This window comes from Niastella yeongjuensis (assembly GCF_900110245.1).
GTDB classification, from domain to species: Bacteria; Bacteroidota; Bacteroidia; order Chitinophagales; family Chitinophagaceae; genus Niastella; species Niastella yeongjuensis.
The window spans coordinates 634,385-692,055 of sequence record NZ_FOCZ01000003.1; the positions used below are offsets into that span (position 1 = coordinate 634,385).

29 protein-coding genes and 1 pseudogene (2 of these 30 running past the window's edge) are annotated in these 57,671 nt (G+C 45.5%); 28 read left to right on the forward strand and 2 right to left on the reverse strand.

The features are described 5' to 3' along the window. The 7 genes from BMX95_RS11035 to BMX95_RS11065 form a co-directional block, all read left to right on the forward strand. Positions 1-3,645, forward strand: partial view of an Ig-like domain-containing protein gene (locus BMX95_RS11035; protein ID WP_081204510.1) — the 3' portion only. It extends 1,752 nt beyond the left edge of the window; 3,645 of the gene's 5,397 nt are visible here — the last part of the coding sequence; its start codon lies beyond the left edge, outside the window; its stop codon occupies positions 3,643-3,645. 20 nt (positions 3,646-3,665) lie between these two features. Further along, the gene (locus tag BMX95_RS11040) at positions 3,666-4,613 is read left to right on the forward strand and encodes a PorP/SprF family type IX secretion system membrane protein (RefSeq protein WP_081204511.1); all 948 of its coding nucleotides are present in this window, start codon (positions 3,666-3,668) and stop codon (positions 4,611-4,613) included. A gap of 398 nt (positions 4,614-5,011) precedes the next feature. After that, positions 5,012-5,419, forward strand: coding sequence for a hypothetical protein (locus tag BMX95_RS11045; RefSeq protein ID WP_081204512.1), 408 nt, complete (start codon positions 5,012-5,014; stop codon positions 5,417-5,419). A gap of 378 nt (positions 5,420-5,797) precedes the next feature. After that, positions 5,798-9,082 (forward strand): SusC/RagA family TonB-linked outer membrane protein, encoded by a 3,285-nt coding sequence (locus BMX95_RS11050; RefSeq protein ID WP_081204513.1) that lies wholly within the window; start codon positions 5,798-5,800, stop codon positions 9,080-9,082. 17 nt (positions 9,083-9,099) lie between these two features. After that, a complete protein-coding gene (locus BMX95_RS11055) occupies positions 9,100-11,145 on the forward strand; it encodes a RagB/SusD family nutrient uptake outer membrane protein (RefSeq protein WP_081204514.1) in 2,046 nt (681 codons plus the stop codon). Positions 11,146-11,207: 62 nt separating this feature from the next. Further along, positions 11,208-12,353, forward strand: coding sequence for a DUF6786 family protein (locus BMX95_RS11060; protein WP_081204515.1), 1,146 nt, complete (start codon positions 11,208-11,210; stop codon positions 12,351-12,353). A 14-nt stretch (positions 12,354-12,367) separates the two neighbouring features. Continuing rightward, positions 12,368-13,498: a sialidase family protein gene (locus BMX95_RS11065; RefSeq protein ID WP_081204516.1), complete on the forward strand. Its 1,131-nt coding sequence runs from the start codon at positions 12,368-12,370 to the stop codon at positions 13,496-13,498. A 72-nt stretch (positions 13,499-13,570) separates the two neighbouring features. On the opposite strand, the gene BMX95_RS11070 is transcribed toward BMX95_RS11065, so the two are convergent. Next, positions 13,571-14,545, reverse strand: a complete 975-nt coding sequence (locus tag BMX95_RS11070) for an alpha/beta fold hydrolase (protein ID WP_081204517.1) — start codon at positions 14,543-14,545, stop codon at positions 13,571-13,573. A 140-nt stretch (positions 14,546-14,685) separates the two neighbouring features. Between BMX95_RS11070 and BMX95_RS11075 the strand changes: the two genes are divergently transcribed. Next, a complete protein-coding gene (locus BMX95_RS11075) occupies positions 14,686-15,108 on the forward strand; it encodes an SRPBCC domain-containing protein (RefSeq protein ID WP_081204518.1) in 423 nt (140 codons plus the stop codon). Positions 15,109-15,114: 6 nt separating this feature from the next. On the opposite strand, the gene BMX95_RS11080 is transcribed toward BMX95_RS11075, so the two are convergent. Further along, positions 15,115-16,101 carry a GlxA family transcriptional regulator gene (locus BMX95_RS11080; RefSeq protein ID WP_081204519.1) on the reverse strand — a complete coding sequence of 329 codons (987 nt, stop codon included), beginning with the start codon at positions 16,099-16,101 and terminating at the stop codon, positions 15,115-15,117. A gap of 96 nt (positions 16,102-16,197) precedes the next feature. Here BMX95_RS11080 and BMX95_RS11085 point away from each other — a divergent pair, with 96 nt between their 5' ends. The 20 genes and pseudogenes from BMX95_RS11085 to BMX95_RS11170 all read left to right on the forward strand — a co-directional run. Then, on the forward strand, positions 16,198-17,076 hold the full coding sequence (locus BMX95_RS11085) for an SDR family oxidoreductase (RefSeq protein ID WP_081204520.1): 879 nt from the start codon (positions 16,198-16,200) through the stop codon (positions 17,074-17,076). Between the two features lie 14 nt (positions 17,077-17,090). Next, a complete protein-coding gene (locus tag BMX95_RS11090; protein WP_081204521.1) occupies positions 17,091-17,564 on the forward strand; it encodes an isocitrate lyase/phosphoenolpyruvate mutase family protein in 474 nt (157 codons plus the stop codon). Between the two features lie 118 nt (positions 17,565-17,682). Then, positions 17,683-17,847 carry a cyclic nucleotide-binding domain-containing protein gene (locus BMX95_RS34940; RefSeq protein ID WP_165759110.1) on the forward strand — a complete coding sequence of 55 codons (165 nt, stop codon included), beginning with the start codon at positions 17,683-17,685 and terminating at the stop codon, positions 17,845-17,847. 74 nt (positions 17,848-17,921) lie between these two features. After that, entirely contained in the window at positions 17,922-18,587 is a 666-nt protein-coding gene (locus BMX95_RS11095) for an FMN-dependent NADH-azoreductase (RefSeq protein ID WP_081204522.1), read from the forward strand. Between the two features lie 95 nt (positions 18,588-18,682). Then, on the forward strand, positions 18,683-20,425 hold the full coding sequence (locus tag BMX95_RS11100; RefSeq protein WP_081204523.1) for an ABC transporter ATP-binding protein: 1,743 nt from the start codon (positions 18,683-18,685) through the stop codon (positions 20,423-20,425). A gap of 70 nt (positions 20,426-20,495) precedes the next feature. Next, entirely contained in the window at positions 20,496-22,148 is a 1,653-nt protein-coding gene (locus BMX95_RS11105; protein ID WP_244898088.1) for an ABC transporter ATP-binding protein, read from the forward strand. 510 nt (positions 22,149-22,658) lie between these two features. Then, entirely contained in the window at positions 22,659-28,760 is a 6,102-nt protein-coding gene (locus BMX95_RS11110) for a DUF6443 domain-containing protein (RefSeq protein WP_081204525.1), read from the forward strand. A 2-nt stretch (positions 28,761-28,762) separates the two neighbouring features. After that, positions 28,763-29,206, forward strand: a complete 444-nt coding sequence (locus BMX95_RS11115; RefSeq protein WP_081204526.1) for a hypothetical protein — start codon at positions 28,763-28,765, stop codon at positions 29,204-29,206. 44 nt (positions 29,207-29,250) lie between these two features. Then, complete coding sequence (locus BMX95_RS11120) at positions 29,251-32,949, forward strand: hypothetical protein (RefSeq protein WP_081204527.1); 3,699 nt, start codon at positions 29,251-29,253, stop codon at positions 32,947-32,949. Between the two features lie 161 nt (positions 32,950-33,110). Further along, positions 33,111-34,265, forward strand: coding sequence for a Gfo/Idh/MocA family protein (locus BMX95_RS11125; protein WP_081204528.1), 1,155 nt, complete (start codon positions 33,111-33,113; stop codon positions 34,263-34,265). A 192-nt stretch (positions 34,266-34,457) separates the two neighbouring features. After that, positions 34,458-35,657, forward strand: a complete 1,200-nt coding sequence (gene pelA, locus BMX95_RS11130) for a pectate lyase (protein ID WP_081204529.1) — start codon at positions 34,458-34,460, stop codon at positions 35,655-35,657. Between the two features lie 168 nt (positions 35,658-35,825). Continuing rightward, positions 35,826-38,936: a SusC/RagA family TonB-linked outer membrane protein gene (locus BMX95_RS11135; RefSeq protein WP_081204530.1), complete on the forward strand. Its 3,111-nt coding sequence runs from the start codon at positions 35,826-35,828 to the stop codon at positions 38,934-38,936. Positions 38,937-38,966: 30 nt separating this feature from the next. Then, positions 38,967-40,919 (forward strand): RagB/SusD family nutrient uptake outer membrane protein, encoded by a 1,953-nt coding sequence (locus tag BMX95_RS11140; RefSeq protein ID WP_081204531.1) that lies wholly within the window; start codon positions 38,967-38,969, stop codon positions 40,917-40,919. A 260-nt stretch (positions 40,920-41,179) separates the two neighbouring features. Next, on the forward strand, positions 41,180-42,475 hold the full coding sequence (locus BMX95_RS11145) for a glycoside hydrolase family 28 protein (RefSeq protein WP_081204532.1): 1,296 nt from the start codon (positions 41,180-41,182) through the stop codon (positions 42,473-42,475). A 9-nt stretch (positions 42,476-42,484) separates the two neighbouring features. Then, complete coding sequence (locus BMX95_RS11150) at positions 42,485-43,735, forward strand: right-handed parallel beta-helix repeat-containing protein (RefSeq protein WP_242673265.1); 1,251 nt, start codon at positions 42,485-42,487, stop codon at positions 43,733-43,735. A 111-nt stretch (positions 43,736-43,846) separates the two neighbouring features. Further along, positions 43,847-43,996 (forward strand): annotated as a pseudogene (locus tag BMX95_RS35820) (hypothetical protein); the annotation flags it as partial. 852 nt (positions 43,997-44,848) lie between these two features. Then, the gene (locus BMX95_RS11155; protein WP_394335010.1) at positions 44,849-48,133 is read left to right on the forward strand and encodes a two-component regulator propeller domain-containing protein; all 3,285 of its coding nucleotides are present in this window, start codon (positions 44,849-44,851) and stop codon (positions 48,131-48,133) included. A gap of 622 nt (positions 48,134-48,755) precedes the next feature. After that, positions 48,756-51,977: a SusC/RagA family TonB-linked outer membrane protein gene (locus BMX95_RS11160; protein WP_081204534.1), complete on the forward strand. Its 3,222-nt coding sequence runs from the start codon at positions 48,756-48,758 to the stop codon at positions 51,975-51,977. A gap of 23 nt (positions 51,978-52,000) precedes the next feature. Beyond that, on the forward strand, positions 52,001-53,821 hold the full coding sequence (locus BMX95_RS11165; protein WP_081204535.1) for a RagB/SusD family nutrient uptake outer membrane protein: 1,821 nt from the start codon (positions 52,001-52,003) through the stop codon (positions 53,819-53,821). A 243-nt stretch (positions 53,822-54,064) separates the two neighbouring features. Further along, positions 54,065-57,671 carry the 5' portion of an autotransporter-associated beta strand repeat-containing protein gene (locus BMX95_RS11170; protein ID WP_081204536.1) on the forward strand. The gene runs 3,440 nt beyond the window's last position, so the window shows 3,607 of its 7,047 coding nt (coding positions 1-3,607); its start codon is at positions 54,065-54,067; its stop codon lies off the right edge, out of view.

A 57,671-nucleotide genomic window follows, 5' to 3' on the forward strand; every position in this document is an offset into this window, starting at 1 on the left:
ACTGTTACCCAGGTGAATGTGCCGATCAATGGCTATTATAAAGCGGGCCAGATACTGGACTTTATGATAAGGTTCAGTGAGAATGTTTTTGTTACCGGCACGCCGTACTTGCCTATTACAATTGGTTCAACAACTGTGCCTGTCAATTTCAGCGGGGGATCAGGTACCAATTCATTGATATTTAGTTATACGGTACAGCCAGGCGATAATGATATGGACGGCATTGGAGTGGGGACCGCTATTCAGTTGAATGGCGGCACTGTCAGGGATGCCAGCAATGATGCTGTTGTTACCCTAAGCACTGTTCCTTCTACCGCCAACGTGTTTGTAAATACGGTTACTCCATCGGTAGTGTTGTCAACAACCGCTTCCGGCCTGATAAACACGCCATTCACTGTAACTGCTACGTCTAGTGAAGCCGTTACAGGGTTAACAGTCGCCGATTTTGCTGTAACCAATGCCACGGTAAGCAACCTGAGCACTACAAACAACATTACTTATACCGTACTTGTAACGCCTGCTTCTGATGGCCCGGTTACCATAAATCTTCCAGTTGATGTGGCAATAAATATTGGCAACAACGGGAATACGGCTTCCAATACAATTTCAACTTTTTATGATAGTAACCCGCCAGGCATTAATTCGGTAACTGTACCGGCCGATGGATATTATAAGGCCGGCGACAAGCTGACATTTACTATTAATTTCAATGAATTAGTGTATGTGGAAGGCGCACCAACCAATACACCGTACCTCGAACTGCAATTGGCTTCAGGAACCGTGAGAGCTTATAGTGTAGATGGAGGCCCTGCCACATCTTTACAATTCGATTATACGATAGTGGATGGTGACATGGATATGGACGGTATTGTAGTGAACAGCCTGCAACTCAATGGCGGCAGAATGCATGATCCGGCAGGTAATAACCTGGTTACAACCCTGGTTGGTGTGGGTAATACCAGTCAGGTTCGGGTAAATACCTCCATCCCAAGCGTAAGCCTTTCAACAACCGCTACCAGCCCGGTAACCACACCATTCACAATGAACATTGCGTTTAGCGAGAATGTGACCGGTTTCACTTCAGCAGATATAGTTGCAACAGGTGCAACCGTCAGCCCGGTAACGGTGATCGACAATGCCCACTATTCCGTAATTGTAGTTCCAACAGGAGCTGGTACCATTTCAATTAATGTGCCGGCAGATGTAGCAGCGAACATTGGCGGCAATGGTAACTCAGCGTCAAATACGATAACGTTAACTTACGATGTAACGCCACCGGTTGTTACTTCGGTTTCAGTACCGGCAAACGGTTATTATAAAGCAGGGAATACACTCTCATTCACTGTTAATTTCGATGAGAATGTTGTTGTTACCGGCACACCATCACTTCCCGTAACAATTGGCACATCAACAGTTATGGCTAATTATACCGGCGGTTCAGGTACCAATGCATTGACTTTTGCTTATACGGTAATCGCTGGTAATAATGATATGGATGGCATTGCAACGGGTACTGCGCTGCAGTTAAATGGCGGAACTATTAAAGATGTGGCGACCAATGATGCCAACCTTACCCTTAACAGTGTAGGCAATACCAGTGGCGTATTTGTGAACACAACCATTCCTTCGGTCGCAATTATTGGCTCTGCTGTTTTAAATGCACCCTGGACCGCAACCATCGTCTTCAGCGAAAAAGTAACCGGCTTTATAGCAGCTGATATTTTACTTTCGAATGCTTCGTCCAGTAACTTTCAAACAACCGATAACATCACATATACCGTATTGATAACGCCCATTGCGCCGGGTACAGTAAGTATTACCGTTCCGGCCGGAGCTGCCGTTAATATTGGTGATAATGGCAATACGGCATCCAGTCCGTTGACTTATACATATGATCCGAACCCATCGGTGATCACCTCAGTAGACCTGCCTGCAACTGGTATTTATAAGGCCGGCGATGTACTTACCTTCACGGTCAACTTCGATGAGAGCGTACTGGTAACTGGTGCACCAACATTGCCGGTGATCATTGGCAGCACAACCGTACAGGCTGCTTATGTAGGCGGTTCTGGCACCAACTCGCTGACATTCACCTATACCGTTCAGGATGGGGATCAGGACATGGATGGAATTTCATTGGGAACCGATCTTCAAATTGGCAGCGCAGCTATCAAAGATGTGTCTGGCAACAATGCAACAACAACCTTGAACAGTGTCTTCGGCAATGTTGTAAAAGTGAATACCACGCATGCTACGGTAGTCCTGTCAACCGCAGCAGCAAGAGTGAATGCAGCGTATACCGTAACTGCTGCCTTCAGTGAAGAAGTAACCGGATTGACGCTTGCTGACTTTACAGCCACCAATGCCACTATAAGTAATCTTCAAACAACCGATAATATTACTTATACCATAGTAGTAACACCTGCTGCAGATGGAAATGTAAGCCTTAACCTGCCTGCCGATGCGGCTGTGAATGTGGCCGGCAACGGTAATAAAGCATCCAACACCTTAACGGTTACTATGGACGCTACCGCACCGGTAATTACTGCTGCGCAGAATTTCAACATTTTGCAGAACAGCACTGCCGGTACACAAATTGGACAGGTGCTTGCAACCGATGCAAGCGGAATCATCCAGAACTTTGCGATCGCTTCCGATCCTACTGGCGGCGCCTTTGCAATAAGCGCTACAGGTATGATCAGTGTGAACGATATGGCTATTCTTAATAATAACGTGGGCGGTGCCATCAACCTGCTGGTAACTGTAACCGATGGTTTGAACACCAGCACAGCCACTGCAGTAGCCGTTAAAATAAATGGGATCAACAAAGCGCCGGTGCTCGATGCCATCAACAATGTAACGCTTTGTGCTACCACCAGCAGCCAAACCATTCAGTTGACCGGCGCTTCAGCGGTAGAACCAGCACAAACCTATACATTAGGCATTGCCAGCAGCCAGGCTTACTTTGATGTACTTTCTGTGAATGCGGCAGGGTTGATCACTTATCAATTGAAGTCAGGTGTGACTTCAGGTGTAACTACCATCACCGTTACCATTAAAGACAACGGCGGTACTGCCAATGGCGGGGTTGATACTTACCAGCGCACCTTCACCATCACGGTGAATCCGTTACCGGTGGTAACCATTGCCAGCGATAAAGGCAACAGCGTATCGAAAGGCGATGTTGTTCACCTCACCGCAACCGGCGGCGCTACCTATAACTGGACTGCCAACAGCAGCATAGTAAGTGGACAGCAGGATGCCGTAGCTGAGGTAAGGCCGCAGGCCAATACCACTTACCAGGTAACGGCTGTCAGCAATATGGGTTGTAACAATACCGCTTCTATCAATATTGCAACCATAGAAGATTTTAAAGTGGATGCCACCAACGTGCTTACACCCAACGGCGACGGCAAAAACGATAAATGGGTTATCAGGAATATCGATAGTTATCCGGATAATGAACTGAAGATCTTCGATCGCAGCGGTCGACTGGTATTCAGCCAACGGAATTATAACAATAACTGGGATGGAAAAGTAAACGGCAATCCGCTGTCGGAAGGCACTTACTATTATTTCCTGAGTATTTCCGGGGGCGCCAAAACCGCCAAAGGTTTCATCACCATTATCCTGAAAGCTAATTGATCACCTTAAAAATTACGATTATGCGCTATACAACACATTCAATATATACTAAGCAGATGCGGAAGTTCCTGTTATGCGGGTTATTTACCGCCGGTATATTTGTTCAGAAAGGCATTGCTCAGTCACCGAGCAATGCCCAGGGTTTACTGGAGCCGTCGGCTACCGTTCTTTACCAGAACCAGTACCTGGGCAACGCAGCCATGGCAGGTATCGATTCAGGCCTGCACCTCAATGCAGCGCATCGCCGTCAATGGCAGAACAGTATCGAAGGCGCACCGGTAAGTACCTTCGTTACAGCCGATTTTAACACCGGCAACCGCGGTGGCATAGGTTTGAACATGATGGCCGATGCAGCCGGTTTGATAAAAAGGACACACCTGGCATTGTCTTATGCCTATCACATGCCACTAAGCGCTACCCGTAACCAGGTATTGCACTTTGGCCTGTCGATGTCATTCGATTTTCAACGGATAAACCTTGATAAAGTTGACGGCGACCTCAATGATCCCACTTTGTTGGCATACAATGCGCGCGACAATTATTTTGGCGGTGATTTTGGTATGGCTTATACCGACGACCACTGGACCATTCAAAGTTCGCTGCCCAACATCAGGGCTATGTTCACTGGGGTGAACCGTGGTATAAATGGCGGTACGCTGGTATATTCAGCTGCTGCCTATAAACTTAAAATGGAAGGAGCTGTAAGCACCATTGAGCCCAAGGTTGCCTATCGCGCTATAAGAGGATATGATGATATTATCGATGCAGGGGTAAACGTATCCTTCCTTGATAATTTGGCTAACGTAATGGCTGTATACCATACTTCTAAAAGTGTAACGGCCGGCATTGGTGTAAATATCAAAAAGACAGCAGTTATTCAATTGATGTACACCACCCAAACCGGTGGCATAAAATCATATGTTGATGGCAGTTACGAAATAGGCGCCACCATTAATTTGTTTAATTAGGACTTACCCGTCGTATTATAATATAGATCCCGCCCCGGTTGATCCGGGGCGGGATTTTTTTATCGCGGGACGAAGACTGGCTTCATGTTACGCTCCCTGTAAACAGAAACTGGCTGGCTTCCTGCTGGTATTGTGTTCCTATCAAAAAACGCAGAATTTCTATGGAAAACGATATTTATTCACAGCCAGCAGAAAAACGGCCAATTAATGAATCGAGTTTGCTTTTGAAGCCTTGGGCATCATAGTGCTAAATTTATAAAGCCCGCTACCATGGCGGGTTTTAACATTTTGTACACGGTTTTACCATCCTAAAAACCACGTTGAGTTGATTTCCAGGGAGCCGAAACGCGCAGTATGTTTGCATCATCAAACGAAACAAAAGAGTAAAACATACAATTATGAAAACTGATTCGGGGAATTTTGGAAAGTTAGCTGTAGTTGCCCTTGCTTTAACCCTGGCATTTACAATCCCTGCACTGGCTAACGACGGAGAGAAAGACGATCACAAAACTGAATTGAAGTTCATCGGAAACATGGAAAATCAACCGGTATTCGAATTGAACCTGGCAAATAAAGAAGAAGACGAGTATACAGTAGTTTTCCGCGATGAATTTGGCAATGTGTTATATAAGGAAAAATTCAAAGGCGCTGGTCTTACCAGGAAATTCCTGTTGAAATCTGAAGATTTTGGTGATGCTGCCCTGCATGTGACCGTAAAATCCAAAAAAGGAAACACCACAGAAGTATATTCAATTAACAGAAGCCACAGTTATGTGGAAGAAACCCTGGTAAGTAAGGTTAAATAAGTATTTCAGTCAATAGTCATTTAGTGTTTTGAAAGGCGTCCCACTCAATTGGGACGTTTTTTTTTGCCTGATACCCAGGCTTAATGATCCTTCATTTCTTTGATTACCATTAAAATTCTGGGAGAAATAAGTGTTTATATTGATAAAGATATCATAAAGTTATTTTAACTTTATTCACGTCAGAATAACAATTATTTAGAAACATACCGGGCCATTGCATATTGCTGGCCCTGCCATACGAAATAAATGCAGCCCTAATTTTAACAGCCTTCAGGAAAATAAATCCTGAAAAACCTGGCTTTTATGCTCCTTTCGAAGCAAAAATGAGAGCCGATAAGGGGTGTAAATGCTTTAAACACAAATCAAAACGATTGCAGTATGAAAAGTAAGATGCTTCTGCTTGTTCTGATGCTATGGACTTGTAGCTTGTTCGCCCAGGAACAAAAGGTATCAGGAACTATTACAGAAAAAAGTACGGGTTCAGGCCTTGCTGATGTCTCCGTGACAGTTAAAGGCACCAATATTGGCACCCGTACGAATGAAAAGGGATTTTTTTCTTTCTCAGTAGCCCGGTCGGGCGATGTACAATTGGAAATAAGTCTGGTGGGGTATGTTAAAAAACAAGTGACCGCCAAAAGTGGTGAGCCGCTGAGTATTACCCTCGACAAAGAAGCGACCAACCTGAACGAAGTGGTGGTGATAGGGTATGGTACGGTTAAGAAAAAAGATCTGACCGGTTCTGTAGCCTCCGTGAGTGGAAAAGTGATTTCGGACGCTCCGGTTCCCAATATTGCGCAGGCTATGCAGGGAAAATTACCAGGTGTAAATATTGTTACACAGGATGGCCGGCCAGGTGCAGATGTCGCTATCCGTGTGCGGGGCGGAACTTCCATCTCGCAAAGCAATCAGCCATTGATCCTTGTTGATGGCGTTCCCGGTAATATAAGTGATGTGCCTGCAGACCAGGTGAAAAGCATTGATGTGTTGAAAGATGCCTCTGCTACGGCCATTTATGGTGCACAGGGCGCCAATGGCGTAATTCTTATTACAACAAAAGGCGCAACGGCCGGCAAAACAACCATCAGTTATAATGGCTATCAGAAATGGAATACGCCGGTAAAATACCTGGCAGCATTGAATCCTTATGATTACCTGCAGTATGTATGGGCCAATACTGCTGCCAATGGCGCTGCGTATCAAACCCCATTCGAGAAATTGTATGGTCTTGGGGCCAATGCCGGCAACAATACAGGCGGCATTGATAGTTACAAGGGGCTTGCCACCCACGATCCGCAACGGGATATCTATAATAGTTCTAACTCGCAAAACCACGATTTGACCATAACCGGCGGTACAGAAAAAACAAAGGTTTTTGTTTCGGCCAACTACCTCGATGAACAGGGAATGAAGCTGAATTCTTATTTGAAACGGGCTAACATCTCATTCAAGGTCAGCCACAAGTTGTTCGATAATGTAACCTTTGGTTTAGATACCCGGCTTATTGATACCAGAAGCCTTGGTGATGAAGGTACCACGAATGGTAGCGGATCTATACTTTCTACAGCCTATAAATTCCGGCCAATTACCACGGGTAATATATTAGGCGATCTGAATGCGCTGACCACTGGCAATATTGAGCTATACGGGAAAAACGCTTTGTGGGACATGTATGCTCCGTCTGTGCGCGCTGCAGATTATAACCCGCTTACACTCGATCAAACGCTTCGTGGCCAGGCGTCTTTAAACTGGGAAGTGATAAAGGGGCTCACAGCGCATACCGACCTGTTTTTTAACAGGGGATGGAATCAGCGTAAATTCTGGTCGGGCGCTATTTACAATAATTATGTGGATGATGCAGGGGTAGCAAAATATGCAGGCAATGTTGACTATCGCAAAAACGATAGCTGGCAAATGCGTTGGTCAAATACATTGAATTATCAATTCCAGCTCAATGACGCCAACCGGTTTAATGTGTTGGGTGGTTATGAAATATACAATTCCGGCGGTACCAATATGGGCATTCAGGCGACCCGCTTTCCTTCGAATTTTGACGAGAAAACGGCATTTGCCCAGATCAACCAGTTCGATTCATCGGGTTCGTCTACAATATCTTCCAGCGTAGCTACGCCCGTTCGCATCAACTCTTATTTTACCCGGATCAACTATACCTTACTTGACCGGTTTTTGTTTACGTTCACGTTCCGGGCCGATGGCTCTTCTAAATTTTCCCCGGTTAACCGTTGGGGGTACTTCCCGGCAGGCGCTTTTGCCTGGAAGATGTCGGATGAATCTTTTTTGAAGGATGTTAACTGGCTGGATAATTTAAAACTGCGTGCTTCATTCGGTGAGGTAGGTAATAATGGTATTGATGCCAGCAAATGGTCTCAATTATGGGCCTCCGTTACTGATCAGCGATTGCAATATTCCATCAATCAACGGCGCCAGTCTGCTTATGACTTTGCTTCCACAACCCTTGCAAACTCCAACCTGAAATGGGAAACAACCATCACCCGCGATTTGGGTGTTGACTTCTCTTTCTTTAAAAACCGGGTGTCGGGAACTATCGATGTGTATCATAACACAACCAAGGATCTGCTGATGATTGCCACCATTCCAGGAATCACCGGTTTCACCCAAACAACTGCCAATATTGGACAAACAAGTAACAAAGGGGTGGAATTGTCATTGAACGCAACACTTTTCGAAAATAAAGACTGGAACGTGTCTGTAGGTGGTAATATCAACTGGAATAAAAGCAATATAGATGAACTGGCAGGCAACGTAAACGGTTTGTATACTGCCGCCTGGTCTGGTACCCAGTCTTATCCAACCCAGGATTATATCCTGCAACAGGGCCGTCCTGTTGGACTGGTTCGTGGCCTGGTGTATGATGGTTTTTATACAACTAATGATTTTGATTATAATAACGGGACATATACCCTTAAAAAAGGTGTTCCCAGCGGAGGAACTAATATTGGCGTTGTGCATGGTGTGCCCAATTCGGCTGCCTATCCCGGATTGCCAAAATTCAAAGACCTCGATACGAACGGTATTATCGATGGGAACGATATTGCCGTTATTGGCAATATGAATCCAATCCATACAGGCGGGTTCAACGTAAGTGCTTCCTATAAAGGTTTTGATCTGGGTATGTACTTTAACTGGAGCTATGGCAACCAGATCTATAATGCTAATAAACTGGCTACGTTATATGGTCCCAAGGAAGCAGGTGTTTATGAAAACCACCTGGCCATTCTTAAAGACGCGTATAAAATATACGATGTACAGAACGGACAACTGGTAAAATTGACCACACCCGATCAGTTAAATGCCGCCAATGCAAATGCAAAATTGCCGCTGGCTTATAATGAGGTAGGCGTAACCTCAACGCTGGGTATCGAAGACGGTTCATTCTTGCGCCTGAACACGCTGGTGTTGGGGTATACATTACCTAAATCTATAGTGTCTAAAGCGAAGATCAGTCGGCTGCGTATTTATGGTAGCGTATATAATGTGTTTACGCTTACCAGCTATTCAGGGCTCGATCCTGAAGTAAACGTAGATCCTAACCACAACAACAGCCAATATCCTACCACCGGTCTTGATTTTGGTGCATATCCCCGGCCCCGGTCTTATGTTGTTGGTGTTAATCTTAGTTTCTAATTTTAAAAAGCGCAAAAATGAAAAAGTTAATCAACTATATATTACCAATTACGCTGTGCATTGCTTTTACCCAATGTAAAAAAGATTGGCTGGACACCAATTCCCCATCCAATGTAGACGATGCATTCGTTACCTCCACACCATCGGAAACATACAAAACACTTTCCTGGTGTTATGCCAACTACCGGCAGAACTGTATTATGGGAACCTACAGATGGAACGACCCCATTGGTTCGGATGCAGAAATGTATCCCGAGGATGGTTCCAGTAATAACCTGAATGCCATTTTACGGTCTGATCTGTTACCTATAAACGCTGTATCAGGTGGGTTTAACGGTTTGTATAGCACCCTGGCCCGTGCAAAGAAAGTAGCCGGTCTTATTAAAGCAAAACAGGTTTATCAGGACGATGCAGCCGGCGGTAAACCAACCGACTGGACGCAGCTCTACGGCGAGGCTATGACAATAAAGGCGCTGTGTTACTTTGATTTGATAAAACATTTTGGCGATGTGCCTTATGGTTATGAATATAATAACGCCATTTCAGACTATTCACTGAGTTCCCGTTTTGCTATTTACGATAGCCTGATCGCTGATCTGAAAGAGGCCGAACCGCTGATGTACAGACTGGGTGAGGGTGGAATAGGTGCCGAGAGAATGTCAAGAACATTCTGCGATGCACTCATTGGGGAAATGGCGCTTTATTCAGGCGGCTATCAAACCATCCGTACAGATGTATCAGGGTTATATGGGGATGTACAATTTACAAAAAAGGGAGCTGAACAATTCGGTTGTGTGTATGCCCGCCGTGTCGATTACCTCGCTTATTACAATATGGCCGATCAGTATTTGCAGGCCGCCATCGACAATAAAGGGTCAGCGACTTTAATTACTACTGATGACAGGGCCGGATTTAACAACCCATTCCAACGGCATTTCCAGTTTTTTGCTGATCTGAAAACAAGTCCGGAGTCTTTGTTTCAGTTGGGAAATATCCAGGGTGGGGTATCGGCAACCACCAGCGAATACCCCTATGCATTTGGCCGGCCATCAGATGGTGGCAGCAACAATGCCGCACCTACCAAAACGTTCGGCGCGCTTAGGATCATTCCCACTTTTTACTATGGGGAATTTGAAAATGGCGATAAAAGACGGGATGCCAGTGTGACTGTTACTGGTAGCAATGGCGATGGAAATGAAAAAATACTTTCTTTTCTTCCGGGAAATAAAAGCACCGGTGGCATTTCGATCAACAAATGGGACGAGAACAGGATGGCCCCGCCATACACGTCGGCTCAAAGAAACTCAGGGATGGACTGGCCGATCTTAAGAATGGCCGATGTGCTGTTGATGTCGGCTGAAGTGAAAGCTGAATTGGGACAAAACGCAGCTGCCATTACCCTGGTGAACCAGATCAGGCAACGGGCTTTTGGCAATGCCAGTCATAATATAGGTGCGCTGGCCGGTGACGCCTTAAAAGAAGCGGTGTTACAGGAACGTAAACTGGAACTGGTAGGCGAAGGAACCCGTCGCTGGGATTTGATTCGCTCAGGTAAGTTTCCAGAAAAAGCATTGGCAGTTCGCCAGGAAATGGCTACCATGATAAACGATCTCAAGTCGCAGGGCTTTCATATATTCCCCAATGGTAACCAGATCTCTAATTATATTTATACAAAAATGGTTACGTTAGCAAACCCATTGACTAACGATGTGACCGACAGCACCAGGCCGGAGCTTTATCCTGGCTGGAGAGGTCAATATAATTTCAGTTCCATCAGTTCCGTAAAAGTAAATGGAACTGCGCATAACCTGGCCATTCAGGGTTTATTTATAAATATTCATGATACAATTGCGGCAAAACTGGTAGGCCAGGGCTATGTAAAAACCAATTGGGGATATAATTTAATAAGCGCTCCTGCTACTATTGCTGCCTATGACCGGAATATTCTTTCGGGAATCACCAGTCCCAATGATCCGCCCAGGTACTACTGGCCAATACCTTCTGAAACGATCAATAATTCGAAAGGAAAAGTCAGGAACGGTTATGGATTGCCACAATCGTAAACTATAATATAAAAAGAACACGGAAACAACTCCGTGTTCTTTTTTTAAATACTAAACAATGTATGGCTTTTGCAAAAGGAACCTTTGGCTATGATCTTGATTTTTTGAAACAATATCATCACGATCTCATTGTTTTAGATGATGATGATTCAGGTGCAGCAGTGATCATTCTGCCTGCTTACCAGGGCAGGGTTATGACCAGCACTACAGATGGTATGAATGGACAAAGTTTCGGCTGGGTGAACCAAGAACTGATCGCTTCCCGAAAAACGGTTGAACATATGAATGCTTTTGGCGGGGAAGAACGTGTATGGCTTGGCCCCGAAGGCGGGCAGTTCTCCGTGTATTTCAAAAAAGGTGCTGACTTTACATTCGACAACTGGTTTGTGCCTGCAGCATTCGATACAGAGGCATTTGACGTAATAAGCGTTTCCCAATCGCAGGCACGTTTTAAAAAGGCTATGCGGCTTGAAAATTATTCAGGCAACACCTTTGATCTGGAAATAGATCGAACCATCAGTCTTTGGGATAACAAGGGGATTGAAAATTTATTGGGAATGGTGATCCCTCAGGGAATAAAGGCTGTTGGGTTTGAAACGGTAAACGGCCTTACCAATACCGGTACAAATGCCTGGGATAAAAAATATGGCATGTTGTCGATCTGGATCCTTTGCATGATGAACGCTTCTGACAAAACAAATGTGGCTATTCCTTATAAACAAGGGGATGCCTCCATATTGGGGAAGATAGTAACCGACGATTACTTTGGCAAAGTTCCGGCCGAAAGGTTACAGGCGGCAAACGGACTTATCTTATTTAAAGCAGATGCCAATCACCGGAGTAAAATTGGCATTTCTCCTTTACGGGCAATGCCGTTGGCCGTTAGTTACGATGCCACCAACCAGGTGCTGACGGTCACTCAATTTTCCCTGCAGGAAGGCATAACCGATTATGTTAACTCCTTATGGCAAATACAGGAGGAACCATTTGCCGGTGATGCCGTAAATGCCTATAACGACGGTCCGATAAACGGCAGCCAGATGGGCCGGTTCTATGAAATAGAAAGTTCTTCACCAGCCGCGGCCCTTCAGCCAGGCGAAACCATGATACACCGGAATGCGGTCATTCATTTTACAGGTGATAAAGAAAGCCTGAATAATATTTCAATGAAATTGTTGGGTGTAGCGGTGGATGCCATTACCCTGTAAATAAAATAAAGCACATGATAAAAGTTTTCCTGACCTTAAGTATACTGGTAGTGGGCTTATATTATCAGAATAATAACAAGAAACCCGGCGTTGTGCAGGAAGAATTTCTATATAAGAGTGCACCCTTTCCTTCCTGCCATGCAGTAACAATTGTTGAACTCGAAAACAAAGAATTGCTGGCCACCTATTTCGGTGGTACGGCTGAAAGGAATCCCGATGTAGAGATACGGTTGCAACGCAAAAAAACAGATGGTACCTGGACGCCCCCCATCTCTGTGGCTGATGGCATACAACCAGATGGCAAACGATTTCCTACCTGGAATCCGGTTATCTTTCAACCAAAAGGTGGTCCGGTGATGCTGTATTATAAAGTAGGGCCCAATCCCCGGGAATGGTGGGGAGAGTATAAAACTTCCAGTGATAATGGCCACACCTGGAGTAAAGCGCAGAAACTGCCGGGCAACCTGCTTGGTCCAATAAAAAACAAACCCATCCAATTACATGATGGCACCATTCTTTCCGGATCCAGCACTGAAACTAACGGTTGGCGTGCTCATATTGAAAGGAGTACAGACGGTGGTAAGTCCTGCGCCTTTATTGGGCCACTGAATGACCCGCTAAAAATTGGCGCCATACAGCCCACCTTACTCACGTATGCAGATGGCCGTATTCAGCTATTATGTAGAACCCCTTATAATGCAGACGGTCATATTGCAGAGTGCTGGTCCGAAGATAAAGGACTTACCTGGTCGGAAATGACAAATACCTCGCTGCCCAATAACAACTCCGGCCTGGATGCGGTTACGCTTAAAGATGGGCGACAGATGCTGGTATATAACCATGCCACCCGCGATGAAAAAGACATGGGCCACAACGGACGCGGCATCATAAATGTAGCCGTAAGCAGGGATGGCCACAACTGGGAGGCTGCATTGATCCTTGACTATATGGCTGACTCAACCAAACAATATTCTTATCCGTCTATCATTCAAACCTCCGACGGACTGGTACATATTGTATACACCTGGCACCGGGAACGCATCAAACATGTGGTAATAGACCCAAACAAACTTGTAACCTTCCCAATAAAGGATGGTCAATGGCCTTTTGATAAGATTCCACTGGTGAAGAGTGAGGAGAAATAGGGGCATTCCTGGTAATAAAAAAGGACAAAGCAATTCAATGATTTGCTTTGTCCTTTTTTATTTCATGTATTATTATTTTGAAAGAAAGAAATCCAACAGTCCTTTTTGCACCTCGGCCGTATTCTCCTGTACTATCCAATGCCCGGCGCCTTTGATATTGGTGCCTGTTACATGTTCTGCAACCAGTTTGCAGTGGTCTGCCAGGTAGGTTGCGGCGGAATATTCGCCACCCATTGCAAGTAAAGGCATTTTTAATTTGGTCTTCATAAATACCTTATTGTCTTTTGCGTCCTGTTCAAATGCACCGAACCAGTGAAAGGCGCCTGTGGTGCCACCTTTTACGGTGTAAGCCCGTATAAATTCATTTACTTCTTCAGTGGTGAACGGGTCTTTTACATGACCTACTACCGGCCAGAAATTAGTAAGGAATAAACGTTCTCTGCCAGCTACCAACTCACCAGAAGCCGGAAAGGAAAAGAAGCCAAACCACCAGGCAGAACCTTTCACCTGAGTCCAAACCGGCTCAATACCAGGCAGCAATGCATCCATCAACGCCAGTTTGTTTACCTCGTTGGAGAACTGTGCGGCGTAGGCATAGGCTACCATCAGGCCAATGTCGTGACCTGCCAGGTTAATGTGGTCGTAACCCAGTTGTTTTACGACACCATGGATATAAGTAGCCAGTGTTTTTTTATCGTAACCACTATCTGGTTTTCCCGATTCGCCCAAACCTGGCAGGTCAGGTGTTATTACGGTGAAATGTTTGGAGAACTCTGGCAGCAGCCGGTTCCACATATACCAGTTCTGTCCAAAGCCATGCAATAACACAAGCGGTTCACCTGAACCACCGATCACATAGTGGACGTCGATGCCATTTACTTTTGCCGTGGCGTGTTTGAAATTGGCTGGGGGAGATGCTGGTTGAATGGTTGACGTAATGTTGGTGCTGTCTGCCGGAGTGTCGGCAGCAGTTGTTGTTGCAGGCTCATTGTTGCACGCTGCCAATAAAAAGCCGGCAGCAAAAAATACTGAAGCTAATTTTTTCATAAAATGCTTTGCTTTGAGATAATTAGTGAAGTTATCAAATAATCCGAAAGTATGCTGTCGCAATCCACCACTCAAAATGTCGCATTTGCACCCCTGTAATAGGTGCTAAAGACGCTAAGTTTGTCAATAAACGTTATAATATGAATCAGAAACCAATGATAACAGTAACCAGTGAGATCCATGCGCCCATTGAACTGATCTGGAAGCTGTGGAATGATCCGAAAGCTATTCAACAATGGAATAATATAAATGATGACTGGCACAACCCGGTGGTAGAAAATGATCCCCGGGCCGGCGGGAAATTTTTATACAGGATGGGTACGAAAGATGGCAGTTTTAATTTCGATTTTACCGGTACCTACGATGAGGTTGTAGAACATAAACTGATCACTTATACCTTAAACAGTGGCCGCACGGCTAAAATTACTTTCAGCGAGGGTAACCCGGTAATACTTACAGAAGCTTTTGAACCGGATGATAAACCATCAGTTGAGGAACAGCGGAATTTTTGCCAGGCTGTAGTTGATTCTTTCAAGAGTTATGTAGAGGAAAAAGTAAAGTAACACTTCTTAAAACGCATTCGTATATGCTGCTTTGTTGAACTTATTGCGGTAATCGCCGGGCGTCATCCCGGCTATTTTTTTAAATAGTTGGCGAAAGGCTTTTACGTCTACATATCCCACCTCATACATCACTTCGTTGATTTGTTTACCGGTGGATTCAAAAAGACGTTTGGCGCCTTCTACTTTAATTCGTTGAACATAGTCGGCAGGGGAGAGTTGCGTAGCTTTTTTAAACCGCCTGGTAAAGTTTATGCGGTCCATACTACAATGTATGGCAAGTTGGTCTACTGTCAGCCGGTCACCCATATGTTGTTCAATAAAATGTTGAATATCGCGTATCACTTCATCTTTATGATCTTTTAAGCCTTCGAACATAATGAAAGACGATTGTGAATCCCGGTCAATGTCGATCTGCAAAACCCGGGCAACATATAACGCCGTTTCACGACCACTGTATTTTTCTACGATATACAACGCCAGGTTAAGACTTGAGATGGCGCCTCCTGCAGTATAAACACCATCCTGGTCGGTCACAATTTTGTTGGTATGCAGGTCCAGTTCGGGGAACAACCGACGAAAGTAGGCTTCCGCTTTCCAATGGGTGGCGCAAGGTTTACCATTCAACAGTCCGGTAGCTGCCAGCAGAAACGTACCAGTACACAAACTGGCAACTTCTGAGCCTGCGTGGTATTGACTGATAATCCAATCCAATACGGCACGGTTTTTACGGATCGCATAATCTTCCTGCTCTGCAAAGCTTGGCAGGATAATTATTCCGGCTTTATCGATGTCCTGAAGCGGCGCTACCTGCAGGCTGAATAAGCCATTCACCAACCGTTGTTGCAAATTGGTTCCTGTAAGCCGGATATCGAAGTAAGGTTCACCAGTAATTTGTTCCAAAAACTCGTTGGCTTTTTCGAACACCTCGATCGCATTGAAAAGGCTACTTGGTTTCAATATCCCGTCAGCAATCAAAAAGGTCACTTGTTTCATTAAGCTAAGGTATCATGGGATAATTGAACAAACAACCCCTCAAATTGCTAAATGTACACCCCCTCAGCAATTAAGCTGCTTTATAGTTTTGTCTCTATGAAAAATAACAATATTCTCGTCAGCGGTGCCGCTGGTAATAGTGGCACTTTGATCGTGCAGGCACTGGCTGCCCAACAAATACCCGTTCGTGCCCTGGTGCGCGATACAGCTAAAGCCCAACAGGTGGCTAATTTGCCTGGAGTAGATTTATATACAGGCGACATGGCGGTCAGGGAAACACTGAAAGCGGTATTGGAAGGAGTGGAGCGGGTTCTGTTGATCTCAGGAGCAAATGACCGGATGGTTGAAACGCAATGCACTTTTATCGATGCCTGTAAACAGGCAGGTGTACATCATGTAATTAAATTCTCCGGTGAGGAATCACAGCAAGGCTACGACCCACAACGATTCCGGTATACCCGCGAACATGAACAGATCGAAGATTACCTGGAACGGTCCGGTCTTCAGTGGACGCACCTGCGTCCCAGCCAGTTTATGCAGGTGTACCTGCGTGAAGCAGCAGCCATGCGTGAGAGTGGTGAACTACGTTTACCATTGGAAAAAATAAGTATGTCCCCGGTTGATCTCCGCGACGTAGCAAAGATAGCTGCGGCATTATTGATAGAAGGCGGGCACTATGGCGAATCACTGCGTGTAACCGGTCCGGCAGCATTGTCTATGGCAGACATTGCTGGTATCGTAAGTAGCGTTACTGATAAACCGATCAGGTATGTGCCTGTAAGTTGGAACGAACGGAAAACAACCTTGTCATCGGCAGGTTTGCCGCCCTATTTTATCGATGCACTAGCAGAGCAGGCTGCAGAAAGAATAAGGAATCCCAAGGCGTTTGTAGATAATCACACACATCAACTTTTCGGGATAACACCCACCTCCTTTGAACAATTTGCTGCGCAACACAACCATATTTTTAATTAATCAGATAAACAAACATGAACAACTACGAAATATTCCTGCAGCTGCATCAGCAGCCAACACCCTTTATTATTGCCAATGCCTGGAATGTAAAAAGTGCGAGTCGTATAGAAGAAAACGGCTATAAAGCCATTGCGACATCAAGTAGCGCTATAGCCAATTCATTGGGTTATGAAGATGGTGAAAAAATACCCTTTAGTGAATTGTTGTTTGTGATCCGGCGAATAAGCGCATGCACCAGTATTCCGCTGTCTGTTGATCTTGAAAGGGGGTATACAAATGACCTGGCTGAATTAAACGACAATATCCGGCAATTGATTGAGGCGGGTGTTGTTGGGATCAATTTGGAAGATGCGGCTGTTAAAACCCTGGCAGAATGCGGCGTAAAACGGATCAGTATGGCTGTTTTCTTATACAACGCAACGTATAAACATTTGGATACCCTTGTTAAAAAAGTTAATGCAGAACAGTCGTTTACCTCTTTGTTTTAAAGTGTAATTATTCAAACGCTGCAATTGTCATTTTTAAGGCCATATCTGTTTATTATATGGCCCCCGGCTTGAAAAGTATTTTAGAATAATACTTCAGAATTATGCAACGGCATTACTGATGCGTATTTATTTTAGAAACGCACAGGATGCAAAAAGCCGGTATAAAGCATTTTTGATAAAATATCCATTATTGAATGCACAAATTCCCCAATATTTGATTGCTTCCTATCTCGGCATTTCTCCTGAAATGCTGAGTAAGATCCGGGCACAAAAGGACTTGTAGTTATTTCTTGAACCAGTTTAATTTATTTTTTTACAAATAGGAAGAATTTTACAGGCTAATAAAAAATGCCAGTAATGAAGATATTAAGCGTACAATCGAGTGCCGGAATGGAAAGGTCCCTCACCCGGAAATTGTCGGCCGATTTTCTGGATCTTCTTAAATTGGGCCTCCAGCAGGTTGAAATAGAAGAACTGGATTTGGTAAAATGTCCGCCTCCCTTTGTAACATCTGAATGGATTGCAGGCGCCTTTTCCAAAAAAGAATTGACCGAACTACAACGAAAAGCGTTGGCCAGATCAGACGAGTTCATCGGCCAGATTGAAGCGGCCGATCTTATTATAATTGGTACTCCCATGTATAATTATGGAATGCCTGCCGTGTTGAAAGCGTGGTTCGATCAGATTGCCCGGATCAGTAAAACTTTTTCATTTGACCTTTCCCGTGGCGATTTTCCCATCGAGCCTGTTTTATCAGGAAAAAAACTGCTGGTTTTCACTGCTTCGGGTGAATTTGAATTCCAAAAAGGCGGGATCAGGGAGAGTATCAATCACCTGGTGCCTCATATTAAAAGCTTAACACATTTTCTAGGTGTTACCGATGAAAAAGATTTTTATCATGTGGGGATCGAATACCAGGAGTTTAAGGATGAAAGATACGAACGGTCAAAAAACGAAGCTTTCGCTAACCTGGCCAAATTAGTGGATGAAATCCTGATTGATTTCTTAATTAGGAAGTATTGAAAATATGTTTAATTTACCCTGTCAGGAGCAAAAAAATCTGTTTTTATAGCAATTCTTTAGTCCTTTGCTCGTCATACTATATAGAATAATTCATCATGAAAACAAAAGGTGGTGCACCCCCCGCAAAGCCAAAGATCAATGCATTGGTGCTCGGGTATAAAAAGCTGATTGCGTTGTTAAGTTTTTTTACCGTCAGCGCCAGCCTGTTGGGGTTACTGATCCCAAAGATCATTGCAAAGGCGATAGATTCCTATGCGCAGGCGCATACGATCAAAGAACAACTGCTGTGGCAATTTGCTATCGTAACTTTTCTGGTGTTTATTTTCACCTACCTGCAGTCGGTGGTACAGTCATATGCTTCTGAAGTGGTGGCCAGGGACCTGCGGCAGAAACTGGCAGAAAAGATTGCATTGCAAAATTATTCCTATGTAATGGAAGTATCGCCGGCTCGTTTGCTTACCAATCTTACTTCTGACGTAGATGCGGTAAAATTATTTGTTGGCATGGCGGTGGGCAACCTCATTTCTTCTTACTGTTTACTTTTCGGCGCCAGTATTTTACTATTGATCACCAATTGGAAGCTGGCTTTGGTCGTACTGTCACTGATCTCTGTTATTTGGGTGGCCCGTACAATCATCATGAAAAAGATCAGGAAGTTTTTCAGGGAAGTACAGGGCGTTATAGACTGGTTGAACAAAGTGATCAATGAAAGCATCCTGGGTGCGGCGCTTATCCGGGTATTGAATACCCAGCACCAGGAAAACAATAAATTTATCGAAGCCAATACAAAGGCCCGTGATATCCGGTTATCGATAATCAGGTATTTAGCGATCCTTATTCCGGTGATTACTTTTGTGGCCAGTCTTTGTTCGATGGCGGTACTGTTGTTGGGCGGTCATTTTGTGATCACCGACAGTATGTCGCTGGGTGATTTTTCTGCGTTTTCGAGTTACATCGGCATTATGATCTTCCCGATCATCATGATCGGTTTTATGGCCAACATCATTGCCCAGTCTTCAGCCTCATATGAACGCGTTTCTGCACTCTTATCGGCAGAAGGCCCCCCAAAAACAGGTACGCAACCTGTTCAATTAACCGGGCCGGTGCAGTTGGCTGACATCACCCTCCGGTTTGGTGAAAAGAAAGTGCTGGATGAGATTTCACTCACCATACAACCTGGTACCAGAACAGCCATCATTGGCCCCACCGCAGCTGGGAAAACGCAATTGTTATATGTAATGAGCGGGCTGGTAAAGCCACAACAGGGGAAGGTGTTGTACAGTGGCGTACTACTGGAAGAGATGGATAAACAACTATTTCACCGCCAAATGGGCTTTGTGTTCCAGGATAGTGTGGTCTTCAACATGAGCATTAAGGAGAATATCGCATTTGCGGAACAGGTTACCCTGGAAGATATGCAGAAGGCCATTCGTGCAGCAGAGTTGTCAGATTTTATTGAATCATTGCCCGATAAGCTGGAAACGGTTATCTCTGAACGCGGACTGAATTTATCGGGTGGCCAGAAACAGCGGATCATGCTGGCCCGTGCATTGGCCTTAAACCCTAAAGTGTTGTTGTTGGATGATTTCACCGCGCGGGTAGATGCACAAACCGAAAAAAGGATCCTGGAGAATGTGAGCACGCTGTACCCGGGCATTACGTTGATCTCGGTTACCCAGAAGATCTCCTCTGTTACCGATTACGATCAGTGTGTGTTGCTGATGGAAGGAGAGATCATTGCTACCGGAACACATGCGCAACTGCTTCAACACTCACCTGAATATAATCAACTGTTCGAATCACAAAAGAGTACCAGCGAGTATGAATTATCAGCTTAATACAGGAACAAGCAAGCCCTTTACCGCGTTAAGAAAATTAATGCCCATTATAAAAGGTGAGCGCAGGGTCATGTCTTTGGCTTTTATGGCCCTGATCGCCAATACCCTTACTGCCCTGATAGTACCGATCATTATTGCCCATACCATCAATACCTCTATTATTACCAAAGATTTTTCGGGTGTTGTGCGTGCTTCTGCATTGGTTTTTGCATTGTACCTGGTGGGGTTTGTTGCCAGTTATTTTCAAACCCGGTGGATGGGCGCTGTAGGCCAGCATATCCTGTTTTCCCTGCGCAACCAGTTGTTCTCGAAATTACAGTCGCTACCCGTTGCCTTCTTCAGCCAGAACAAAGCCGGAGACCTGATCTCACGCATCAACAACGATACCGATAAACTGAACCAGTTTTTTTCACAGGGCTTGCTGCAATTCGTGGGTAATTTGTTCATGATGATCGGCGCAGCTGTTTTTATTCTGGCCGTAAATATAAAACTGGGTTTGGCTGCCCTGGCGCCTGCGATGATCGTGTTGCTTTTTACAAAATTCATGTCACCCTGGATCAAAAAACGAAATGCGGCCAGTCTGCAAACAGTAGGCAGCATGAGTGCTGAAATACAGGAAGGCCTGGATAATTTTAAAGTGGTAGTGGCTTTTAACCGGCGCGATTATTTTAGTAAACGGTTTGCAACTATCAATAATCAGAACTATCGCCGGGCAGTAGCAGCGGGTGTAGCCAATAATATTTTTATTCCGTCATATGGCCTTGCCGGTAATGTGGCACAGATCATCGTACTGTTCTTTGGCATTTTTCTGCTGCAGCAGGGGCAGTTCACTATCGGGTTTATGATCAGTTATTTTGTTTATCTGTCCCGCTTTTATGATCCAATGCGGCAGATTGCTGGTATCTGGCCAATATTTCAGGTAGCCATGGCTGGCTGGGACCGCATTTCCGCAGTACTGGCTATGGAATCGGATATGCCGGTGATGAATGTGGAGGCCGCGAATGGAAAAGGATTGCTGGAGTTTCGGGAGGTGTCATTTAAATATGGCGAAAAGGAAGTATTGCGTCAGGTGAACTTTACCCTGGAACGTGGAAAAACGTATGCTTTTGTTGGTCCCACCGGTGGTGGTAAAACCACCACAGCTTCGTTGATAGCGCGGTTGTACGACCCTGTAAGCGGACAGGTATTACTCGATGGAAAAGATATCCGCACGTACAAAACGGAAGAAAGAACGCAGAAGATCGGTTTTATTTTGCAGGAACCATTTTTATTTACCGGTACCCTGTACGACAATATCCTGTATGGTAACGAAAAGTACCAGCAATACAGCCGGGAGCAACTGAATGACATATTACAACAAAAAGGGCTGTTGCACATCCTGGAACGGTTCGATAAGGGATTGCAAACACCGGTAACCAGCAAGGGTGAAAGCATGAGTCTGGGCCAGCGGCAATTGATCGCATTTGTACGGGCATTGTTGCGGGAACCGGAATTGCTTATCCTCGACGAAGCTACCGCCAATATAGATACGGTAACCGAACAGCTGTTGGGTGAAATACTGGATAAACTGCCTGCCCAAACCACCCAGATAATAATAGCCCACCGGTTAAACACCATTGAAAAGTCAGATGAAATATTTTTTGTAAATGCCGGACAGATCATTCAGGCCGGTTCGTTTGATCATGCCATTCGGTTGTTGATGGAAGGGAAGCGGGTTAGCTAATGGGTATTATAATATTTTATCATAATAGTATTTTCCGTTATTCTTTTTACACGGCTATTCCCTGAATCAACGCGTTTATCGCTAAATATGCGCACTTATCAAAAAGGAGCACCGATATGATTGTTGAATGATCAACAATATTAAATTTGTCAGGTAAACCAATCTAATACATTGGGTAGAGTCACACGAGAAAATCATTGCACTTCTGACGCAAATGACCTGATTGTACTGCCATGCAATGCCATATCTTCCAATGGTGCTTCAACTGATTAGATTACACTGTACATTTTCCTTATTACATTATTTGGTATAGATGCCCGTTCAGTGACTGAACTGACCTGATTGCGTATGGCAAAACGGGTAAGGTGGCTTTTTCATATAAAATTATTGGTATGGTCTACCGGCAACGATTGTTTGCCGGATGGGAATTTATTACTCATTGCGAAAGCAATACATATAATAATCTATCCTGAACGAAAATATAACCATTACGAATTAAAGCCTTAGCCGATGTTCTTCTCTAAACGTTCCGTCCGGTCCTACGCCCGCATGTTGTTTTTTTTAATCGGGTTTGTAGCCTGTTATTCCAACAACTTACAAGCACAGTGTGAACCTGAATTATATATATACAAAGTTAGTCCGGCAGGTGAAATATGTTCCCCCGGATATGTAAAGATCCGCGCAGAATATTCGCCTGATGGGCCAATGGATGAATACTGGTATGGACAGTTGCGCTGGTATCAGACAGAAACATCTTCCAGTCCGTCCCAGATCAATTATATGGCTTATTACGGGGATACCTGGGCAGAATATACTTTCTATGCCGGTAAGAACGGAGATGGTGCGTGGTATTCATTTTATGATGGTAGAACAGGATGCACATCACCCAGGTATAAATTTACTGTTAATATAAGTACAACGCCTTCCTTATACATTGACGCCTGGTCCTGCGGCAGGTTCGATGGTCATGTTCAGGCAGGCAGCAGTGCTTCAGGCGCTTATTATACATTGAATTATCTGGACCCAAATCTTAATGAATACCAGTTTTTGCAGGGTAATTATACGGGTAATTTTTACATTGATGGATTTCAGATTGCAGACCAGGATAACTATTATGTACAAGTTACTTCATTTTCGAGCTGTTCAGTACCCTATTACCAACAGGTGTCGTTTCAGATAATGGATCCAACGGCGCCACCGGTTACCGGTAATTTAACCTGGTGCGAGGGAACGCCACCACCTATGTTGTCGATCAATGCCAACCTGGATACTTATCAATGGTTCGATGGTGCAAATAATTTATTACTGGAAGACCAGCAGTATACGCCGCCTCCATTACCTGCTGGTACCTATAATTACATGGCCCGTGGGTACAACAGTAGTTATGGCTGTTATACCGATCCCACTTATATTACAACGACAGTTAATCCCAAGCCGGTAGATGGTACCATTACTGCCAGCGCCACTACCGTATATGTTTGTGAGCCGGTAACCATCAGCAGCCAGGGCGGTGTGGGTACGCCTCATTACTGGGGCAGCAGCAACGGCGGTACAAGCTGGGACCTTTTTGCCGATTCCCATGTTAACCAGCAATCATTTACCCAAACATTTACAACACCGGGTACTTACCGGTTTCATACGCGCAACAGCACGGTTTGTGGTTTTTGCTGGGATCAGCCCGGTGGTTGTAACACATTTCCGTATGTAGATGTAACAGTGGTTGATGTTACACCCGCGGTGATTGGAGCTATTACGCCTACCAGTCAAACCATTCTTTACAATGGCACCGCAGCGGCCATTACAGTGAACGGCGTTAGCGGCGGCACCGGCTCCTATACCTATCAATGGCAAAGCAGCGGTAATAGCGCATTTGATAATCCGGAAAATATAGCCGGTGCCAATTTTATTTCGTATACGCCCACTGATGTTACACGCTCAAAATATTACCGCCTGATGGTGAATACTGGTTGCAGCAACGGTTTCAATATAATTTCTTATAGTGCTGTGGCACATGTAATCGTATATCCAAAACTTGACCCCAATGCCATCGTGCCGGCGGAAATAGTTATTCCTTCCGGAACAAAACCCGGTGTTATAACTGCGGGCACGGCCAGCGGCGGCGGGTGCAATGGCAATTACCAGTATCAGTGGCAGCAGTCTGCTGACGGCTCCAACTTTACAGATATTCCACAGGCTGTAGCTATAACTTACGAACCGGCAGAACAGTATGCACCGGTTTACTACCGGCGGAAAGTGACCTGTGCCAACACGGGAGAAGTGGCGGCTACAAATGCCTGCCACATAGGTATTGGAACAGTTACCACTACGCTGGACCTGAACTATATCCGTACAAGAACATTTGAGCGGCCGGGCATCACAGATTTATCGACCGCCAATGGTATTACGTCGCTTGCAGAGGCAAAGCAGGGGACCGTTTATTATGATGGGGTGGGCCGTAGCATGCAAACCGTAGTAAAACAGGGAAGTTATAACGTCAATAATAATGCGTACATAGATGTGGTATCGCCGATGGTTTACGACGCGTTTGGCCGGGAAACCATTAAATGGCTGCCTTATGTATCTCCTACCGGTGATGGAAATTATAAAGCCAACCCCCTGCAGGAGGAAAAGGCATTTTATAAAGTACAGGAGCCAAACGAACATTTCTATTACAATCAGGGAATACTGGAATCCTCACCCTTAAACCGGGTGCTAAAGGCCATGCCCCAGGGCGATAGCTGGACGGGCAGTGGCCGGGGCGTTGAAAGCAACTATTCCATCAATACAAGTATCGATGCGGTAAGGATCTGGTATGTAACAGATGTGCCGAATGGACTGGGTACTTATTACACCCCGGCAGGAGAGGCAGGAAAATATCAGCCGGGTACTTTGTACAAAAATATTACGACTGATGAAAAAGGGACGCAGGTAATTGAGTTTACAGATAAGGATGGATTGCTGATCTTAAAAAAGGTTCAGGTAAAGGCAATGCCCGATAATGGTGAAGGAAGCGGATATGCTGACTGGTTATGCACCTATTATATTTATGACGATCTCAAAAATCAGCGTTGTGTAGTACAACCGAGAGGCGTGGAATTGCTGATACAGAATAACTGGGATCTTTCCGCACTCAACGGAGATATCCTGAATGAACAATGCTTCAGGTATGAATACGATCATCGCAAACGGACGATCATGAGAAAAGCGCCCGGTGCCGATGTGTCCTATATGGTATATGATATGCGCGACAGGGTGGTAATGGCACAGGATGCCAACATGAGGAAGCAGGGTAAATGGATAGTGACCGGTTACGACGGCCAGAACCGGGTTGTTACAACAGGCTCATGGTCCAATAGTACGGCATTGGCCAGTCATTTGTCGGCAGCAAGTACCAGCAGCAGTTACCCAACGGCCACCATGCTGGCAACCGGTTATGAATTGTTAACGGAAACTCATTACGATGATTATAATAATTTGCCTGCCGGGTTAACCAGCACCCTGGATAATAACTGGGGCAGCGAATTTATCTCCGTGTATAATACCTCACCCGACTATGCGCAGGAAATGGTAAAATCCCCTGATGTAAAAGGATTGGTTACCTGGAAACGGGTAAAAGTATTGGGTACTGCCAATCAGTATTTACCTGCGGTAAATATTTATGATAAGTATGGCCAGGTGATCCAGGTGAAATCGATCAATCAAACCGGGGAACAGGATATCGTGAGCTCTCAGTATGACTTTTCAGGAAGGGCACTGCGTGCAGTAGTAGAACATCAGAAGGCGTTTCCAAACGGATTGGTCACTTACGTATTCAATCGTAATACCTATGACAATCTTGGCAGAAGAACAAAGGCCGAGAATAAAGTGGGTTTAGCTAACTGGAAAACCATAGCTGTATCGGATTATGATGCACTGGGCAGATTGTGGCATAAGAACCTGGGAACAAAGCCGGGTACTACTGAAGCACTTGAGACCCTGACCTATGACTATAACATCCGGGACTGGCTGTTGGGCGTTAACCGGGACTATATTTCAGGGACCACTACCAACAACTATTTCGGATTTGAAGTGGGGTATGACAGGAAGGCCAATAAAGTAAACCAGGATTTTAAAGAAGCGCAATACAACGGAAGCATCAGCGGTACTACCTGGCTGAGCAAAGGGGATGGCATTCAGCGTAAATACGATTTTAGCTATGACAACGCCAGGCGGTTTTTAAAAGCCGATTTCATTCAGCATAATACAGATGGCAGCTGGAATAAGAACGAGGTAAACTTTGATGTTAAGATCGGAGATGGCAGCGATCCGTATACTGCGTATGATGCCAATGGAAATATTCAGCGGATGCAGCAATGGGGATTGAAAGGCGCTGTAGCGGCACCCATTGACGACCTTACTTATAACTATATAAAAACCGGAAACAGCACCCAGGTGTCCAATAAGTTGTATAAGGTATCAGACCTGTACAGCGATCCCAATTCCAAACTGGGCGACTTTAAAGATGGTACCAATACCGGCGATGATTTTGATTATGATGAAAACGGCAATCTGAAATTGGATAACAATAAAGGCATCGGCACCATTACCTATAATTACCTGAACTTACCGCAGTTGATCACCTTTCCTAATAAGGGAACAATTGAATACACATACGATGCATCCGGCAATAAATTGCAGAAGATCGTAACCGAGGGTGACGTGAAAACAACTACGCAGTACATATTGGGTTTTGCCTATGAAACCAGAGAGCATATTACGGTGCCGGCTGTGGATGATTATTTTGGTAAACAATTGTATCTTCCCCTGGAAGAAGGCCGCATCCGGCTGGTACCGGAAGACCTGACCTATTACTATGATTATTATATAAAAGACCATTTGGATAATATCCGCATGGTATTGACCGAGCAACAAAAGCAGGATCTTTATCCCGCAGCAACCCTGGAAGGGAATATCAGCAGTGCAACGGATGCGGTGTATTATGAAAACCAGTTTTACAATATCAATACCGGCAATATTGTGAACAAACCAGCCAATGCAACCAATATCAATAAAAATGGGGGGCCAGCGGCTACAGATCAACCGATAAATCCTAACTACTACAGCGATGCAACCGCCAACAGCCAGAAAATGTATATGCTGAAAGCCAACGCGGCTAGTGGAGCAGGGGCTACTGGTTTAGGCATGGCATTGAAAGTAATGAGCGGCGACCGGATCGATATCTGGGGTAAAACTTACTATGCAGCTGACAATACCAATAACCCTGATTACAACATTCCGGTACTGGACATTCTAACCGGATTATTAGGGGCACCGCTGAATGTGGCGGCAGGCAAAGGCCTTACCCCAACCGGTTTAAACGGCATGGCCGGGGTATATAACGGCGTAGATGACTTTTTGGGCGACCAGACGCGCGGACCTTCCGGATCAAAACCTAAAGCCTATATAAATTGGATCTTACTGGATGAGAATTTTAAGTACGTAGATGGGCATTTTCAAAGAGTAGATCAGCCAAACGTAGTGGAAGACCATAACCTTTCTAACATTGCCGTTACAAAAAATGGCTATCTGTATGTATATGTAAGTAATGAAAGCCCGGTAGAAGTATATTTCGATAACCTGCAGGTAATGCATACCCATGGAGCGTTACTTGAAGAAACCCACTATTATCCGTTTGGGCTAACGATGGCAGGCATAAGCAGTAAAGCCGCTAATATGCCGGATAATAAATTTCACTTTAATGGAAAAGAACAGCAGAAAAAGGAGTTTAGTGACGAGAGTGGATTGGACTGGTATGACTTTGGCGCCCGGATGTATGATGCTCAGATTGGCAGGTGGCATGCGCAGGACCCCCATGCAGACCGGTATGTGCCAATCAGTCCTTTCGTGTACGCTGGAAATAATCCGGTGCTCTTTATGGATCCCGATGGAAAAGACATTATCATAAGCTATCAGAATGCGGAAGGAAAAACCGAGACGTTTGTTTATGTCTTTAAGAAAAACAGGAAACAGGATGACGATACCCCGCAGTTCCTGAAGCAGACGGTGGAAGCATTGGATATCCTGTATACCTGTGGCTCCAAGGAAGCAAAACAAATAATCGATGATTTGGTGAACGATCATACTTATACAGTGACAATTACGGAAACCAAAAAGTTTGCTAATAACAGATATAAAGAAAATCAGGAAATATTGTGGAATCCTTTGCAGGGATTTCAATTACGAATTCCTAATCCGGAAACGGGGAATGACAGGCAAAGTCCAATGGTAGGATTACTCCATGAACTGGATCATGCTAACGTTGACAGGGGTTTTTTGAATTCCATAGCAAATGCAACAACAGAAGAAGAAAGAGAAAGGGCCTGCCAACGAAGAGAATTTCGTCTGAAAAGCCAAGATGAGCGGATGGAGGAAGAAAATAAAGTAATGGAACGTACTGAGTGGACAACTTATAAAATATTTAAAGAAGGGGTGAGAACGAGCTATACATATGATGTTAAAAAAGTATTTAAGGCTGCCGGTGTAAGCTCAACCGCAGATGGACAAGCTACAAAAGAAGAAAAACAGGAGTTGAAGGAAATAAACAAAGCAGTGAGAAAAATTTTCAAGAGTTAATTATGAAGCTATATTTCTTAGTGATGGTATCAATGCTATTCAATTATGAAGATGTTGGATTGCAAAAAAACAAAACCGAAGTAGTTATATATGCTACGCCACTGTTTGATTTTAGAAACTTTCCTATGAGCAAGGAATTGCTCAAAATATCCTATGAGTTTTGTACCAGGCTGTCGGGGGAAGAATATGTAAATGATTTTTTGCAAATGGCGGGTACTTATGATAGTACAGCTGCCTGTGAAAAATGTAACCAGCCGTTGGATACCAGGATCTATGTGCAGGTATATGATAAAGGAAAGCTAAAAACGGAGATGGAAATAGGCGTGGGCGGAGGCTGCATTAAAATTTCGAACAAGCCTTATTGTGTGATCAAAGCAACGCTTGATTATCTGATAAGTTATTTCCCGGCAAAATTCCGGGATAAATACACTACTGTATATAATTAACAAAGCAATACCCGTAACCTTATCATCATTTAAATATCATTTGTATGCGTTCGTTCCCATTGCTGCCGCTTGTTTTTTTATTAAGTATAGTTACTTTTTCTATACAGGCGCAGGACAATTACGTGCCTAAAATTATACCTCCTTCGCCCAACGCATCTTCTTTACTAAAGTTTACCGAGGTGCCGGTGAATACCTATACAGGTACGGCCTCCGCAACGGTGCCTATCTATACTATCCAGGCCAAGGGATTACCCATACCGGTGAGCCTGGATTATCATACCGGTGGGATAAGGTTGAAAGAAGAAGCAGGGTGGGTCGGTTTGGGCTGGGCGCTTACTGCTGGTGGTGTGATCTCGAAAACCATTATGGATGAAGACGATTTTGGGGCTAATAAAACCTATTTTACCCCGGTAGTACCTCAGGTGGCCGGCGATATAAGTACCATTCAGGATGACGGATGGGCAGCAGGTCATTTCTATTCGGGAGAACATTATCGCGAGTTCTTATGCAATTACAAGGTAAATACCACGGCCGGCCTAACAGATTATTCCACACCCTTGTCGTTTTATCCCTGCCCCTATGACCTGGAACCTGATATTTACCACTACAGATTTCTCGATAAAAGCGGTTCTTTTATGATCACCCGCGACCGGAAAATTGTGTTGCAGAAGCAGGATAATATAAAAATAGAGTTTGAGAACAATGGTAATTCATTTACCATAACCGATGAACATGGGAACCAGTTTTACTTCAGTGATAAAGAGTATACCATGTCGGCCACCGGGGCTGCATCTACATTCGCCTTCAGCTCGTGGTATCTATCGAAAATAACAACAGCGCAGCAGGATGTAATAACCTTTCATTATGTCAATGACAATACCTGGACTTCTGTAAAGCCGGAATACTATGAAATGTATCATGCGTTTTGTGGATCGGGTGGATGGGAATACGGCAATGCTGCCGGTACCTGGTATACCAACAACCTGTTACAAAGTATTGATTTTGCCGAAGGGCAGTTGCAGTTTCTCTTCGACAACCAGCGGTCCGATTTACAGGACGGCAGGAAACTAAACACCATAAAATTATACTCAAAAACAAATGGTGCCTTAAATTATCAAAAGGAGTTTCACCTGAACTATTCTTATTTTCCCACGTTACCCGGCGCCGACGATCTCGAATTTAAAAGATTAAGGTTGGATGCGGTTCAGGAAATGTCTGGTTCAACGGTAGTTCCACCTTATACGTTTACTTATGAAGAACCCAACCCCAGCGTTCTGCTGGCAAAACATTCCTACAGCATTGATCATTGGGGGTATTATAATGGCATCGGTAACTCACATTTTATACCTACGATGAATGTTTTTTATAACCCACCTAACGCCGTTTCCCCTAATCCGCAACCCACTCAATTTAATTTTGGCGGTGCTGACCGTAGCACCAGTGAATCGTACATGAAGGCATTTTCTTTAACGCAGATGCAATATCCAACAGGCGGTAAAACGGTTTTTGAATATGAAGCAAACGATTATGATCCGGATAGATCCAGAAATGGTCCCATCGATTTTCCGCATACGGATGTAGTTACCGTTCAAAAAACCATTGCCATCATCAATAAGGGAATTACTACCGGTTCCATAGACCTGAGCCATTTGCATGGTGTTGCTGCAGAGGGTTCCAATGTAACCAACCTGCATTTAATAGTTGCTTTCCGCAGCTCCAATAACGATTGCAATACGCATTACACCAATTCCTTCGACAAAATATATTTCAAATTTCTGGGACCTGGTTTTAATTTAAAGGAGGATATAGGCAGTCGCAATCTTAACTGTACGCAAAATTCACCTGTTAATTTTGTTGACCTCGAGCTAAGCATCACCAATTTGGCAGGGCCCTATAGCTTTGAAGGTTATATCGATCCTACAGTAGATATCAACTATTTCCAGGACATCAGGGTAACATTGCAATACCAGGAGGTAAAAGAAACGAACAACCAAAGTAATGGCGTTTTTACTGAAAAAGCAGGCGGGTTAAGAATAAAGTCTGTTACCGACTACGCCGATGATAACACCGTTGCCAAAAAAAGGACCTATGAATATAATTATTACAATGGCATTTACAAGTACAGTTATGGCAGGCTCATGTCACAGCCTTCTTACGCCCGGTATGTTAGCGTGCCAAACGGATCAAATGGCGTCTGTAGTAATTTAACACTGATGGGGACCAGTCAAAATGCACTGACCAGCATTGCACAGGGAAATATTGTTGGGTACGACCAGGTTACTGAATATACAGTTGACCCCAATAATAATACCACTAACGGAAAAACCGTATACGCTTATGTAAATACGCCTGATACCACCCTGTATTATTATGGATTCAGGTTTCCGGGCATACCCAATATCGGCAATCAGTTAAATGGGTCGTTATTGACAAAGAAAGTATACGCCGGCGCCGGTCCTGATTATCAACCGGTATCGGAAACCTATAATTACTTTCGTGCTGATAACCGGAAGATCTATTTCAGTCTCAAAACCCAAACGCCGCCTGGCGGCACACACAGTTACAACGGCAATACTTGTCTGTCTGGCGTTACAACGCCTGTTGATTGGCTGGCCTGTATCTATCCTTCTATAAAATCGGAGAAGCTGTTAATGGATTCTACCAAAGAGATCACCTACGATCTGCATGATCCAACAAAAACGATCAGCAAAGTGACCGGTTATTATTACGATAACACAAACCATTTCATGGTTACCCGCATGGTGAGTAAGAATAGTAAGCAAAATAGAAATACCTCTTATATAAAATACGCGCAGGATTATCTTGCTTCGGGAAGTACAAGTACCGGAAATAGTCAACTGGATGGTCTGATCAACCGGAACATGGTGGCGGAAGTGATTGAAAAGCGCGACAGTCTTTTTTATCCCGGCGCTTCCACCGGTAAAATAACTGGTGCGCAGCTCAGTAACTATAAAGTGCTCCCTTCTACCGCTTTGGCATTAGATGCGCAGCAGCAATTAAACATTTCAACACCTGTAACAAACTTTCAGCCATTTGCTGTAAATGGCAATATTGGTACCCAGGATAACCGATACGAAAAAATGATCGTTTTCGACCAATACGATGATGCCAATAATATCAGCCAGTTCACACCGGTGAAGGCGGGCCCTGTGTCGATACTCTGGGATTACGCTAAACACTTTCCTATTTGTGAGGTAAAGAATGCCGGATTAAATGATATTGCCAGCACCTCATTTGAAGCGGAAGGCGGTGGCAACTGGACTATCGGAAGCCCTGCGCGTATTGCAGGTGGTATAACAGGCAATTCCTGTTATCAGTTGGGCAATGGCGGTATTAGCAAGTCAGGGTTAACAACCACCACCACCTATATTGTTTCCTACTGGACCAATAACGGTACGCCTTTTACCATTAGTGGTACGCAGGGAAGTGTAGTAAAGGGAAAAGTGGTAAATGGCTGGACCTATTATGAACACAAAGTAACTGGCGTTACACAGGTAGACATTCCGCAAACAGGCGGATTGATTGATGAATTACGGTTGTATCCTGCCGGTGCACAAATGACCACTTTTACCTATACGCCAACAATTGGTATGACCACCAGTTGTTCCTTCAATAATACCATTACTTATTATGTATACGATGCGCTGGGGCGGCTGCAGGTGGTCAAAGACCAGGATGGAAATATTATTAAAACAATAGAATATCATTACAAGGGGCAATAAGATCCCTGACAGTATTCCGAAACCGAACAATTGTTAGTTGATGATCGGGAACGCGACCGCCTGAATGGGCGGTCGCTTTTTTAATAACTGTTATCAGAACAGTTTGATTATATTAGCAAATACATTATTGCCATCGGGTAATTAAAAATCAATCTAACGATATGCCAGGATCAAACTTTAACCGTCGTAAGTTTTTAAAAGAGGCAGCGTCCATTACAGGAATGGGGTTGTTTGCTTCACTTCCGGAAACAATAACTGCTGCCGAAAAATATCAGCAAGAGGCAAGACCATTGGAAGAACCCCGAATAAAATTTTCAGTCATAGGGATCAATCATGGCCATATTTACGGGCAGGTGAATGCGGTGATCCGGGGCGGGGGAGAACTGGTATCGCTTTATGCAAAGGAAGCCGACCTGGTGGCGGAATTTAAAAAACGGTATCCACAGGTAAAAGTGGCTGAGAGTGAAAAGGAGATCCTGGAAGATAAATCCATTCAGTTGATCCTGAGTTCTGCCATTCCAATTGACCGGGCAGGCATCGGCATCAGGGCCATGCAACATGGAAAAGATTATATGTCTGATAAACCAGGAATTATCACCCTGGAACAATTGGAAGAAGTGCGTAAGGTGCAAAAACAAACCAACCGCATTTATTCCATCATGTACAGTGAGCGGTTCGAGAACAAAGCCACCGTGAAAGCGGGTGAGCTGGTGAAGCAGGGCGCCATTGGAAATGTTATTCAAACCGTTATTATGGCGCCCCATCGTATGAGTGCAAAAGACCGCCCGCAATGGTTCTTTGATAAAAAATATTTTGGCGGTGTTATCACCGACATCGGCTCGCATCAGTTTGACCAGTTCCTTTACTTTACCGGTTCCGATAAGGCCGAGATCATCGCTTCCCAGATCGGAAACGTGGCGCATCCGCAATATCCGCAATTCGAAGATTTTGGAGACATCATGCTGCGGGGCAATGGCGGTACCGGATATATCAGAGTGGACTGGTTTACGCCAGACGGATTAAAAACCTGGGGTGATGGCCGATTGACCATCCTGGGTACAAAAGGGTATATTGAAGTTCGTAAGAACATCGATATCGTAAATCACCCCGGCGGCAACCATCTTTATTTAGTGAACGACAAAGACACCCAATACATCGATTGTAATAATGTGGAATTGCCGTACGGTAAACAATTGGTTGATGATGTAATCAATCGCACAGAAACGGCCATGACCCAACATCATTGCTTCCTGGCAACAGAATTGGCGCTGAAAGCACAGAAGAACGCACAGAAACTCAATTATAACAAGGCGTAACTTATGAGCTGACTTTTGTTGTTTGTCTCAAAAAACAATTGATTTTCCCGTTTGGGCAACCTGCAACGTGAAAACGACGTCTGGTTACAGCAGGTTATCAATTTTTGAAAGGATCTGATCAAAAATCAAACCTCCCGGTCTTTTTACTTAGTTAAGTTTGTTGCTATAATATCGAAACACGTTGCAAAACATATGAAATACTCAATTGTATTAATCGCCCTTTGTTCTCTTTTCGGCACCCGAAATGCCATAGCACAGGATAATGTACAAAAAGGCCTCGATCGCATCGATCCACGTCCCTTTGCCGACAATTCAGGCCACTGGTACATGGGCAAGGATGATAAACGCATGATCAATCCCAGTCCGGCCAAACCCAAATACCAGCCCACACAGCTGAAAGAGATTGGCGACAACATGGTCCTTTTTCAGAAAGACAATGGCGGCTGGCCAAAGAATTACGACTTCTTTGCCATACTTACCGATGCACAGAAAGATTCTGTGCGCAGCCGGCACAGCGAATTAAATACCACCTTCGATAATGGAACCAGCTATACCCACATTGCAGCATTGTCTGTTATCTATAAAAATACAGGGGATGCCAGGTACCGCGATGCGGCGGTAAAAGGGCTGCATTTTTTATTGAAAGCACAATACGCAAACGGCGGCTGGCCGCAGTATTATCCGCTGGAGGAAGAGGGGTATAGTAAAGAGATCACCTTCAACGACGGCGCTTTTGAGGGCATTATGGAATTGCTGAAGGATATAATGAACAAACAGCCGCAATACGACTACCTGGATGCACCGGACCGCAAGCAGGTTGAACAGGCCTTTAGTAAAGGCATTGACTGTATTGTTAAAACACAAATCAATGACGCAGGCGTTCCTACAGCCTGGTGTCAGCAATACGATGAGCATACCCTGCAACCGGCGTGGGCCCGCAAATTTGAACCGGCGAGTATTTGTAACGGCGAAAGTGCAGATCTGGTACTGTTCCTTATGAATCTCGATCATCCTGAGCAACGCGTGGTAGATGCCATACAATACGCCGTAAAATGGTTTCAGGATTCGAAGATCTACAACACCCGGGTTGATGTTATTCCCGCTCCACGAATGGAAACGCCATTCCGTACTTCTACAACCGACAGAGTAGTGGTTCGTGATACAACAGCGGCACCCATCTGGACGCGATACTACGAATTGAAAACGCACAAACCCCTGTTCTGCAACCGGGACAGTAAAGTGGTTTATTCACTGGCCGAAGTTGCCCGGGAAAGACGCGATGGGTACGCATGGTATACATATGCCCCGCAGAAAGTGTTGAATAAGTATCCATCCTGGCAAAAGAAATGGGGGCAGGGCAAAGATGTACTGGCGCAAATAAACAGGCGATAGGAGAAAGAGCATAGTTTTTATTATCATGTAAGCAGCAAAAGCCGCCTAATAGCGGCCTTTAGAGAAAGGCATGTCCTTCAGGATAGCACAGGACAGTTCAGGATGATTTTAGCAACCGGAAAGGATAAATTACAAATGCTTTTGCTAAATTAAACTCTAACTGCTAATATGAAACAAACGATTGCTTGCAGGCGATATGTCCTGCCCATTTTGCTATTGAACCTATTGACCATTTTTTCCTTTGCACAATCCAATTTCCCCGTAACCGGTAAAATAACAGACAATGGAGGTAATCCATTGCAGGGTGTTACCGTGCAGGTGAAAGGTTCTAAAGTAGTAACCGCCTCCAATGCAGATGGCAGCTTCACCATCAATGCGCCCTCTGGCAGTTCAGTGCTTGTATTTAGCTCTGTTGGTTTCACTGCCAAAGAAGTAGCCCTCGAAAATAAAGGGCAGCTGGCGATAATCCTGAGCGCTGCAGACAACTCGATGGACCAGGTAGTGGTTATTGGTTATGGCGCGGTGAAAAGGAAAGATGTAACCGGCGCTGTTACTGGTATCAATGAAAAAGAAATTAAGTCAAGACCTGTAGACAATGCCCTGCAGGCGATGCAGGGAAAGGTAGCGGGTGTCGATATCGGCTCCAATGAACGGCCCGGTCAGGTAGGTACCATTAATATCCGCGGTGTTCGTTCTTTAACTGCTTCCAATACGCCGTTGTATGTTGTAGACGGAATTCCCCTGATGACCGGTGGTATTGAATACATCAACCCCAATGATATTGAATCGATCGATGTGCTGAAGGATGCTTCGGCCACCGCCATTTATGGTTCCCGCGGCGCCAATGGGGTAGTGATCGTTACTACCAAACAGGGCAAGGCCGGTAAAACAAACCTGAATCTGAACGTGTCTACCACGGCTGAAAAGCTGATCGACAGACAGGAGCAGATGAACTCCTCGGACTATATTACATTCCGCCGCTGGGCCCGTTATTATCAGAACCCATCCGCCAACCCCCGTGGCGATAATCCCAACATGGCTTTTGATAAAACGATCTTCCTGGCCACCAGCGATCCCTCTGCCTGGGCAAATATTGCAAAAGGCTGGGCTACGGGAACCTGGGACGGCTCCAAGGTGGGAACCACCGACTGGATGGGCATGGTGACCCAAACCGGCATCACCAAAAATCTGAATTTAAGCGTTAGCGGCGGCAGTGAAAAAGCAAAAATGTATGCCTCATTTGGCTACCTGGATAACAGCGGTACAACAAAAGGACAGGGTTATACAAGATATACTGCCAACGTCAATACCGACATCAATGCCACCAAGTGGTTCCAGTTCGGCGCTAACCTCACCGTCTCCTACAGCATACAGGAATTCGGGCAATCAAAAATAGGCGCTACCACCGTGTCTTCTTCCAACAGCCTGTATGAATCTGCCCGGGCGCTGTTCCCTTATGCAGTGCCTTATGATTCTCTGGGAAACAGGATCTATAATCCCGGCGGTGATATCTCCTGGAAAAATGTGGCAGACGAGTGGAATTTAAACCAGGACCAGCGTACAACCCTTCGTGCCTTCGGTAGCTTATACGGGCAGGTTGACTTCGGCGCCATCGTTCCCGCGTTGAAAGATCTGAAATACCGGCTTAATTTTGGTCCCGACATCTCCACCTACCGGGATGGGACCTACGTAGACGCCAATTCGGTGATCAGTAGTGGTTCCAACTCAGCTTCACTGAATAAACAAATGACCTACTCTTATACCCTCGATCATTTGCTTTATTATAATAAAAGCTTTGGCGCGCATGACCTCGGTCTTACATTATTATACAGCCAGACTAAATTTTCACGGGACAGTAGTTTTATTTCTGCCAACGGTATTGCATTTGGAAGCCAGAAATGGAATGCATTGTCAAAAAATTATATCCCCGCAGCTAATTTGACCGGGTATGCGGGCGGTCTTACAGAAAGCCAGTTGCAATCCTTTATGGCGCGTATCAACTACAGCCTTAACGACAAATATTTACTTACTGTATCGGCTCGTCGTGATGGCGCTTCCATGCTTGCTGAAGGGCATAAATATTCCTGGTTTCCTTCCATGGCGCTTGCCTGGAGAATGAATAATGAAGATTTTTTACAGAATGCCACCTGGGTGAACGACCTCAAATTACGGTTTGGGGTGGGCGTTACCGGTAACTCGGCCATCAACCCATATGCAACACAGGGTGCTACCATTCCGTTGTTTTATCCCTTCACAACAACTACTACTGTCGTAACACCCGGAACAATTCCCCCGGCAACATTCGCCAACTCTACCCTGGGCTGGGAGAAAACCACGCAATACAATCTGGGTATTGATTTCGCCGTGTTGAACAGAAGAATATCCGGTAGCCTGGACATTTATAAATCAAAGACCACCGACCTGTTAATGCAAATGTCAGTTCCTTCGGTTAACGGGTTTACAAACACCTATTCAAATATTGGAGAAACCTCCAACAAGGGTTTCGATTTTAGTTTAACAACCGTGAATATAAGCACCAGGAACCTCAGTTGGACAACCAATGCCAGCATCTCCTGGCAAAAAGACAAGATCACCACCCTGGCAAACGGAAAACAGGATGACATCAATAACAACTGGTTCATTGGCCAGTCTATAGGAATGATCTACGGATACCAGAGCGCAGGTCTGTGGCATACTGAAGATGCAGATACTTACAAGGCCTATAATACCAAAGGAAAAACCAGTTTTACACCTGGTAGCGCAAGACCGCTCGATGTGAATGGCGATACACTGATCGATGCCAACCACGACCGGGTGCTCATTGGGCATTCAAGACCAAGATGGATAGTAGGTATGACCAATACGCTTGCATATAAAAACTTTGAATTTTCGATCTTCATTTATGGCCGGTTGGGGTACACGTATAACTATGGTGGCGAAACGGAAACTGCCCGTGGTGTACAGCGCCAGATCAATTATTATAACGAGAACAATACGAATGCAGAATTTCAGAAACCATTCTATTCAGAGGGAAGCGGCGATCCTTACTATGTAATATTTGGTTACAGGAATGGCTCCTTTCTCAAAATACGCAATATATCGTTGGGGTACAACCTGAGTGGCAAAGCATTGAAAACATCTGCCATTCAGAATCTGAAAGCATATGTACAGGTGGTAAACCCGGGAATGATCTTCTCGAAGATCGACTGGCTGGATATGGACGTGGTTGGCCCTACTTATAACAGAGGGATCACTTTTGGAATCAACGCAACATTTTAACCCCAACGATTAACGCTAAAAAATAAGAAAATGAAGACTTTAAAATTAATTTTCAATATATCCCTCCTGACGGGTTTGGTGGTGATGGCATCGTGCAAAAAAGATTTTCTGGATGAGACACTGACTACCGACCGGAATATGGAATTCTTTAAAACCGATGCCGGTATTATGTCACTGGCCACCGGTACGTATTACCAGGTGTTTGCTTTACCATTTAGTTCGGAGTGGGCATATTGTACCATGAACTACGGCGTGGATGAATTCAGCGTAGGGGGTGACCCTTCCAATGGTTCCTGGAACAACTATGATGCCGGGTACAAGTCTATTGTAACCCTCAACAATACCAATACGGCTACTGCCAATGTGCAGTGGGATACTTTGTACACCGGCATAGGCGACGCCAATCTGCTGATCCAGAATGCGAATGCCAGTACCAATACTTCAGATGCTATTAAAAAAGTAGCGCTGGGCGAAGGATATTTTTTCAGGGCCTACAATTACCTGCGACTAGTTGCTCAATATGGTGCCGTGCCGCTGAAGACAGAGCCCAGTGAAAAGATCACCTTTGAATATACCCGGGCCACACCGGAAGAAGTTTGCAAACTGATCATCAGTGATTTTACACAGGCATATAATCTGTTGCCCAATACCGGTGCGCCTGCAAAGGTCACAAAGGATGCCGCCGCCCATTATCTGGCAAAAGCATACCTGTTCCGGGCCAGTGAGATCAATGATTCCTGGAATTCGGCCACCAAGGCCGCTGATCTGGCTGCCATAGTACCCTTGTGCGATGAAGTTATTTCCCACCATCCGCTGACAACAAATTTTGCAGACCTCTGGAGATATACTGCACCTGATGCACCCAATGAAAAGCTACCGGAACTCATTCTGTCGGCGCAATTCACAGCCGACGTTTCTACCAACGGTACCAATACCCAGCACCTGTATTGGGGATCCCGGTATGACGATATCTCACAAATGCAACGTGATGTTACCGGTGACAGGCCCTTCAGCCGCCTGCGCACCAATTACTATATGTTCAGGATCTATGACCAGGAGAATGACTCGCGGTTCTGGAAAGGCTTCAGAACAAAATGGCGGTTGAACAAAACGGCGAATACTTATTATGTCAATGGCGATCTGGGTATCATGTATGTCATCAATCAGCCAGGTGATAACCGTTTTTCCGGTTCTAAAATAAATGATTCGGTTGTTTATTCGAAAACAGGCAAAACGATCCCGAACGTGTATGTGGCTTATCCAAAAGGGGTAACTGCCGATGGTGCCCTGCTGGGCGACGTGCGGTATCCGCCATTAAGCAAACATATGGATGGGTCAAGAATAGCGTTGAATGAAACCCGGGGCCTGCGCGACATGAACCTTGCCCGGAGCGCAGAAACCTATTTAATGGCTGCCGAAGCCAAGATCAGACTGGCAAAAATGGGCATGGCCGCTTATACCGATGCATTGCCCTACATAAATAAAGTTCGGGCCCGCGCCCAATTTGTAGCCGGTGAGGATCGCGCTGCTTATTTTGATGGAGGTGCCGCACAGGGAACATCCGGTCAAAGCATCACCATCAACTCTTTCATCGCTGAAAACTCCTATTACGAATCGAATAATATTCCACCAACCACGGCGGCTTCAGCAAGCCTGGAAATTGCCAACATAAACGCACTGCCCGCCGGTGATGAGTATGTGATCTCGAGACTGGGTTTAAGTGGAGATTATGACAGAATGCTGGCGCTGGTTCTGGATGAACGCTCCCGGGAACTGGCGGGTGAGTACAAACGCTGGGAAGACCTTTCAAGAACCAAAACCCTGGTGCCGCGGGTAAAAGCATTCAATGCGCAGGCGGCGGGCAATATCAGGGACATCCATTTGCTGCGGCCAATTCCGCAAACTTACCTCGATGGCATCCAGTCGAACGGCAAGGCCCTGTCGGCAGATGAAAAACAATCGCAGCAAAATCCTGGTTTTTAATTGTAAGAGTTACCAGTTACCAGGTCCCGGTTGCCAGGTTTTCCCCCGGTAACCGGTAACTGGAAACCGGGAACCAGAAACATATTAGCAGCAAGAGCCCCTGGCGATACAGTCAGGGGTTCTTTTTATTTATTCCTCAATTGTAAATAATTGTATTTCAATTAGTCTTTTCCCATACTGTACTTATTCGAACCATTTTTGTACAAACAGAAACCCATTCACAACTACTAAACGATAGGTTTACAATTCATAACCTGAGCATGAAACGAATCAGTTTGCTGTATATACTTTGTTCAATAATAATGACCAGTGCCGTTGCCAACAACGGTAATGGAAATGATAAACGCTATAATATTACCGAGCAGGGTGCCCTGGGCGACGGTAAAACGCTTAACACCCAAAAGATTCAGGCGTCGATCGATGCGTGTGCGCAAAATGGGGGCGGAACCGTCGTTATTCCAAAAGGCGTATTTGTAAGTGGTGCCTTGTTCCTGAAGCGGGGGGTAAATGTAGAATTGCAGGAAGGCGCTGTATTGAAAGGTTCAACAAATATAAACGACTATCCAAAACTGAATACCCGTATTGAAGGTCATTTTGAACCCTGGCGGGTGGCATTGATCAACGGTGATAGCCTGGAACATGTAACCATCAGTGGTGCCGGTATTTTAGATGGCAGCGGCGAACCGTTCTGGAAAGAGTTCTACAGTAGGCGGGAGGCAGATAACAAAACTACCAACCTGAACGTGGAGCGCCCCAGGCTTACTTTTATTCAACATTCGAAAGACGTAAAAATAAGCGGCATTACTTTTCTTAATTCAGGTTTCTGGAACCTGCACTTGTATCACTGTCAGGAAGTAACCGTTGAATATTGCCGCTTTCATGCACCATCAGGCCCCAAACCCTATCACCAGGCGCCCAGTTCGGATGGCATCGATGTAGACTGTTCACAGGGCATTTACATCCGCCATTGCTTTTTTTCTGTTGGCGACGATTGCATTGCACTGAAAGGTTCAAAAGGGCCCTTTGCCATGCAGGATCAGAGCGGAATGCCGGTAGAAAACATCGAGATCAGCGATTGCATATTTGAAGCGGGCGGCGGTATCGTAACCTTTGGAAGCGAAGCCACCATTGTACGCAACGTGACCATTCAACGCTGCACCACGCTTCGGCCAACGGTGTTGCGGTTGAAATTACGTCCCGATACGCCGCAGCTGTATGAAAACATTACGATGGATGATATAACCCTGGTTGACGGGGGCGCTATATTTAAGGTTTCACCCTGGACGCAATACTTCGATCTGAAGGGCCAGGCGCCGCCAAAAGCGCAGGTACGCGGGATCAAAATTTCGAATGTACATGGAAAAGGAAGTTCGTTGGGCGAGATCACGGGTCATAACCAGGCTACCATCAGTGATATTCTGGTTGAAAACGTAGATGTGACCCTGAAATCTACCGACTTCCACCTGGGTAACGTACAAAACCTGCGGTTTAAAAATGTAAAGGTGAATGGTAAAAATTTACCAACCCCTGAACCCAAAACCATGGTAAAAAAGTAAGCAAGCCGTATGAAAATAAAAATAGTTGTATTTGGACTAATTATCGCCTTTTCCTCTAATGATACACTTGCACAGCCGGTGGCTTTCCCGGGCGCATCAGGGTTCGGGAGCCAGGCTTCCGGTGGCCGGGGTGGTAACGTGTTTCATGTTACCAGCCTCGCCGATTCGGGTACCGGTACTTTTCGCGAAGCGGTAAGTGAACCAAACCGTACTGTCGTTTTTGACGTGGCCGGTGTTATTCGCATTATCAATAAAATAGCAGCAGCACCTAACCTCACCATTTCAGGACAAACAGCCCCTGGTGAAGGGATCGTAGTGTATGGTAATGGCATTTCGTTTAAAGAAAATACCATCGTGCGTTATATGCGGTTCCGCGGCAGCATCAACATGCCGCGCGGCGCCTGCACCGTAAACATCGATAGTTGCAAAAACGTGATCCTCGACCACGTTTCCATCGAGTGGGGCCGGTGGGATAACCTGCACATCAAAAACAGCAGCAACGTAACGCTGCAGTACTGTCTCGTTGGCGAACCCATCGATCCGCAACGCTTCGGCGCTTTATTCGAGCACCCTACCAACATCACGGTGCATCATTGTCTCTGGATCGATAACCAAAGCCGCAACCCCAAGGCAAAAGCCGGCATCGAATACATCAACAATGTGGTATACAACTGGGGTGTTAGCGGACTGGTAGGCGGTCACTCCGAAGCCGATCATTTTCAGGATGTGATCAATAACTATTTCATAGCCGGGCCCAATTCCAATAACAATTTCATTGCCATGTTCACCGCCACCGACCATGTGTACCACAGCGGTAATATGGTAGATGACAACAAAGACGGGATGTTGAACGGCCGGGTGGCAATAGATACCGATTTTGTGCACGTAAAGGCAACGCTCGTACCTAAAAAACAAAACCTGCCTGCCAATGCAGTAACCGTGGAAACTGCCGAAGCCGCATACAAAACGGTGCTGGCCCAGGCCGGCGCTTCGTTGCACCGCGATGCCATTGACACCCGCATCATCAACTACCTGAAATCACTCGGTAAGGAAGGTAAAATATTTAAAACAGAAGTGGATGCCGGTGGTCAGGGGCCAATTGCCGATGGAAAAACCGGTACCGACTCCGATGGCGATGGCATCCCCGATAAATGGGAAACCGCCCATAAAGGGAACCCTAAAGATGCGAAGGATGCGGCAGCAGTAAACAGCGCAGGGTATTCCCGCCTGGAAGAATATTGCAACGGGTTGGTGTTATAGCAGAAACTAACCCGCCTGATTCTTGTTTAATACACCTTTTTTCATTTCTTTTGGTTATACAATTGGAATGATTTGGGTGATATATATTGCAAGATTGCTGTTAAACGTCATTTGTACGGTTTATGTTTTTGCTTCCTGTTTGCCATAGGTGTTCAGGCCCAGCCAAAATACAAGATAGAACATTATGCTACCGAACAGGGCCTTTCGCATCGCAAGGTAAATTGTATGATGAAGGACCAGGAGGGGTTTATGTGGTTTGGCACCTGGGACGGTATCAATCGCTTTGATGGCCGGGCATTTGTTTCCTTTAAGTCTTCACCCGAAGAAAAATACCAATTGGGTAACAGCCGCATAGCACGGGTGGTGGAAGACCAGAACAATCATTTATGGGTACAGGCATATGATTACCAGATCTACCGGTTCGATAAAAAAACAGCACAATTCCTGCCGCTGGCAACCCTGTTACAATCAGATCATAGAATTGAATTCAATAACATCCTGCTGGCTGCCGATGGTTGGGTATGGCTTCAAACCAAGAACGACGGCATCTATCGGGTCTCCCAGACTGATTTATCGAAAGAATCTATTGTACAATATCCCAAATCCCAGGAATCCCCAATATCCTATATCGCTAAGTATAAAATATCCCAGCCATCCTTATTAGCCCATCTATCTCAGTCCCAGTATGCAGTTGAAGAAGATTCAGACCATGTATACTTTGGCCTTGCAGACGGCCGGCTGATCACTTTTGAAAAAAGATCCAAAGCATTTACGGAGCGAAAGATCGCTACAGGCCGCATCAATGCCTTGCTGCGCTCAAAGAAAAGCGATGTGCTGTATGCGAGTGCTGCTGCGGGTGAACTGATCATGGTAGGCCTCGGCGATAAACAGGTTACCACTGTAAATTACCGCACAAAAGAAAGCCTCTCGGCTTTGTATGAAGATAAATCAGGCGGGGTATGGATAGAACCGGAAACGCAGGGTGCCATCCGGTTTGATCCGCAAAACCGTTCCTTCCGGTTGTTTTCAGTATACACCGGACCCATACTCAATGATGTTAACAACCGGTATTTCTGGGTGCAGGAAGATTATAAAGGAACCGTTTGGGTAAGTATGAAAGGGCGGGGCTTTGGTTATTATAAACCAGGCAGTACATCGTTGGAGAATATATTGACAACTTCCGAAGGTGCCAGTTATCAATTGCCGGCCAATATAACCGGACATTATTACGACAGCGCCGGTATTCTCTGGCTCACCACCAAGGAAGGCGGGTTGATAAAAATTGTTATCCAGGACAATGATTTTGAACAACAGGTTTTAGTTGACCAGGAATCTGCCCGGTCGGGCAATGAAGTGCGGGTAATGTATAACGACCAGCAGGGCCGCTTATGGTTGGGAACAAAAATGAGCGACCTCACCGTTTACCAAAATAATAAACCAATAAAAGGGTTGTTTGAAAATGAACCCGCCGGCGGGGTAGTAGGTGTGTATGCCATTTTGCAGGACAGCAGGGGTAATATGTGGCTGGGCACAAAAGGCGATGGCCTTTACAAAGCCACGCCGGTAAATAATGAACAAACAAGATACCGGCTAAGTCATTTTCAACGGCATAAAGAGATTACAGACAGTTTACCGTTTAACCAGATCTATTCATTGCTGGAAGACAAACAGGGCCGCATCTGGATCGGTTCGCTCGACAATGGACTGGCATTAATTGAGCAGAACCCCGGTGGCACCAAATTCATTCACAGCGGTAATGCTTTTACAAACTATCCGCAAGGGGCTTTCCAGAATATCCGTACCATGTGCCTCGATGCAGCCGGAAACATCTGGCTGGGTACCACTACCGGTTTGCTGGTGCTGGATGCCAATGAACAACATTCGCCGGTGTATCAATACAAAACATACAGCACCATTCCGGGCAATCCGGAAAGCCTGGGTAATAATGACATCCTGTTTATTTATCGCGACAGAAAGAACAGGATGTGGCTGGCTACATCAGGTGGTGGTTTTTGTGAGGCCGTGGGTGACAACCCTTTTCAGGCATTGCGTTTTAAAAATTATACTACCAGGAATGGATTGCCCAATGATTATATTCTAAGTTGCGCCGAAGACAGTGAGCGTAATTTATGGCTGGCCACTGAAAATGGGTTGTCGAAATTTAACCCGGAAACGCAGATCTTCCGGAACTTTGATTCATATGATGCGTTGCCGCCTAATTTATCATTTTCCGAAGCGTCCGTTACAAAAGGGCAGGCGGGCCAGCATCTTATTTTCGGTACGGTAACCGGGTATTTGTCATTTGACCCGGGCCAGATCAACGCCAGCCGCATCAAAGCAAATATTGTATTTACCAATCTTCAGATCAATAACGAAGATGTGGGGCCAAAGGCAAACAAACAACCGCTGTCGACAGATATCAACTATGTCAACCGGCTGAACTTACAATACAACCAGAATATCATCAGCATATATTACGCGATCCTCGATCCCCGGGGAAGTGGCGACCGCCAGGGTTTTGCCTATCGGCTTACTGGTTTCGATACTACCTGGCACAACGACTGGCAATTCAGAAAGGCTACCTACACCAACCTGCCACCGGGTAATTATGTATTTGAAGTAAAAAGCCTGAGCCGCGATCTGTATTCCAATCAACCCTACAAACAGCTGGCCATTACCATACTGCCACCACCGTGGAAAACCTGGTGGGCGTATTTGTTGTATGCGCTGTTGCTGGGTGTTGTATTGTTTTTTATTCGTCGTTATGCCCTGGCCATGATCGGGTTGCGTCAGAAAATTGCCGTAGAGCAAAAACTCGCGGCATTGAAGATGCATTTCTTTACCAACGTGTCGCACGAACTGCGAACACCGCTTACGTTAATTGTAAATCCATTGGAACATGTGGCAAAGAAAGGAGGTCTGTCTCCTGAAATGTCATCTTATATAGAGGTGGCACGTAAGAACGCAAGCCGCATGGTGCGTTTCATCAACCAATTGCTGGACCTTCGAAAAGTGCAAAGTGAAAAAGCCACCCTGCGCATTTCAAGGCTCGACCTGGTGGCCTTTGTAAAAAAAATTACTGAGCTCTTTGCCGAAGCTGCCAGAAGCAAACGGATAAACCTGGAAGTGGTAGCTGAGCAGAAGGAATGCATTGCCTGGGTGGATGCGGAAAAGCTGGATGTGGTGGTCTATAACCTGTTGGCCAATGCCCTTAAGTTCACGCCCGACGGAAAATCGATCCGGGTGCTGATCAGCTTCAATGAGCCGGCACAGGTTTTTTTTATTGCGGTGCACGACCAGGGATCTGGTGTACCAAAGGAAAAACTGGAACAGATCTTTGACCTGTTTCAGGAAGGGGAGCATACGAATGGCCGGGAACTGAAAGGAACGGGGATTGGCCTGGCGCTTTCCCGTGAATTTGTACAATTGCACGGCGGCCGCATTTGGGCGGAAAACAATGCCGAAGGCGGGCTTTCGGTAATAGTAAAACTGAACGCCGGTTCGGCACATTATGCGCAGAAAGAAGTGTCTTTTGTAGAGCAGCCGCAAACAACTGCTTTTGTTGAAACGCCCATAGAACCGCAGGTGCTGGCTCAAATAGCCGGCAACGGTTCCAGCCAAAACCAGGAAGGCCCGCTGGTACTGCTGGTAGAAGACAATGACGAGCTCCGCTCTTTTATAAAAGCACAACTGAGTGAATATTACCGCGTGGAAACAGCCGGTAATGGGGAAGAAGGCCTGCAAAAAGCCATCAGCCTGATCCCTGATCTGATCGTTAGCGATATCATGATGCCGAAAATGGATGGCCTGCAAATGCTCGACAAGGTAAAAAATGACGTGACCACCAGTCATATTCCGGTAGTGTTGTTATCGGCCAAATACTCCATCGAAAGCCAGATCGAGGGGCTCCACTACGGCGCCGATCATTATATCACCAAGCCTTTCAACAATGAGTTTTTGATCGCCAGCATCGATAACCTGCTGCAACAGCGAAAGAAATTGTTCGAAGGACTGGTAGAGAAAAAGAAGACCATCGAACTAAGTCCCGAGCCCATCGTGATCACTTCCAAAGACGAATCTTTTCTCAAGGACGTTATCAAAGTGGTAGAAAGCAAAATGGAGGACCCCGATTTTAATATCGATACAGTGGCCGAAACCATGGCTTTCAGTCGTACCAACTTTTATAAGAAATTCAAAAGTCTAACCACGTTAACCCCCATGGAGTTTGTCCGCGACATGCGTTTGCAACGGGCAAAACAATACCTCGATGCCGGTGGCCACAATATTTCCGAAGTAGCCTACCTGACCGGCTTCAGCAATCCCAAATATTTCAGCACGTTGTTTAAGGAGAAGTATCATGTGTCGCCTACGGATTATGTAAAGAGTAAGAATGGATAGCTGGTTACTTACGTGTTTATCGAGAGGCGGAGAAGGGTAGAGGGCAGAAGGCAGAGAAAAAGAAGGCCTGTTTTCTCCCTTTCCAACCCTGCTTTTTGCCCTGTCAGAACCATCTCTGATTCACGTGATTATAAAAGATATCCCATAGATATTCCATAGATGTTCCAGAGATGTCCCAGAGATATCCCGCCTCTTTATAGAGGTGGGATATCTCTGGGTAAAAGGCAAAGATTCCGTGTTTGTTCTATGAATATCCCCAGTTAATACCTGCAACAAAAATAGTGTCATCAATAGTGATGGCCCGGTGAAAAGTAGGTTCAACTATAACTTGCAAAAGAATCTCAGTCTTTTATCCCATTGCCCATTGCCTTTGGTTTTCCCTACTGCCTACTGCCCACCGCCCATTGCCTTTTGTATTTCTCTCTGCCTTCTGCCCTCTGCCTTCTGCCCCGCCACATAATTCCCCAAAGCATCATTCCATCCCATAACTACTTGCATATCAATAGGAATTTCCTTACGCTGTACGCATTCAAACCATTTCTGCACAAACGGGAACCCTCCTGTAGGGGCTAATATTTAGGTTTGTGGCAATCTCTTTTGTTAGAACCAAATGTAAACTGCCATGCACAAGGAAAAAACGATTGCACGTAGACTGCTCCTATTTTTTGCCTCCCTATTATTTTGGTCGGCAACTTTCGCACAAAATGGCATCCCTGTTACGGGTACCGTACAAGACAAAGCCGGCCCATTAGAAGGAGTGAATGTGTCAGTAGCCGGAGGAACCGGCGGTACGCTGACCGACAAAGACGGTAAATTTTCCATCACTGTTCCCGGTAAAAATGCTTCCCTTTCCATTTCTTTTATTGGTTATGTTACCCGCACCGTAGCGGTGGGCAATAACACTACTTTCAATATTACCCTGCAGACGCAGGATAAGTCGATGGATGAAGTAGTGGTGATTGGTTATGGAACGGCCAGGAAGAAAGATCTTACCGGGGCAACTGCTTCTGTAAGCGGGGCCGAGATCTCGAAGATCCCGGTAACATCCGCGGCACAGGCCATCACCGGTAAAATTGCCGGGGTGAATGTAGTTACACAAAGCGGGGCCCCCGGGGCCGATATCAACATTGTGGTACGTGGCGGTACCTCCATTACCCAGGGTAATAAACCGCTTTACATTGTAGACGGCTTTCAAATGGACGATGGGTTGAAAAATGTCGATATGAACGACATTGAAACCATCGATGTAATGAAAGACGCATCTGCAACCGCCATTTATGGCGCCCGCGGTTCAAATGGGGTAATCCTGATCACTACCAAATCGGGTAAAAGCGGAAAAACCCAGGTAACCTACAACGGCTACCAGAGTTTTGAAAAGCTGGCCAAACAGCTCGATATGATGAACCCCGAGCAGTATGCCGATTACCAGTATGAATTTCAAATACTGGCTGGTAAACCCGACAAATGGGTGAAGAACTTTGGCGGCGATGTAAACGACCCAAACTTTTACACCGGTGCGGCAAACTATATCCACAATACCTATGGTGGCCAGTCGGGCATCAACTGGCAGGATGCGGTGTTTGGCGGTACCGCCAGGTTACAAAACCATTCCCTGTCTGTAAGTGGTGGCAGCGACAAAACAAAGTTCCTGCTTAACGGAAGTTTCACCGGTCAGGATGGTATTCTTGCCAAACATGGTTATCAAAAAATGAACCTGCGCTTTAAGATAAACCACAAGATCAACGACCGCATTCGGGTAGATTTCAATACCAATTATAATAATATGCAGTTGAAGGGCGGTGGTTCACTGGCCGGACAACTGAAACTGAGTTTGCTGCAACCGCCCACCGGCGGGGTGCGTTTCAACAATGACCAGCTGTTGAATACAGATGTGAGCGAACTGCTGCAGGCAGACGATTCGCAATATGATATTTATAACCCCATCATCACCAACGATGCGGTTACTCAAACCAACTACGTTCGTCAGTATACAACCAATGCCGGCATTGATATCGATCTGCTGAAAAATCTTACCTGGCGTACACAGGGTACCTATATGTGGCAACAGACACGGGAAGATTACTGGGACGATGGCCGTACAAAAGAATCGCAAAAATACAATGGGCCGTGGGGCAAACGTAACAACAGCGAAAAGAACAGCTGGCAGGTAACAAACACCCTCAACTGGAAAAAGTATTTCGGCGAGCACAACCTGAATGTGATGGTAGGACAGGAGACTTTTTTAAGTGAGAACATGAACCTGGACAATACCTATTCTGATTTTCCCGATGGCAATTTTGGTTTGAACAATGTGTCCGTGGCTGGAAGATTGTTTTCCAAAGGTTCGGGCAAAACCCAGTTTGCCATTGCATCGGTCTTTGGCCGGGTGATGTACAGCTATGCTGATCGTTACCTGATTTCAGCGACTATGCGTGGTGATGGTGTTTCCAAGTTTGCGCCCGGTAAACAGTGGGGCATGCTGCCATCGGTATCAGCAGCCTGGCGCATTTCTGAAGAGAATTTCATGAAGGGCAATAAGATATTCGATCAGTTAAAATTACGGGTGGGTTATGGTACAACCGGTAACTGCAACATCAACGACTATATGTATGTGACCGGTTATCAGGCAGGTTTTTATGCCATCAACAACCAGGAAGTGGTTTCCCTGCGACCAAAAGATACGCTGGCCAATGAGAACCTGCAATGGGAAAAGACCAACTCTTTCAACGTAGGTCTCGATATGGCAGTGCTCAACAACCGCGTAAACTTAACCGTTGATTTCTACAACCAGCAATCAAACAACCTGTTGTTGAATGCGGCCATCCCTACTTCAACCGGTTATGGCTCGCAGATCCAGAATGTGGGTGCTGTACGCAACAGAGGGGTAGAGATAGTATTGAATACCCAGAACATTGTGAACAAAAATTTTAAATGGACAACCGGTTTCAATATCTCCTTCAACCGCTCGAAAGTGCTTGACCTGTATGGTAACGGCAGTAACATTCTGTACGATGGTAATTTCATAGTGCAGGTGGGCCAGCGTTTGGGACAGTTTTACGGGTACAAATATGATGGCGTATATACTACCGATGATTTTATTCAGAATGCAAACGGTACGTATGCTTTAAAAGACGGCGTTATCAGACTGAAAGGAGGTAATGCAGCCAATGTAAAACCGGGTGATATAAAATTCGCGTCCACAACCGGCGAAATGGATGCCAAGAACAACCCGGTATTCAGTACAAGCGACCGCACCATTATGGGTAATGGCGAACCAAACTATACTGGTGGTATCACCAATAACTTTACCTATAAGGGTTTCGATCTGAGCATCTTTATGAACTTTACCGGCGGCAATAAAATATTCAATGCCAATGCCCGTCGTTTCTATGGTCCTTATCTGCCAAACGAGAACACGTTTTCGGCTATGACAAACCGATTCAGGCTTATTGATCCGGTTACCGGTAAGGAAACAACCAACCTGGCCCGCCTGGCTGAGTTGAACCCCAATCAATATTCGAAAGATCAGATCTGGAGCCTGCATGCAGACAACAGTAAATCCATCAGCGATCCTGCTATTGATTATTTCCTGGAAGATGGTTCGTTCCTTCGATTGAATACAATCACCCTGGGTTATTCATTGCCGCATGACCTGTTGAAAAAAGCAGGCATCTACAATGCCAGGTTCTATGCAACCGTGAATAACATTCACACTTTTACCAAATACAGCGGGTACGATCCTGAAGTGAACAATTCAGACAAGCCTACCAAAAAAGGCGGTTATGATGACTCCGCTTATCCCCGCTCAAAAAGTATTGTTGTTGGTTTGAACTTAACCTTCTAAGCCTAATCAAAAAAAGAACGACAATGAAAAAGATACTTTATAATATATCAATAGTTGTTTTGTCAGGAGTGATGCTTACTTCCTGCAAAAAATTTCTCGACAGAAGAAGCGAAGCTTCGTTCGACAGCGAATCAACCTTTCAGGATGCTTCCCGGGCTGAAATGGTGGTACTGGGTATTTACAGCCTTAGTTTCAACAGGGAGTTGTATTATCAGTTTGGAATGGGTACCGATGAGTGTATTTCCACCGAAGGGGAAACCAACTCAAAGAACATGTTTGCAAACTACGTGTACTCGCCCGATATTACGCCCACAGATACCTATGCTGCCATGTATAAGGCCATCGAGTATGCAAACATCTGTATAAAAAATTTGCCCGGCATTACACCCGCCGATGATAAAGACCAAAAGAAATTGAACATGTTGCTGGGCGAAGCGTACGCTTTGCGGGCCATGTGTTATATGAACGTGGTACGGTATTTCGGCGATGTGCCGTATCCTACCATTCCCGTTCAGGATGCCGGTACCTATACTTCTTCCCGGGTTAGCAGAGACACCATCTATGATGGTTGTGTGGCCGATCTGCAAAAAGCAGTACAGTTATTGCCCTGGAAAAGCGAAGGCATGGTGCCCACTATTGAACGGTTCACAAAAAATGCGGCCTATGGCATTCTGGCCCGTACCGCCTTGTATGCAGCCGGTTATTCATTACGCTGGGACCTGAACACGTTCGCTGCCTCCTCTATAAAACTGGCGCAGCGGAGTGATGCTGCACGCGTAAGAGAATTGTATCAGATCGCTTCCGATGCCTGCAATGCAGTGATGCAAAAAGGCGAGAACAGTTTGCTCACCAGTTATGAAACCGTTTTTCGCGACCTGGTGAACGGCAGATATAACAATGAATCGATGCTGGAATTCGGCCAGTATGGTCCCGATGTGAACGGTTCGGCCATTGGTTATACAAACGGCATGTTCAGCCATACCAGTTCTTTGTTTGGAAAGGCGCAGCCGGCCATGGGCGTTATGCCAACCTTTTATTTTGATTTTGAAGATGGTGATACCCGCCGCGATGTAAGTATTACCAACTACGGCATTACCGACAAAAGCGCCCGCCAGTTAAATAGTTACGGCGCCAATACCATTGGTAAGTTCCGCGTAACCTGGAAAACCACAGCAGGTACAGGTATCAATCTACGTGATATCAACTGGCCCTGGCTGCGGTATTCCGATGTGTTGTTGATGTATGCCGAAGCACAGAACGAATTGAACAGTGCGCCTACTCCCACTGCAATAGCCGCCTACGAACAGGTAAGAAAACGTGGCTTTGGTGGCAATGCCACTAAAATAGGGGTTACGCCTGTTACTTACCAGGATTTCAAAAATGCGGTTATCAATGAACGCAAGCTGGAGTTATCTTTCGAAGGCTGGCGCCGGACCGACCTGGTGCGTTGGGGCATTCAATTTGAAACCCTTACCCAAACAAAACAAAACCTGATCGATATGACGAACCACACCGGTAAATACGCCAACATCGATCTGTACAGGACCTATAAACTCGAAACTGCCACCGGCTTCAATGATCCGGTTGTAGCCGTTCCGTTCACCGGTTTTAAAGCAAAGCTCAACACTACCGACAGCGCTACTGCCAAATCAAATGGGCTCACCATCCTGGATATGTACAGCGCCACAGCTATAAGCGGCGGTCAGGTTCTGGGCGCTACGCAAGCCTGGGTGAAAGCAATATTCAGAGGGCTGGAGAAAAATAAAACAGAACTGTTGCCCCTGAATACGACCACTATCAATAATAATCCGGGTTTAGCCGGACAGCAACATCCGTTGTATTAAGAAGAAGACGAAGTAGGAGGTAGGAAGTAGGAAGTAAGAAGAGGTTTATTATTCAAGCCTCGAAATTGATTTCAACTTTGTATTTCCTACTTCTTATTTCTTACATCTTACTTCTTGCTTTCTACTTCAGAATTAAAGTTTCTTCAGCTACGCCATTGCACTCCCTTTTTCCCCGCTCCACATTCCTGAAAGACCAATCAAACGATTGTTAACAAATTAAACAAAGTTTAATTGTGCATTGCTATGAGAAAAAACTACACTAACCGGGTACCATACCCGTCATTATTCCTCGTGTTCCTTTCTTTTTTATCCCTGCAACAACTGCATGCCCAAACCCTGGCCTTTCCCGGGGCAGAAGGTTTTGGTAAATATGCAAAGGGAGGAAGATATGGATCGGTTTACCATGTTACCAATTTAAACAATTCAGGTGCCGGCTCCTTACGCGATGCCGTTAGTGCGCCCAACCGAATTGTTGTATTCGATGTGGCCGGTGTTATTAAGATCACGTCCCGCATTGTGGTTTCGGCCAATATTTATCTGGCTGGTCAAACTGCACCCGGTGAAGGCATTACCGTGTATGGTAATGGCTGGAGCTTTTCCGGCGCCGACAATACCATTTGCCGGTATATTAAAATAAGAATGGGTATTGTTGGGGATGACGGCAAAGATGCCAATGGACTCGCCGATGGACAAAACGTCATCTGGGACCACTGTTCGGTATCCTGGGGGCGTGATGAGAATTTCTCTATCAACTCCACTACGGGCAAGAACATTACCATTCAGAATTGTATTATCTCCCAGGGCCTGCTCACACACTCGGCTGGTGGTCTGATGCAGGTAGACAGCATCACCCTATACCGTAACCTGTATGTAGACAACAGCACCCGCAACAACAAGATAAAAGGCGTTAACCAGTATGTAAACAATATTGTTTACAACTGGAAAGATGGCGCTTATATCATGGGGGGCGAATCGGAAGGCCAGACTTATGCCAACGCCATCGGCAGTTGTTTTATCAAGGGACCTTCAAACGGTGTACCGCCTTTCAATTTAGGCAACCTTAATTACCACATTTATCAAACAGACAATATTTTCGACAGCAGCCGCAATGGCCAGTTCGACCCGTATACCATTCCGCCGGCAGAATTTGTAGGGCCGCCGGATTTTCAGTCTACTCCATATCCCTTTCCAGTGTTGCCAACCGTTCCAGCCAACACATTGGTGAATACGTTATTACCGACCGTTGGCGCCAGTTTGCCTTACCGCGATTATGCCGACTATTATGTAGTGAACGAAGTAAAATCATTTGGTAAGAAAGGGGAACTGATCGCCAATGAAAACTCATTGCCTTTTGGTGCGCCCAGTTCCTGGAATTTATGGCCCGGAACACCACGTATCGATACCGATAACGACGGTATGCCCGATGCATGGGAATCGGCGAATGGTACCAATCCTTCGGCAGACGACGCCATGGTGATCACTGCCAATGGATATGCCAACATAGAAAATTACATCAACAGTATTACGGCCAGCAATTCGCAAGACTATTTACGCGCCCCGATGAAACTGAAACAGGATTCAGCTATCCAAAGCGCGGTATATCTTTCCTGGCTCGATTATACCGAGAAAGAACAAGGCTACATCGTAGAAAGAATGGTCAATGGTGCCTGGACGCAAATTGGCACCACCGGGGTTAATGTAAACTATTTTGCTTTAACAGGCATGCAGCCCGAAGAATCTGATACCTTTCGTGTAAAAGCGTTCAATGCATTGGGTGAGTCGGGTTATTCAAATGAACTGATCGCAAAAAGCAAACCAGTGGAAGTGCCCGTGCTGAATCCCGGCACCTTTACACCTGCATTAACCTGGACGGGTGCGTTGAGTACCGACTGGGATAAAACCACCAAAAACTGGACAGACAGTACCAATACCCCCGCGTTGTTTACCGACAGCAGTTCCCTTACTTTCCCTGAATCGGGTCAGGCAGGAAGAACGGTAAACATTATAGCGCCCATGGCGGCCGGTGATGTGCTGGTGAATGGCAATGGCAATTATACCTTCTCCGGCGCTGGTAATATAACCGGTACCAAATCACTAAACAAAGCCGGCAGTGGTTCCTTATCGCTGCTTACCAATAATACTTATACGGGTACCACGGTTTTACACGGTGGTACTATTGGGATGAATTCTTTGACGAATGGGGGAGTGCCCAGTTCAATTGGGGCCTCTGCCAACTACGCCTTCAACTGGGTTTGGAAAGGCGGCAGCTGGATGTACACCGGTGCTACAACCAGTACCGACCGGAATGCAACACTGGATGCTACTACTGAATTCAATGTAAGTAACCCGGGCAGCACCGTAACCTTTACGGGTGTGTTGTCGGGCGATGGCGGATTGATAAAATCCGGTGCGGGTAGAATGGTGGTAAAAAATGCCAATCCTTATGCCGGTGAAACGGTTATCAATGGCGGTATTCTGGAAGTGAGTCCGGTGAGTGCTGCTACAGCCGCCGGTGATATCATCGATAACAACCAGGGCATCGGTACTTCGAATGTGCTGCGGCTGCACAATGGCAGCTATGTTACCAGCAATGGCAGTGGTACCATTTATGAGAATTATCCGCTGCAATTATACATCGACGACAGCACGGTGAATGGTTTTACCTGCGATCGCAATGCCAACCTGAATATGACGGTACATGGCGGCGGCATCCTGAATTATACCATTCCCTATTTAAGAGAGATCATTCAGGGCGACTGGAGCGACTTTACCGGCACGCTGGTTGCCAATGGTATCAATACAGATGATACATATAGCCTGTTGCCAATCGATAACGGCACCGGGTTCCCCAATAACCGTCTTGTTATTACCGGCAATACCAAAATTGCCGCCTATAGCAACAATAACACATTTTCTATTGGCGGGTTAAGTGGTAATGCTGGAACCTGGCTTTCTTGTGGAGGGACAAAATCACCCACCTTTGGCAATGGCTTCACTACGTATGTGGTAGGTGGCATGGGTACCGATGAAACCTTTAACGGCATCATCAATAACCACCTGTACGGAAATGCGGCTGATGGCAATGCCACTACTACCATTGTTAAGACCGGTACCGGACTATGGCGGTTGAACGGCGACAACACTTACATTGGTACTACTACCGTAGAAGGTGGTAAACTGATTGTGAACGGCGCCAACAGTGGTAATGGAAAAGTGACGGTGAATGAAGGCGCTGTATTAGCTGGCAAAGGATCAGTTACCGGCGAAATAGCTGTAGCGGGTACATTGGAACCAGGTGATAGTTCCATCGGTACTTTTACCGGTAAAGACAATGTGACCCTGCAATCAACTGCAGTGACTGCCATCGAGATCAATAAGAGTAACAACACCTGGGACAAGGTGACTGTAACAAAAGATATTGTTTATAACGGTACCCTGAAGATCAGTTTCACCGGAACACCGGCTTCAGGTGATAAATACAAGATCTTTAATGTATCTGGCGCTACAACTGGCAACATTACCCGGTTCGATCCGGCAACGCCAGCACCCGGTTTATTGTGGGTGTTTAAACCAGCCACCGGCGAACTGGCTATTCAATCGCCCAACTTTGTAGAAGCGCCAACCGGTCTTACCCTGAGTGCACCCGTGGCCAAGGCAGGAATGCCCAGCCAGGTGAATGTTGGCTGGACAGACAATTCCAATAATGAAGATTATTTTGTTGTAGAGCGCAGCGCAGACAGCGTGAACTTTACCGATGTGGCGCATCCTGCAGCAGATGCAACTGCGTATACGGATGGCGGCCTGCAATCGGGCATGAAATATTACTACCGGGTTAAGGCACACAGTCCGT

Coding starts and splice junctions, on each gene's coding strand:
- BMX95_RS11070 (WP_081204517.1), bottom strand. CDS start 14,545: ATGAAAAAATTAGCTTCAGTATTTTTTGCTGCCGGCTTTTTATTGGCA.
- BMX95_RS11155 (WP_394335010.1), top strand. CDS start 44,849: ATGAAAGGGCGGGGCTTTGGTTATTATAAACCAGGCAGTACATCGTTG.
- BMX95_RS11075 (WP_081204518.1), top strand. CDS start 14,686: ATGAATCAGAAACCAATGATAACAGTAACCAGTGAGATCCATGCGCCC.
- BMX95_RS11105 (WP_244898088.1), top strand. CDS start 20,496: ATGTCTTTGGCTTTTATGGCCCTGATCGCCAATACCCTTACTGCCCTG.
- BMX95_RS11145 (WP_081204532.1), top strand. CDS start 41,180: ATGAAACGAATCAGTTTGCTGTATATACTTTGTTCAATAATAATGACC.
- BMX95_RS11100 (WP_081204523.1), top strand. CDS start 18,683: ATGAAAACAAAAGGTGGTGCACCCCCCGCAAAGCCAAAGATCAATGCA.
- BMX95_RS11120 (WP_081204527.1), top strand. CDS start 29,251: ATGCGTTCGTTCCCATTGCTGCCGCTTGTTTTTTTATTAAGTATAGTT.
- BMX95_RS11160 (WP_081204534.1), top strand. CDS start 48,756: ATGCACAAGGAAAAAACGATTGCACGTAGACTGCTCCTATTTTTTGCC.
- BMX95_RS11080 (WP_081204519.1), bottom strand. CDS start 16,101: ATGAAACAAGTGACCTTTTTGATTGCTGACGGGATATTGAAACCAAGT.
- BMX95_RS11140 (WP_081204531.1), top strand. CDS start 38,967: ATGAAGACTTTAAAATTAATTTTCAATATATCCCTCCTGACGGGTTTG.
- BMX95_RS11065 (WP_081204516.1), top strand. CDS start 12,368: ATGATAAAAGTTTTCCTGACCTTAAGTATACTGGTAGTGGGCTTATAT.
- pelA (WP_081204529.1), top strand. CDS start 34,458: ATGAAATACTCAATTGTATTAATCGCCCTTTGTTCTCTTTTCGGCACC.
- BMX95_RS11050 (WP_081204513.1), top strand. CDS start 5,798: ATGAAAAGTAAGATGCTTCTGCTTGTTCTGATGCTATGGACTTGTAGC.
- BMX95_RS11040 (WP_081204511.1), top strand. CDS start 3,666: ATGCGCTATACAACACATTCAATATATACTAAGCAGATGCGGAAGTTC.
- BMX95_RS11110 (WP_081204525.1), top strand. CDS start 22,659: ATGTTCTTCTCTAAACGTTCCGTCCGGTCCTACGCCCGCATGTTGTTT.
- BMX95_RS11165 (WP_081204535.1), top strand. CDS start 52,001: ATGAAAAAGATACTTTATAATATATCAATAGTTGTTTTGTCAGGAGTG.
- BMX95_RS11150 (WP_242673265.1), top strand. CDS start 42,485: ATGAAAATAAAAATAGTTGTATTTGGACTAATTATCGCCTTTTCCTCT.
- BMX95_RS11085 (WP_081204520.1), top strand. CDS start 16,198: ATGAAAAATAACAATATTCTCGTCAGCGGTGCCGCTGGTAATAGTGGC.
- BMX95_RS11090 (WP_081204521.1), top strand. CDS start 17,091: ATGAACAACTACGAAATATTCCTGCAGCTGCATCAGCAGCCAACACCC.
- BMX95_RS11095 (WP_081204522.1), top strand. CDS start 17,922: ATGAAGATATTAAGCGTACAATCGAGTGCCGGAATGGAAAGGTCCCTC.
- BMX95_RS11045 (WP_081204512.1), top strand. CDS start 5,012: ATGAAAACTGATTCGGGGAATTTTGGAAAGTTAGCTGTAGTTGCCCTT.
- BMX95_RS11055 (WP_081204514.1), top strand. CDS start 9,100: ATGAAAAAGTTAATCAACTATATATTACCAATTACGCTGTGCATTGCT.
- BMX95_RS11060 (WP_081204515.1), top strand. CDS start 11,208: ATGGCTTTTGCAAAAGGAACCTTTGGCTATGATCTTGATTTTTTGAAA.
- BMX95_RS34940 (WP_165759110.1), top strand. CDS start 17,683: ATGCGTATTTATTTTAGAAACGCACAGGATGCAAAAAGCCGGTATAAA.
- BMX95_RS11135 (WP_081204530.1), top strand. CDS start 35,826: ATGAAACAAACGATTGCTTGCAGGCGATATGTCCTGCCCATTTTGCTA.
- BMX95_RS11125 (WP_081204528.1), top strand. CDS start 33,111: ATGCCAGGATCAAACTTTAACCGTCGTAAGTTTTTAAAAGAGGCAGCG.
- BMX95_RS11115 (WP_081204526.1), top strand. CDS start 28,763: ATGAAGCTATATTTCTTAGTGATGGTATCAATGCTATTCAATTATGAA.